This is a genomic window from Escherichia sp. MOD1-EC6819 (genome assembly GCF_002965765.1).
GTDB classification, from domain to species: Bacteria; Pseudomonadota; Gammaproteobacteria; order Enterobacterales; family Enterobacteriaceae; genus Escherichia; species Escherichia ruysiae.
The window spans coordinates 1-57,671 of record NZ_PTRG01000014.1 but is presented as its reverse complement, the minus strand read 5'-3'; the positions used below and the strand labels follow the sequence as shown (position 1 = coordinate 57,671).

The 57,671-nt window shown below is 49.7% G+C and carries 51 protein-coding genes and 2 pseudogenes (1 of these 53 running past the window's edge); 18 read left to right on the top strand and 35 right to left on the bottom strand.

Features of this window, described 5'->3' with window-relative positions; genetic code table 11:
• Together ydcY and A7Z06_RS18770 are read right to left on the bottom strand one after the other, a co-directional pair.
• Window positions 1–195, bottom strand: partial view of a DUF2526 family protein YdcY gene (gene ydcY / locus A7Z06_RS18775; protein WP_000018633.1) — the 5' portion only. The gene continues 39 nt to the left of window position 1, outside the view; the window shows 195 of its 234 coding nt (coding positions 1–195); it begins with the start codon at window positions 193–195; the stop codon falls past the left edge of the window.
• A gap of 85 nt (window positions 196–280) precedes the next feature.
• Window positions 281–454, bottom strand: coding sequence for a GhoT/OrtT family toxin (locus tag A7Z06_RS18770; protein ID WP_123058186.1), 174 nt, complete (start codon window positions 452–454; stop codon window positions 281–283).
• A 193-nt stretch (window positions 455–647) separates the two neighbouring features.
• Between A7Z06_RS18770 and yncL the strand changes: the two genes are divergently transcribed.
• Window positions 648–743, top strand: coding sequence for a stress response membrane protein YncL (gene yncL / locus A7Z06_RS18760; RefSeq protein WP_071598995.1), 96 nt, complete (start codon window positions 648–650; stop codon window positions 741–743).
• A gap of 98 nt (window positions 744–841) precedes the next feature.
• Here yncL and patD read toward each other — a convergent pair whose 3' ends face one another.
• From patD to A7Z06_RS18720, 8 genes are all read right to left on the bottom strand, one after another.
• Window positions 842–2,266, bottom strand: coding sequence for an aminobutyraldehyde dehydrogenase (patD, locus tag A7Z06_RS18755; RefSeq protein WP_001163894.1), 1,425 nt, complete (start codon window positions 2,264–2,266; stop codon window positions 842–844).
• Window positions 2,267–2,287: 21 nt separating this feature from the next.
• The gene (locus A7Z06_RS18750) at window positions 2,288–3,082 is read right to left on the bottom strand and encodes an ABC transporter permease (protein ID WP_000555451.1); all 795 of its coding nucleotides are present in this window, start codon (window positions 3,080–3,082) and stop codon (window positions 2,288–2,290) included.
• A complete protein-coding gene (locus A7Z06_RS18745) occupies window positions 3,072–4,013 on the bottom strand; it encodes an ABC transporter permease (protein WP_001251309.1) in 942 nt (313 codons plus the stop codon). Before A7Z06_RS18745 ends, A7Z06_RS18750 begins: the two co-directional genes overlap by 11 nt.
• Window positions 4,014–5,027: an ABC transporter ATP-binding protein gene (locus A7Z06_RS18740; protein WP_000220384.1), complete on the bottom strand. Its 1,014-nt coding sequence runs from the start codon at window positions 5,025–5,027 to the stop codon at window positions 4,014–4,016.
• A gap of 17 nt (window positions 5,028–5,044) precedes the next feature.
• Window positions 5,045–6,190: a putative ABC transporter substrate-binding protein YdcS gene (ydcS, locus tag A7Z06_RS18735; RefSeq protein ID WP_105279535.1), complete on the bottom strand. Its 1,146-nt coding sequence runs from the start codon at window positions 6,188–6,190 to the stop codon at window positions 5,045–5,047.
• A 241-nt stretch (window positions 6,191–6,431) separates the two neighbouring features.
• On the bottom strand, window positions 6,432–7,841 hold the full coding sequence (locus A7Z06_RS18730; protein WP_000760661.1) for an aminotransferase-like domain-containing protein: 1,410 nt from the start codon (window positions 7,839–7,841) through the stop codon (window positions 6,432–6,434).
• Between the two features lie 78 nt (window positions 7,842–7,919).
• The gene (gene hicB / locus A7Z06_RS18725; RefSeq protein WP_105279540.1) at window positions 7,920–8,336 is read right to left on the bottom strand and encodes a type II toxin-antitoxin system antitoxin HicB; all 417 of its coding nucleotides are present in this window, start codon (window positions 8,334–8,336) and stop codon (window positions 7,920–7,922) included.
• Window positions 8,337–8,381: 45 nt separating this feature from the next.
• The gene (locus tag A7Z06_RS18720; RefSeq protein ID WP_000812245.1) at window positions 8,382–8,558 is read right to left on the bottom strand and encodes a type II toxin-antitoxin system HicA family toxin; all 177 of its coding nucleotides are present in this window, start codon (window positions 8,556–8,558) and stop codon (window positions 8,382–8,384) included.
• 221 nt (window positions 8,559–8,779) lie between these two features.
• Between A7Z06_RS18720 and A7Z06_RS18715 the strand changes: the two genes are divergently transcribed.
• A complete protein-coding gene (locus tag A7Z06_RS18715; RefSeq protein WP_000494236.1) occupies window positions 8,780–9,010 on the top strand; it encodes a DUF2554 family protein in 231 nt (76 codons plus the stop codon).
• Window positions 9,011–9,102: 92 nt separating this feature from the next.
• Here A7Z06_RS18715 and rlhA read toward each other — a convergent pair whose 3' ends face one another.
• Window positions 9,103–11,064 carry a 23S rRNA 5-hydroxycytidine C2501 synthase gene (gene rlhA, locus A7Z06_RS18710; RefSeq protein ID WP_010347351.1) on the bottom strand — a complete coding sequence of 654 codons (1,962 nt, stop codon included), beginning with the start codon at window positions 11,062–11,064 and terminating at the stop codon, window positions 9,103–9,105.
• A 72-nt stretch (window positions 11,065–11,136) separates the two neighbouring features.
• The gene (locus A7Z06_RS18705) at window positions 11,137–11,673 is read right to left on the bottom strand and encodes a helix-turn-helix domain-containing protein (RefSeq protein ID WP_000429135.1); all 537 of its coding nucleotides are present in this window, start codon (window positions 11,671–11,673) and stop codon (window positions 11,137–11,139) included.
• A gap of 52 nt (window positions 11,674–11,725) precedes the next feature.
• Here A7Z06_RS18705 and ydcO point away from each other — a divergent pair, with 52 nt between their 5' ends.
• Window positions 11,726–12,937 (top strand): BenE family transporter YdcO, encoded by a 1,212-nt coding sequence (ydcO, locus tag A7Z06_RS18700; protein WP_071987904.1) that lies wholly within the window; start codon window positions 11,726–11,728, stop codon window positions 12,935–12,937.
• Window positions 12,938–12,971: 34 nt separating this feature from the next.
• On the opposite strand, the gene A7Z06_RS18695 is transcribed toward ydcO, so the two are convergent.
• The 3 genes from A7Z06_RS18695 to tehA all read right to left on the bottom strand — a co-directional run bounded on the left by A7Z06_RS18695 (window position 12,972) and on the right by tehA (window position 15,506).
• Window positions 12,972–13,640 (bottom strand): DUF3313 domain-containing protein, encoded by a 669-nt coding sequence (locus A7Z06_RS18695; RefSeq protein ID WP_001261028.1) that lies wholly within the window; start codon window positions 13,638–13,640, stop codon window positions 12,972–12,974.
• 283 nt (window positions 13,641–13,923) lie between these two features.
• Complete coding sequence (tehB, locus tag A7Z06_RS18690; protein WP_000586748.1) at window positions 13,924–14,517, bottom strand: tellurite resistance methyltransferase TehB; 594 nt, start codon at window positions 14,515–14,517, stop codon at window positions 13,924–13,926.
• Window positions 14,514–15,506 (bottom strand): dicarboxylate transporter/tellurite-resistance protein TehA, encoded by a 993-nt coding sequence (gene tehA / locus A7Z06_RS18685; protein ID WP_105279534.1) that lies wholly within the window; start codon window positions 15,504–15,506, stop codon window positions 14,514–14,516. The genes tehB and tehA overlap by 4 nt, the downstream gene beginning before the upstream one ends.
• 123 nt (window positions 15,507–15,629) lie before the next feature.
• Here tehA and ydcK point away from each other — a divergent pair, with 123 nt between their 5' ends.
• Window positions 15,630–16,610, top strand: a complete 981-nt coding sequence (gene ydcK / locus A7Z06_RS18680; protein ID WP_001234028.1) for a YdcK family protein — start codon at window positions 15,630–15,632, stop codon at window positions 16,608–16,610.
• Here ydcK and rimL read toward each other — a convergent pair.
• The 4 genes from rimL to hglS form a co-directional block, all read right to left on the bottom strand.
• On the bottom strand, window positions 16,602–17,141 hold the full coding sequence (gene rimL / locus A7Z06_RS18675) for a 50S ribosomal protein L7/L12-serine acetyltransferase (RefSeq protein ID WP_000140870.1): 540 nt from the start codon (window positions 17,139–17,141) through the stop codon (window positions 16,602–16,604). The two genes, ydcK and rimL, sit on opposite strands and share 9 nt — an antisense overlap.
• Before the next feature lie 61 nt (window positions 17,142–17,202).
• A complete protein-coding gene (locus tag A7Z06_RS18670) occupies window positions 17,203–17,427 on the bottom strand; it encodes a YdcH family protein (protein ID WP_010351400.1) in 225 nt (74 codons plus the stop codon).
• 141 nt (window positions 17,428–17,568) lie between these two features.
• Window positions 17,569–19,224, bottom strand: a complete 1,656-nt coding sequence (gene opgD / locus A7Z06_RS18665; protein ID WP_000375980.1) for a glucan biosynthesis protein OpgD — start codon at window positions 19,222–19,224, stop codon at window positions 17,569–17,571.
• 224 nt (window positions 19,225–19,448) lie between these two features.
• Complete coding sequence (gene hglS, locus A7Z06_RS18655; protein WP_000013827.1) at window positions 19,449–20,792, bottom strand: 2-oxoadipate dioxygenase/decarboxylase HglS; 1,344 nt, start codon at window positions 20,790–20,792, stop codon at window positions 19,449–19,451.
• Window positions 20,793–21,008: 216 nt separating this feature from the next.
• Between hglS and A7Z06_RS18650 the strand changes: the two genes are divergently transcribed.
• Window positions 21,009–21,932 carry a LysR substrate-binding domain-containing protein gene (locus tag A7Z06_RS18650; protein WP_000414570.1) on the top strand — a complete coding sequence of 308 codons (924 nt, stop codon included), beginning with the start codon at window positions 21,009–21,011 and terminating at the stop codon, window positions 21,930–21,932.
• 37 nt (window positions 21,933–21,969) lie between these two features.
• Here A7Z06_RS18650 and A7Z06_RS18645 read toward each other — a convergent pair whose 3' ends face one another.
• Entirely contained in the window at window positions 21,970–23,610 is a 1,641-nt protein-coding gene (locus tag A7Z06_RS18645) for a methyl-accepting chemotaxis protein (RefSeq protein ID WP_000557617.1), read from the bottom strand.
• 400 nt (window positions 23,611–24,010) lie between these two features.
• Here A7Z06_RS18645 and A7Z06_RS18640 point away from each other — a divergent pair, with 400 nt between their 5' ends.
• Both A7Z06_RS18640 and A7Z06_RS22465 read left to right on the top strand, forming a co-directional pair.
• Entirely contained in the window at window positions 24,011–24,160 is a 150-nt protein-coding gene (locus A7Z06_RS18640; protein ID WP_024165206.1) for a type I toxin-antitoxin system Hok family toxin, read from the top strand.
• Between the two features lie 347 nt (window positions 24,161–24,507).
• Window positions 24,508–24,657, top strand: a complete 150-nt coding sequence (locus A7Z06_RS22465) for a type I toxin-antitoxin system Hok family toxin (RefSeq protein ID WP_024165206.1) — start codon at window positions 24,508–24,510, stop codon at window positions 24,655–24,657.
• Window positions 24,658–24,730: 73 nt separating this feature from the next.
• Here A7Z06_RS22465 and A7Z06_RS18630 read toward each other — a convergent pair whose 3' ends face one another.
• Complete coding sequence (locus A7Z06_RS18630) at window positions 24,731–24,904, bottom strand: YdcA family protein (protein ID WP_000717309.1); 174 nt, start codon at window positions 24,902–24,904, stop codon at window positions 24,731–24,733.
• Between the two features lie 273 nt (window positions 24,905–25,177).
• On the bottom strand, window positions 25,178–25,708 hold the full coding sequence (cybB, locus tag A7Z06_RS18625; protein ID WP_010347364.1) for a cytochrome b561: 531 nt from the start codon (window positions 25,706–25,708) through the stop codon (window positions 25,178–25,180).
• Between the two features lie 188 nt (window positions 25,709–25,896).
• On the opposite strand from cybB, the gene gap reads away from it, so the two are divergent.
• A complete protein-coding gene (gap, locus tag A7Z06_RS18620; protein ID WP_105279533.1) occupies window positions 25,897–26,898 on the top strand; it encodes a type I glyceraldehyde-3-phosphate dehydrogenase in 1,002 nt (333 codons plus the stop codon).
• A gap of 95 nt (window positions 26,899–26,993) precedes the next feature.
• Here gap and A7Z06_RS18615 read toward each other — a convergent pair.
• From A7Z06_RS18615 to hrpA, 5 genes and pseudogenes are all read right to left on the bottom strand, one after another.
• Window positions 26,994–27,234: pseudogene (locus tag A7Z06_RS18615) on the bottom strand (aldehyde dehydrogenase family protein); the annotation flags it as partial.
• Between the two features lie 69 nt (window positions 27,235–27,303).
• A complete protein-coding gene (locus A7Z06_RS18610) occupies window positions 27,304–27,990 on the bottom strand; it encodes a DUF2931 family protein (protein WP_001253649.1) in 687 nt (228 codons plus the stop codon).
• 10 nt (window positions 27,991–28,000) lie between these two features.
• On the bottom strand, window positions 28,001–28,813 hold the full coding sequence (locus A7Z06_RS18605) for a hypothetical protein (protein ID WP_010347365.1): 813 nt from the start codon (window positions 28,811–28,813) through the stop codon (window positions 28,001–28,003).
• 527 nt (window positions 28,814–29,340) lie between these two features.
• Window positions 29,341–30,141, bottom strand: a complete 801-nt coding sequence (ydcF, locus tag A7Z06_RS18600; protein WP_001027955.1) for a DUF218 domain-containing protein YdcF — start codon at window positions 30,139–30,141, stop codon at window positions 29,341–29,343.
• 271 nt (window positions 30,142–30,412) lie between these two features.
• On the bottom strand, window positions 30,413–34,315 hold the full coding sequence (gene hrpA, locus A7Z06_RS18595; RefSeq protein ID WP_000139535.1) for an ATP-dependent RNA helicase HrpA: 3,903 nt from the start codon (window positions 34,313–34,315) through the stop codon (window positions 30,413–30,415).
• A 200-nt stretch (window positions 34,316–34,515) separates the two neighbouring features.
• On the opposite strand from hrpA, the gene azoR reads away from it, so the two are divergent.
• Window positions 34,516–35,121, top strand: coding sequence for an FMN-dependent NADH-azoreductase (gene azoR / locus A7Z06_RS18590; protein ID WP_000048934.1), 606 nt, complete (start codon window positions 34,516–34,518; stop codon window positions 35,119–35,121).
• A 139-nt stretch (window positions 35,122–35,260) separates the two neighbouring features.
• Here the strand turns inward: azoR and A7Z06_RS21890 are convergent, their stop codons facing one another.
• The 4 genes from A7Z06_RS21890 to A7Z06_RS18570 form a co-directional block, all read right to left on the bottom strand.
• Entirely contained in the window at window positions 35,261–41,476 is a 6,216-nt protein-coding gene (locus tag A7Z06_RS21890) for a BigA/YdbA N-terminal beta-barrel domain-containing protein (RefSeq protein ID WP_198599656.1), read from the bottom strand.
• 405 nt (window positions 41,477–41,881) lie between these two features.
• Window positions 41,882–42,205 (bottom strand): YdbL family protein, encoded by a 324-nt coding sequence (locus tag A7Z06_RS18580; RefSeq protein ID WP_000831643.1) that lies wholly within the window; start codon window positions 42,203–42,205, stop codon window positions 41,882–41,884.
• A gap of 7 nt (window positions 42,206–42,212) precedes the next feature.
• Window positions 42,213–42,398, bottom strand: coding sequence for a YnbE family lipoprotein (locus tag A7Z06_RS18575; RefSeq protein ID WP_000706311.1), 186 nt, complete (start codon window positions 42,396–42,398; stop codon window positions 42,213–42,215).
• Window positions 42,395–45,034 carry a YdbH family protein gene (locus tag A7Z06_RS18570; protein WP_105279532.1) on the bottom strand — a complete coding sequence of 880 codons (2,640 nt, stop codon included), beginning with the start codon at window positions 45,032–45,034 and terminating at the stop codon, window positions 42,395–42,397. Before A7Z06_RS18570 ends, A7Z06_RS18575 begins: the two co-directional genes overlap by 4 nt.
• A gap of 207 nt (window positions 45,035–45,241) precedes the next feature.
• Between A7Z06_RS18570 and ldhA the strand changes: the two genes are divergently transcribed.
• Both ldhA and hslJ read left to right on the top strand, forming a co-directional pair.
• Window positions 45,242–46,231 (top strand): D-lactate dehydrogenase, encoded by a 990-nt coding sequence (gene ldhA / locus A7Z06_RS18565; protein WP_000762235.1) that lies wholly within the window; start codon window positions 45,242–45,244, stop codon window positions 46,229–46,231.
• Window positions 46,232–46,387: 156 nt separating this feature from the next.
• The gene (gene hslJ, locus A7Z06_RS18560) at window positions 46,388–46,810 is read left to right on the top strand and encodes a heat shock protein HslJ (protein ID WP_010348254.1); all 423 of its coding nucleotides are present in this window, start codon (window positions 46,388–46,390) and stop codon (window positions 46,808–46,810) included.
• On the opposite strand, the gene A7Z06_RS18555 is transcribed toward hslJ, so the two are convergent.
• On the bottom strand, window positions 46,807–47,073 hold the full coding sequence (locus tag A7Z06_RS18555) for a putative hemolysin (protein ID WP_001200698.1): 267 nt from the start codon (window positions 47,071–47,073) through the stop codon (window positions 46,807–46,809). The genes hslJ and A7Z06_RS18555 overlap by 4 nt on opposite strands.
• 273 nt (window positions 47,074–47,346) lie before the next feature.
• On the opposite strand from A7Z06_RS18555, the gene nifJ reads away from it, so the two are divergent.
• From nifJ to uspF, 3 genes are all read left to right on the top strand, one after another.
• The gene (nifJ, locus tag A7Z06_RS18550; protein WP_000628249.1) at window positions 47,347–50,871 is read left to right on the top strand and encodes a pyruvate:ferredoxin (flavodoxin) oxidoreductase; all 3,525 of its coding nucleotides are present in this window, start codon (window positions 47,347–47,349) and stop codon (window positions 50,869–50,871) included.
• Window positions 50,872–51,237: 366 nt separating this feature from the next.
• Window positions 51,238–52,371 carry a porin OmpN gene (gene ompN, locus A7Z06_RS18545; protein WP_000836968.1) on the top strand — a complete coding sequence of 378 codons (1,134 nt, stop codon included), beginning with the start codon at window positions 51,238–51,240 and terminating at the stop codon, window positions 52,369–52,371.
• Between the two features lie 140 nt (window positions 52,372–52,511).
• Window positions 52,512–52,946 (top strand): universal stress protein UspF, encoded by a 435-nt coding sequence (uspF, locus tag A7Z06_RS18540; RefSeq protein ID WP_001082294.1) that lies wholly within the window; start codon window positions 52,512–52,514, stop codon window positions 52,944–52,946.
• A gap of 265 nt (window positions 52,947–53,211) precedes the next feature.
• Here uspF and A7Z06_RS22280 read toward each other — a convergent pair whose 3' ends face one another.
• Window positions 53,212–53,337 carry a hypothetical protein gene (locus A7Z06_RS22280; RefSeq protein ID WP_001614539.1) on the bottom strand — a complete coding sequence of 42 codons (126 nt, stop codon included), beginning with the start codon at window positions 53,335–53,337 and terminating at the stop codon, window positions 53,212–53,214.
• 207 nt (window positions 53,338–53,544) lie between these two features.
• Here A7Z06_RS22280 and sitA point away from each other — a divergent pair, with 207 nt between their 5' ends.
• The 4 genes from sitA to sitD are packed head-to-tail and all read left to right on the top strand — an operon-like array spanning window position 53,545 to window position 56,994.
• Window positions 53,545–54,459: an iron/manganese ABC transporter substrate-binding protein SitA gene (gene sitA, locus A7Z06_RS18535; RefSeq protein WP_000286867.1), complete on the top strand. Its 915-nt coding sequence runs from the start codon at window positions 53,545–53,547 to the stop codon at window positions 54,457–54,459.
• Complete coding sequence (gene sitB / locus A7Z06_RS18530) at window positions 54,459–55,286, top strand: iron/manganese ABC transporter ATP-binding protein SitB (protein WP_000983720.1); 828 nt, start codon at window positions 54,459–54,461, stop codon at window positions 55,284–55,286. The genes sitA and sitB overlap by 1 nt, the downstream gene beginning before the upstream one ends.
• Window positions 55,283–56,140 carry an iron/manganese ABC transporter permease subunit SitC gene (gene sitC, locus A7Z06_RS18525; protein ID WP_001101728.1) on the top strand — a complete coding sequence of 286 codons (858 nt, stop codon included), beginning with the start codon at window positions 55,283–55,285 and terminating at the stop codon, window positions 56,138–56,140. Before sitB ends, sitC begins: the two co-directional genes overlap by 4 nt.
• Window positions 56,137–56,994, top strand: coding sequence for an iron/manganese ABC transporter permease subunit SitD (gene sitD, locus A7Z06_RS18520; RefSeq protein ID WP_000968130.1), 858 nt, complete (start codon window positions 56,137–56,139; stop codon window positions 56,992–56,994). The genes sitC and sitD overlap by 4 nt, the downstream gene beginning before the upstream one ends.
• A 212-nt stretch (window positions 56,995–57,206) precedes the next feature.
• On the opposite strand, the pseudogene A7Z06_RS18510 reads toward sitD, so the two are convergent.
• Both A7Z06_RS18510 and A7Z06_RS18505 read right to left on the bottom strand, forming a co-directional pair.
• Window positions 57,207–57,326 (bottom strand): annotated as a pseudogene (locus A7Z06_RS18510) (tail fiber assembly protein); the annotation flags it as partial.
• Between the two features lie 19 nt (window positions 57,327–57,345).
• A complete protein-coding gene (locus A7Z06_RS18505) occupies window positions 57,346–57,639 on the bottom strand; it encodes a hypothetical protein (protein WP_000355360.1) in 294 nt (97 codons plus the stop codon).
• Window positions 57,640–57,671: the final 32 nt, after the last annotated feature.

The following is a 57,671-nucleotide window of genomic DNA, read 5'->3' as shown; positions in this document are numbered from 1 at the left end:
TGCCTCCATATCTTCTTTATGCTTGCGTCCGTGATGAGCGATTGCGGTACGCAAACGCTGCTGCTGTGTGTAGCGATCTTCCCGGCTTAACTCTGCGTCATCACTCAGGGCGATTAACAACTCGTTCATATGGGCAATGACGCTCTCCTCAATCGCGGCATCCACGCGCGCGATGACTTCATCCAGATGCGACATACTTTCTCCTCAGCCACTTGTGAAATTTATCGATTCACTCAAATGATATAAGTCTGCGTTGTGCCGTCAAGCCAGCGTGTAAGATTTAAAATAGTGAAAACAGTAGCGCCACCGGAAAACTCATTGGCCATGTAATCCCCACCAGAAAGGCGCTCAGAAAGCGAATGCTCTTCTTATCGCGGGAAAGAAACCAGGTAATGAGAAAGGCGATTGCTGCCATGGCAGCATAAAAAACAAGCATATATTGATAAAGAGACATGTATGGGCGTCCAGCCAGATGAATAAAACGCGCGCAAATATGCGTCATTTCTTGATGTGTATCAAGTTTTCAGTCCATTTGAGATAAATTCAATAACCTACCGCATGTTCTTGTCCATCTTCAGAATAAGTATGATTGCGGATTTTCTTAACCCGTACTATACACATAAGGGCTATGACAAAAGGTGGCAAAAATGAACGTTTCCAGTAGAACTGTAGTGCTGATAAATCTCTTTGCTGCTGTTGGGTTGTTTACTCTTATCTCTATGAGATTTGGATGGTTTATCTGATGTAGCAAAATTGCACGCAGTACGCACTGTCAGAGAAAAATCAACTCTCTGACAGTGCGTTAGATCTTCTCACACTCTCCAGATTTACAACATTATCCTTAATGTTTAACCATTACGTGGCGTACTACGGTGTAATCTTCCAGCCCATAAAGTGACATATCTTTGCCATAACCTGAAAGTTTCTGCCCGCCGTGCGGCATTTCACTCACCAGCATGAAATGGGTATTAACCCAGGTGCAGCCATATTGCAGACGTGCGCTGACGCGGTGCGCTCTACCCACATCTTTCGTCCATACTGAAGAAGCTAAGCCATACTGGCTGTCATTCGCCCAGTTAACTACTTGCTCTTCGTTGTCGAAGACCGTCACGCTGACTACCGGCCCAAATACCTCTCTTTGGACGATAGCATCTTCTTGTAACGCACCCGCCAGCAATGTAGGCGCATAATAATAACCATTACCCTGCCGCTTTTCACCGCCGGTGATCACCTTAATGTGTCCCGTCGCCTTCGCCTCTTCCACCGCCCGGCTGACGCGTTCGAGATGCGCCAGTGAACTTAACGGGCCAAGCTCTGTGGATTCATCATCCGGCGCGCCTGATTTCAACGTTGCCACTGCGGCACCGAGTTTTTCTACCAGCACGTCGTAAATGCCTTTTTGCGCGTAGATACGGCAGGCAGCAGTACAATCTTGCCCGGCATTGTAATAGCCAAATGTACGGACACCTTCGACAACCGCTTCAACGTCAGCATCATTAAAGACAATCACTGGCGCTTTACCGCCAAGTTCCATATGAGTGCGCTTGATGGACGGTGCCGTTTGACTGATGATGTGCTCACCAGTGGCGATAGACCCCGTCAGCGACACCATGCGCACTTTTGGATGTCCGGTCAGCGGATCACCCACCGTTTTGCCTCTGCCAAACAACACGTTAATCACGCCTGCCGGGAAGATATCTTTCGCCAGTTCTGCCAGCTTCAACGCTGTTAGCGGGGTGATTTCTGATGGTTTAAGCACCACGCAGTTCCCTGCCGCCAGCGCCGGAGCCAGTTTCCACGCTGCCATCATCAGCGGGTAATTCCACGGCGCGATAGAAGCCACAACCCCCAACGGATCGCGGCGGATCATCGAAGTATGACCTTCAAGATATTCGCCAGCCGCCAGACCGTTCAGGCAGCGCGCCGCACCGGCGAAAAAGCGAAAGACATCGACAATCGCCGGAATTTCATCATTGAACGCACTATGCAGCGGTTTGCCACAATTACGGGACTCCAGTTCGGCAAAAACCTGACCATTTTCTTCGATAACATCCGCCAGTTTCAGCAGGCATTCCGCACGCACTTTCGGCGTGGTTTGCCCCCATTCGGCAAATGCTGCATCTGCCGCGCGCACAGCAGCATCGACCTGCTCTGCGGATGCCTCGGCAATCTCCAGTAAAACGTCCCCCGTTGCCGGATTATAGACAGGCTGTTTTTCCCCTTCGCCGCTAACCAGTTCTCCGTTAATCAGTAACTTATGTTGCATAGCATATTCCTGTATCAGTGGTTATTGACCATTGTCGCCTTCGCGGGTTAGCCACCAGGCCCCCAGGATCGGCAAGGTTGTTACCAACATAACCAGCAGTGCCACCACGTTGGTTACCGGTACATCACGCGGTCGCCCAAGCTGATTGAGCAACCACAACGGTAACGTTCGTTCATGACCTGCCGTAAAAGTCGTAACGATGATTTCATCGAACGACAAGGCAAACGCCAGCATTCCTCCTGCCAGTAACGCCGAACTAAGATTCGGCAACACAACGTAGCGGAAGGTTTGCCAGCCATTGGCCCCAAGATCCATTGACGCCTCAACCAGACTCCACGAGGTGCGGCGAAAACGGGCGATGACATTGTTAAACACCACCACTACACAAAAAGTCGCATGACCGACCACGATGGTGAAAAACCCCGGCTCCAGATTGATAGTTTTAAACGCGGTTAATAACGCCAGGCCTGTGACAATGCCCGGCAGCGCAATGGGCAGCAGCAATAACAGCGAAATGGCGTTTTTGCCGAAAAAGTCTCGTCTCCAGAGCGCGGCGGCGGCCAGCGTCCCTAATACCAGCGCAATTAATGTCGCCAGCGCCGCCACTTTAAGTGACAGTGTCACGGAATCAAGAATGTCACTACGCTGTGCTGCCACGCTAAACCAGTGCAGCGTCAGACCTTGCGGTGGAAAACTAAACGCCGCATCTTCAGTGTTAAAAGCATAGGCCGCGATAATCAGGATGGGAAAATGGAGGAAAACCACGCCGCCCCAGGCCGCCAGTTTGAGGAAAAACGGTGCGCGCTCAGAGTGCATCGAACGCTCCCAGACGTTTCACGAACGCCAGATACAGTGCGATCAAAACAATCGGCACCAGGGTGAACGCTGCTGCCATCGGCATATTGCCAATCGCGCCTTGCTGCGAGTAAACCATGTTGCCGATAAAATACCCCGGCGGGCCAACCAGCTGCGGGACAATAAAATCGCCCAGCGTTAGCGAGAAGGTAAAAATAGAGCCGGCTGCAATGCCAGGGATCGCCAGCGGTAACACCACATAACGGAAGGTTTGCCGTGGACGTGCGCCTAAATCCGCTGAGGCTTGCAAAAGTGACGAGGGCAAACGCTCCAGCGCCGCCTGCACCGGCAGAATCATGAACGGCAGCCAGATGTAGAGAAACACCAGAAAGCGTCCCAGTCCGGAAGTTGACAGTGTATTACCGCCCACCGCCGGTAGCGTGAGAAACGCAGTTAATAACGGTTCCAACCCCAAATGCTGTAAAAACCACTGCGCCACGCCATCTTTCGCCAGCAATAACGTCCAGGCATAGGCTTTGACGATATAGCTCGCCCACATCGGCAACATTACCGCAATGTAAAAAAACGCTTTCATCTTACCGCTGGTGTAGCGCGCCATATACCACGCCATCGGAAAGGCCAAAAAAGCACTGGCGATGGTCACAGCAACTGCCATTGTTAACGTGCGCAGAATGATGTCGTAATTGGCCGGATTAAACAGCGCGCGGATATTCGCCAGAGTCAGTTCCGGTGTTACCGACATAGTGAAATCATCAAAGGTATAGAAGCCCTGCCATAACAGCGTCAGCAGCGAACCGAAATAGACGATGCCAAACCACATCAACGGGCCAAGCAGCAGCAAAAACAGCCCCAGCCCCGGATTCCGCCAGAAGAAACCTGACACCTTGCCCAGACCTGGACGTGAAGGTGATTGCAATACGTTCATCGCCATTCACCTCTCCTCAACCAGCGGCACCATCACATCGCGCGCCCAGGAAACCATCACCTGTTGTCCTGGAGTAAGCGTAGCGGGGAGTTCTTCCCCCGTCATATTGGCCTGACTTACCAGCAGTTTTTCACCGCCGCTCAGTGTCAGTTCAAAACGGGTCGCCGCGCCCTGATACTGCACCGCCTGGATCGTGCCATTAGCCTGCACTTCGCCAGGTGTATTGAGGCGAATATGTTCCGGGCGCAATGCGAAGCTACCCATCATTCCGCAAAGTTTCTCTGCCATCAGCGCATCAAAAACGTTGGATGTACCGACGAATCCGGCAACAAATGGCGTGCGCGGGCGCATGTAGAGATCACGTGGTGAATCGACCTGCTCAATGCGACCGTTGTTGAACACCGCCACACGGTCGGACATTGATAATGCTTCCCCCTGATCGTGGGTGACGAAGATAAACGTGATGCCGAGAGATTGTTGCAGCTTTTTCAGCTCAAGTTGCATCTGCTCACGCAACTTGAGATCCAGCGCGCCGAGTGGTTCATCCAGCAATAATACGCGTGGTTCATTTACTAATGCTCTGGCGATAGCAACCCGCTGGCGCTGACCACCAGAAAGTTGTGACGGCTTACGTTGCTGAACAAAACCCAGCGCCACTTTTTCCAGCGCCTCTTGCGCCATGATGTAACGCTTTTTTTTCTCCACACCTTTGACCATTAACCCGTAGGCCACGTTATCGAGAATCGACATATGGGGAAACAGCGCATAGTCCTGGAAAACGGTATTAACATCCCGCTCCCACGGTGGCAGATTGCTGGCGGGTTTACCAAAGATAGCGATCGCCCCGCCTGAAAGTTGTTCAAATCCGGCAATCAGGCGCAGGCAGGTGGTTTTGCCGGAGCCGGACGGCCCCAGCATTGAAAAGAACTCACCATCTTTTATCGCAATACTGACGCCATCTACCGCGCGCACGTCACCGTACAACCGCGAGACGTTGTCAAACTCCACTGCGTACGTCATAAAACACCTCAGCGAAGTTAGCGACCGCCCATAATGGCAATGTAATCCTGCGTCCAGCGACTGTAGGGAACAAACTTGCCCCCCTCTGCTATAGGCGTTTTCCAGAAAGCAATTTTATCGAAATAGTTAAAACCGTTGGTCTCACAGCCTTTTTCGCCTAATAACGGACTGGCTTTACATCCTTCCGGCACTACCGGCAATGAGCCAAACCATGCTGCCACATCACCCTGCACTTTTGGCGTTAATGACCAGTTCATCCATTTGTAGGCGCAAACCGGATGTTTCGCTTCGCTATGCAGCATGGTGGTATCAGCCCAGCCGGTAACCCCCTCTTTCGGGAATACTGTGGCGATTGGTTGGCCTTCGGCTTTCAACGCGTTGGCCTGATACGGCCAGGCACTAGAAGCAACCACACCCTCGTTTTTGAAATCGCTCATTTGCACGGTGGTGTCATGCCAGTAGCGATGTATCAAACTATGTTGATCGCGCAGCACTTTCAGCACCGCCTGGTACTGTTCTTCGGTAAGTTGGTACGGATCGCTGATGCCCAACTGCGGCTGCGTAGCTTTGACGAACAACGCGGCATCGGCAATATAAATGGGGCCATCATAGGCCTGTACCCGACCTTTATTACTCTTGCCGTCCGGCAGATTCTGCTCAACAAAAACCACTTGCCAGCTATCCGGCGGCGTCGGGAAGGTTTTAGTGTTGTACATCAGCAGGTTCGGCCCCCATTGGTAAGGTGTGCCGTAAACTTTGCCGCCAACGTTAAACCAGTCGCCTTTAACCACGCGCGGATCGAGCGTTTTCCAGTTGGGAATCAAGGCGGTATTAATCGGCTGCACGCGTTTACCCATAATCAAACGCAGCGAGGCATCGCCGGACGCCGTGACCAGATCGTAACCCCCTTTGGTCATCAGACTGACCATTTCATCGGAAGTCGCGGCGGTTTTCACATTTACCGCGCAACCTGTCTCTTTTTCGAATTGCGTTACCCAGTCGTATTGTTTATCAGTTTGTCCGCGTTCGATGTATCCCGGCCAGGCAATAATATCCAGTCGCCCTTCCGGTTTATCTAAATTGGTAGGCGGTTCGGCGGCGTGAGCGGTCATTATAGTCATGGTGAGCGCACACAGGCTGCTGCGGGCAAATGTCTTGCTCATAAGGTCTTACTCCTGTCGTAATTAATTGTTCAGCCGCCGTGCCGTAAAAATATCTCCTTGTTTAACCATAGACGGCGGCTTGCAGGCACACCTTCACCCCTGAGAAAATTTAATCAGGTTGTGAGCTAACGCGCATTATGCCGTCTGTGAAGCTATCTTCTGGAGTATAGACAAGGGGTTACGAAATATGGCTTCTATTCGAAATTCATATTACCCAACCTGAGAGGAATTAAATTGAAAGTTACTTCAGATGTTCTTGAATAAGTTTGCCTAATTCTTTTACTGCCTGTTCTTCGCGCTCTCCCCATTGCCACGCGGTATTAAAACGGAAAAAACGCGACCAGCGTTCCCCAGTAGAAAACATTTTACCCGGCGCAATACTAATGTGATGCGCCAGTGCCGTCAGACTTAATTCACCTGCATCTAACGGTTCGGGAAGTTCCAGCCAGAGAAAATAACCACTGTCGTTATGGTGTATTTTCACCTCCGCAGGCAGGTAACGCAGCAGCGCCTGCCAGGCGCGTTGTTTGCGTTCCGCAAGCTGACGACGTAGACGACGCAGATGCGCATCGTAGCGGCGTGTAGAAAGGTAATCCACCAGGGCAAGCTGCATCGGTGAACTGGTGGAAAGTGTACTCATCAACTGCAAACGTTGGATTTTACGCGCATGTTTTCCTGCGGCGACCCAACCGATGCGAAAACCTGGCACCAGGCATTTGGAGAATGATGAACAATGCAGCACGCCATCGTGGCGATCCCACGCTTTTGCGGGCAGCGGTTTTTCCCGTCCGAAGTAAAGTTCGCTGTAGACGTCATCTTCAATCAGCATCACGTTGTACTGACTAAGGAGTTCTACCAGCCGCGCTTTTTTCTGTGGCGTTAAGGTAAAACCGAGCGGGTTCTGGCTGTTGGTCATTAACCAGCACGCTTTCACCGGATACTCTTGTAACGCCAGTTCAAGCGCCTGAAGGTCGATCCCTTCGTTAACATCCGTCGCTACCGATAACGCCTTCAGCCGTAACCGCTCCAGCGCCTGCAACGCGCCGTAGAAACAAGGATTCTCGACAATCACCCAATCACCCGGCTCGGTTACCGCTTGCAAACTGAGGTTTAATGCCTCTAACGCCCCGGCGGTGATGACGATTTCATCGGGCGAAATTGTGATGCCCTGTAAGGCATAGCGACGAGCAATAGCCTGACGAAGCTCAGCATTCCCTGGAGGTAAGTTTTCAATCACGCTCATCGCCGTTGCGGTTTTGCTTACCTGGGCCAGGGAACGATTGAGTTGTTGAAGCGGAAACAAGCGCGGATCGGGAAAAGCAGATGCAAACGGCACCACTGAAGGATCGCGGCTGGCCTGCAACATGTCAAAAATATAAGTATTGATATCGACTGTTTCATCACGTGTGACTGGAACGACTGGGGCTTTCGGCATTTTTAATGCCTGTGGTGCAACGTAATAACCCGACTGCGGTCGCGCGATAATATGCCCCTGACTTTCGAGTAACTGGTAGGCATGGCTGACGGTCATAAAGCTCATACCAGAAAGCGCCACCTGTTCACGCAACGAAGGCAAACGATCGCCGGGTTGCCAGATGCCCGACGCAATCTGCTCGCGTAATTGTTCTGCCAGTTGCTGGTATTTTTTCATTATCGGATCGTTTTTATGTGCAGATGATCCGGCAGTCTATATCAGTTGTTAAAAATGACAACTTTTCGTTAACTGTAATTAAACCATCACCAGCGATAACTCTTTGCCAAGCGCCTTAGCCGCAAGCTGGACAGCGTCGATTTTTGTCGCATGGTGCAAGTCAAATAAGCGGGTAATCTCCTGCTTAGGTTTACCAATTCGCTTCGCCAGCTCTTGCTGAGTAATGTCTGACTGCAAAAAAGCATTTAACAGCAATACTTTAGAGGCAACGCTCAAAGGCACTTCAATAAAGTGATCGTGACTATTTAATGGCGAAGGTAACGGGATAAGCTCGTTGTCTTCAAAATAAAAATCAAATGCGGTCAGTAAAGCATCTTTTGCCGCTTCCATCGCTTCAGCGACAGTTTCGCCCTGGGTCAACGCTTCAGGGATATCCACAAAAGAAACCATATAACCGCCTTCCGGCGCGGGTGTAAGAGTGACGGGATAACGCATAATTTCGACTGTCTCTCGCATGTCATTAACCTTTTTAATTGGCGATTAATTCAAACCGAGTTGTTTCAGAATTGCTTTACGCAATGGTTCTTTAATCTCTTCGCTGGGGTGACGCGGCATGACACTGCGCCTCCCGTGAAACCTGAGTTTTAAATGGTTGCTGCCATTCGTTACATCGACGCCCTGAGATTCGAACCAACGTCTGAACTCGTTTTGTTTCACATCGCCTCCCTGCCGCTGAGTATATCAACAAGGTAAACATTATTGTTTACCTCCGTGTGTAATTTGCTCGAAAATAGCACTTAATCGCCGCAACGGCAGAATGCGATGCCAAATAAGGAAGGCTGATTCCAGAATTTCTTTGCGCTAATTTGCAAAACTGAATAATAACCTCAAGAAACTATCGGCATCATAGCGGCAAAAGGTAAGAAAAAGGTGTCGGGATGTTTACGAAGGCGTTAGCGGTTGTCTTATTAACGTGTGCGCTGTTCTCTGGACAGTTGATGGCAGGACACAAAGGACATGAATTTTTGTGGGTAAAAAATGTGGATCATCAACTGCGTCATGAAGCGGACAGTGATGAATTGCGCGCCGTTGCGGAAGAATCGGCAGAAGGTTTGCGCGAGCATTTTTACTGGCAAAAGTCACGCAAACCAGAAGCGGGACAGCGTTGAGTCGGTTGTTGCCGGATACGGTATGAACGCCTTACCCGGCCTGTAATATCTGCAAATTCAATAAGTTGTTAACAGGTCTGAAAATTTGCGTTTTACCCTTTTCGCTTCGGCAATGTTTTCATCAGTTCATCCGGGCTTACGGAGGCGACAACACTCCCCGGTAACGGCATTTTCAGAATGTGATTTTTGATTTTGCCAATGACGTGCATCTCACACGGCCGGCAATCAAACTTTAGCGTTAACACTTCATCGCCGTTAACCAGTTGCATTGGCGTTGCTTTCCAGCTTTTGATATTGCCTTTCGCCTGTTTCGGGCACAGATTGAAGGCAAAGCGCAGACAATGCTTGGTGATCATTACCGGCACTTCGCCCTTCTCTTCATGCGCTTCATAGGCAGCATCAATCAGTTGCACACCATAGCGATGATAAAATTCACGAGCTTTCTGGTTGTATACGTTCGCGAGGAAACTCAAATGCGTTTGCGGATAAACTGGCGCAGGGTCAGCAACCGGTTTACGACTACCGCGCTGATAACTGGCAAGACGCGCAGCATCCAGCATTTCAGCAGCCTCACGGCGGAACTGATTTAACAGACTGTTTGGCACAAACAGCGCCCCCGGCAAATTAATTTGCACATCGCGGGCGTAATAGATGGTTTGCCCAAGCTTCGACAATCCCTCTTTCAGATTGAGGAGTGCTTTTTCGGCGTTATTCGCTTCGTCGAACTGCCCGTCCAGCGTATGAGTGATACTGACGCCCTCTTCGCTGGTCAGAGTCAGAATCAGTTGTTCCTGCCAGCCGCCCAGTTCAATGTCTACCGCCACCCGACGTTCGCTGGAGGTTTTGGTCAACGCCTGCTGCCAGTTATGGTCGAGGTTGCGATTAAGCGGATGGTGCGGGCGAATTTTGTGCAGCTCCACTGGCATCTCATTTGGCCAGACGCGGTACTGATTTTCCCCAGTTTTCTCTACCGTGTTGGCACGAAAGCCGACGACTTCACGCTTAATCATTACGTTCAGTCCATCGCCGTTAGCCAGCGGTTCGGTAACCTTAACATCAAGATGATCTTTCGCCACTTTCAATACTTCACCCACCGGCAGGCCGATAAATTTCGGTGAATCGAATGCGCCAATATCGCCTTTACGCGCGTTAACAAAGTAGTCGGTGCTGCCACGATGGAAGGTTTTTTCCGTCGACGGTACGAAGAAGTGCTCAGTACGACCGGATGAAGCTCGCGCCAAATCGCTACGTTCTTCAATAATGGCATCCAGCATCTGGCGATAATGGGCGGTGATATTCTTCACGTAGCTCATATCTTTGTAACGCCCTTCAATCTTGAAGGAACGCACGCCTGCATCAATCAAAGCGCCCAGGTTGGCAGTCTGATCGTTATCTTTCATCGACAGCAGGTGTTTTTCATAGGAAACCACCCGCCCCTGATCGTCTTTCAATGTATATGGCAAACGGCACGCCTGCGAGCAATCGCCACGGTTGGCGCTACGCCCTGTTTGCGCATGGGAAATGTAGCACTGACCGGAATATGCCACGCACAATGCACCATGAATAAAGAACTCAATGGTCGCGTCCGTGGCCTGATGAATCGCACGGATCTGCTCAAGATTCAGCTCTCGCGCCAGCACAATCTGCGTAAAACCGACGTCCGAAAGAAACTTCGCTTTCTCTACAGTGCGAATATCACACTGCGTACTGGCGTGCAGTTCAATCGGCGGAATATCAAGTTCCAGAATCCCCATATCCTGAACGATCAGCGCATCGACGCCGGTCTGGTAGAGGTCGGTAATCAGTCGCTGCGCCGGTTCCAGTTCATCGTCATGCAAAATGGTGTTAAGCGTGACGAAAATTTTTGCACCATAACGATGGGCAAATGGCACCAGCTCGGCAATATCTTTCAGGCTATTACTGGCATTATGACGGGCACCAAAACCAGGTCCGCCGATATAAACAGCATCGGCACCGTGCAAAATAGCTTCGCGGGCAATGGCGGCATCGCGTGCCGGGCTTAACAGTTCAAGACGATGAGAAGATACGGTCACTTTCTTATCCAGTAGCTGAAAAATGGCGGCTATTTTAGCCACAAGCGCGACGTTGCGAAATAGTTTTCCCGCTTAACTACGCGGGTAATGGATGAGGGAATGAAAATGTACGGTTTGCTCCCCACAATTACGATAGACATGCCTGACGTCGGCAGCAAAACGAACACCTTCTCCACAATTAAGACTACGCCATTCACCATCAACGCACAGATCAAGCTGTCCATCAATGACGACAACATGCTCAATTACCCCTTTTTCGTGCGGCGTCGATTCGCTTATTGCACCGGGTGCCATCTGAATCGAGAAGTGTTCAAAGCAGAGTTGCGGATCATAAGGAAACAGCGAAGTGATCACCATTGCCTGCTGTTGTGGATCATAAACTGATGGCGTAATGGTCTGCGGCGGCGAAATAAATGTCGAAAATGGCACGTTCATCCCGGTGGCAATTTTCCAGAGTGTCGCGACCGTCGGGCTGGACTCATTGCGCTCAATCTGCCCTAACATGGCTTTAGAAACGCCCGTGGCGTCTGCCAGTCGCGAAAGACTCCAGCCTCGCTGCTGACGAAGATGTTTAAGCGTAGTGGATAAAAAGCGAGCGAGATTTTCCATGCGACTCCTCCGGCAAAACAGGAGTTTATCACTTGTGCGTTATAACGGACAAATGCTACGGTGCCTGTACGCTATAACGCACGAGGTGACTATGCGTCTGTTTTCTATTCCTCCCCCCACGCTACTGGCGGGGTTTCTGGCGGTATTGATTGGCTACGCCAGTTCAGCAGCAATAATCTGGCAAGCGGCGATTGTCGCCGGAGCAACCACTGCACAAATCTCCGGCTGGATGACGGCGCTGGGACTGGCAATGGGAGTCAGTACGCTGGCGCTGACATTATGGTATCGCGTGCCTGTTCTCACCGCATGGTCAACGCCTGGCGCGGCGCTGTTGGTCACTGGTTTACAGGGGCTAACACTTAACGAAGCCATCGGCGTTTTTATAGTCACCAACGCATTAATTGTCCTCTGCGGCATAACGGGACTCTTTGCTCGTCTGATGCGCATTATTCCGCACTCGCTTGCGGCGGCAATGCTTGCCGGGATTTTATTACGCTTTGGTTTACAGGCGTTTGCCAGTCTGGATGGTCAGTTTACGTTGTGTGGCAGTATGTTGCTGGTATGGCTGGCAACCAAGGTCGTTGCACCGCGCTATGCGGTAATTGCCGCGATGATTATTGGGATCGTGATCGTTATCGCGCAAGGTGACGTTGTCACAACTGATGTTGTCTTTAAACCCGTTCTCCCCATTTATATTACCCCTGAATTTTCGTTTGCTCACACTTTGAGCGTTGCACTCCCCCTTTTTCTGGTGACGATGGCATCGCAAAACGCACCGGGTATTGCGGCAATGAAAGCGGCCGGGTATTCGGCTCCGGTTTCGCCACTGATTGTATTCACTGGCTTGCTGGCGCTGATTTTTTCCCCTTTCGGGGTTTATTCCGTCGGTATTGCGGCAATTACTGCCGCTATTTGCCAAAGCCCGGAAGCGCATCCGGACAAAGATAGGCGTTGGTTGGCTGCCGCCGTTGCGGGCGTCTTTTATTTGCTTGCGGGTCTGTTTGGTAGCGCCATTACCGGAATGATGGCAGCCCTACCGGTTAGCTGGATCCAGATGCTGGCTGGTCTGGCGCTGTTAAGCACCATTGGCGGTAGTTTGTATCAGGCGCTACATAATGAGCGTGAGCGCGACGCTGCTGTGGTGGCATTTCTGGTAACAGCGAGCGGGCTGACATTGGTTGGGATTGGTTCGGCGTTTTGGGGATTAATTGCCGGCGGCGTCTGTTACGTGGTGTTGAATTTAATTGCTGACAGAAACCGATAATAAGAAGCGCCATCTTACGATGGCGCAACTGGCATTACTTTTTGTTAACGTCAAACATGGTGGCATCGGTCGCCATGTCATCAATAACTTGCTTAATATTTTCGAAAGCCATTGGCGTACTTTCGTTATTCAGGTCTTTACCTTCGCCCTGACGAACGACTTTGATAACAGGTTTATTGGTAGCCGCATCAATCAGTTCACCTTCAAAGTACAGGCGGGTATCCATGGTACGGTGACCGGTTGCCATTTGTGTTCCCGCTACCACTAATGCAACAGGAACCACTTCATAGAATTGCAGTCCTTCTTTACTAGTATCAACACCAGTAATAGCACCACGGAAAATCAGACTACGCGGGCCAGCAGTGGTAACCAGTGGTTTGCGCTGCGCAATCGCTTCTTTCATTTCGGTATTGGTATAACTCAAAATTCTATCCAATACTTTCTGCCCTACCTGAGTAGAAGGTTTCGGCACCGGATAATAAGTGATTGGATTCCAGACAATACTGTCATATTTACTTTGGTCGAAATCAGGGGAAACCCAGCGTAAAACGGGTTTACCTGTTGCCGATGTTGTTTCTTGAAGATCAGAGTAATTCTTTAAAAAGCCAGAGTATTTATCCGGCTGGGTGATTTTAGAGGCACAGCCGGACAGAGCCAACAAGCCGCATAAAGCTGCAACTTTCGCAATTGATGTGGTACGCATGAATAGTTTCCTGAGATGATTATATTACTTTTTAAGTTATAGCAAAAAGCACCGCTTCGTGTTGTGGCAAAAAAAGTGTTGGCAGAAATAAATTTATCGGCCCCTTTTTCGACAATATAGTCAATGCTGAAAAAGGAGCTGAGTCAATCATCATTGATTTATTTTCAGAGACTTGAGGCGATAAAAAAGCACATCCGCTGTGACTTATTTCACATCATCCTGCTAAAAAATATGCTTACCGAATAGATCAACAGGCAAGCTTCTTACGTTGATCCTTTTCAGGTCATTTTTTACGTGCCAGCATAGTAGCGAAACGCAGTTTAATACGATTACCGTTGGCATCGGTGCGGTGTAATTCACCGACATCTTCATTGTATTTCAATAAATCCCAGCCTTCATAATAACGACGTAGCTCTCCCTCTTTGAAGGCAAACGGAAAGCCGACGGTACATGGAAAATCAGTAGTATCCATCGCAGCCACAATCAGGTTGTAACCGCCAGGTTTAGTGCAACGTTGCATATTGCCAATCAGCCCTGGGATGGTTTTCGCCTCCAGGAACATCAGCACCACAGTAGAAAGAATAAAATCGTACTGTCCATCAAACGTGAGGCTATTCAGATCGACAACCTGAGTACGTAAATTTTCCAGATTTTCAATGGCTTTAATGCGCTCAACGTTGGCAATACTCATGGCATTTTTATCCCATGCGTCAACATCATAACCATTGGCTGCAAGGTAAAGACTGTTACGACCATTGCCACAGCCCAAGTCCAGCGTTTTCCCCGGTTTAACGATTTTCACCGCTTCCAGAACTTCGGAGTGTGTGCGGGTTAATTCGTATTTGTTAGTAAAGTAGTTTTCGTCACGAATGATCATTCTTTGTCCTCGGATTTCATTAAAACGGCGCGCTCAGTTCTGATTAACAATTTTCCCTGCATCAGAAGCGCGAAAGTACGGATGAGCAGTAATGCAATAATAAAATTGGTAAAGATAAACAACGGCACCGCCAGCGTATGGAAAAAACCATTATCGCTACCGCTTCCCAGATGCAAACCGGTGGTAGCCAGCGCGGAAACACCGAACGAAAAACTCCAGAATGAGGCATTAAACGGCTGTGAGAGATACCACGGCATCAGGCGCAGCATAAACAGTAATTGCAGCAGCCCATAGCCAAAGAGCATTTTCGCCAGCGTGTCCCCCTCGCCGCCGTTGACGCTTAACCAGGCACTACAGGCCACCAGAGCCGGAGCGAGTTGAATGCCAAGCGATGTCCGCAGCGCCGTGGGTAATTCTCCCGAGCTGCGCAGTCGTTGAAGGATCACCGGTTCAAGGCTTAACCAGGAGAAGACGCCAGCGCCTAAAAATACCAGTCCGGCATCGGTATAACCCAGCGCACCGCAGGCCATCGCGCTGATAAAGTTATTGGCAACAGTAGGCAAATAAAGCCCTGGTGTCGTCGCTTCTTCTGGGTGAGAACCGCGCCATAATCCGGCAGTTTGCCAGGCAGCGTAAACCAGTTGAATCACTACCCCAACGCTGAACAGACATACTGCCAGCGGGTGAAACCACGGGACAAAACCAATCGCCACCAGCATCGTCGTTGCCGGAAACAAACTCACAAAACTGCTCATCACCGGATGGCGAACTTCCGCCAGCACGCTTTGCGGAAAGCGCATCAGTCGGGTAATGAATGCGGTGGTCAATAATCCCCAGATGATCATCGCCAGAATCACCAGCCCATCCCCCAACCAGTGACTAACCTGCCAAACCTGGCTGGCATAGCGCCAGGCAAATCCCATCCCTATCGTCCCCAACACAATGCCAAAATAACCTGCCGGTAAATTGAGCACTTTATCGCTCTGCATCTTGTTACTCATTTTGTTTAATTTATAAATTATATTTGAAATGCATTTTATGGAAATTTCTCAAACATAGCCAGAGTCGCAGAATTTGCTACGGTTATAGTAAGTCACCTGCGGGAAAACGCTATGCGCAAATATCGTCTAAGTGAAGAGCAACGAGCCTTTAGTTATCAGGAAGATGGCTTCAAAAAAAGTGTGCTATTACGGCAGATTATTGCCATAGCCGATTTTAATGATGTGATAGCAGGGACGGCTGGTGGTTGGATCGATAGCGAAACTGTGCTGGCGCAGGAAGGAAATTGCTGGATTTACGACCAGAATGCTCTTGCGTTCGGCGGAACGGTGATTTCCGGTAATACGCGTATTACCGGCACCAGCGTGCTATGGGGAGAGGTTTGCACGACGGATAACACCTGGATCGATAACAGTGAAATCAGCCAGGGCGTCCATGTAAGTGACAGTGTCACCATTCGTGATTCAATAGTTTGCGGTCAGTGCAGAATTTTTGGTCAGGTCTGTATCGATCAACATTCAATGATCGTCGCCACACAAGGCTTAACGCCCGACCACCATCTTCTGCTACAAATTTATGACCGCGCCAGCGTCAGCGCCTCACGCGTTGTCCATCAGGCGCAAATTTATGGCGATGCCGTCGTCCGCCATGCTTTTATTGAGCATCGTGCCGAAGTTTTTGATTTTGCGCGTATTGAAGGTAATGAAGAAAACAACGTCTGGCTGTGCGACTGTGCGAAAGTCTACGGTCACGCACGTGTGATTGCCGGAACTGAAGAAGATGCGATTCCAACAATTCATTACAGCTCACAGGTGGCGGAATATGCCATTGTAGAAGGCAATTGCGTGTTAAAACATCATGTCCTGATTGGCGGAAATGCCGTTGTGCATGGCGGTCCGGTTCTGCTTGACGATCACGTTATAATACAAGGAAAGAGCCGTATTACAGGTGCGGTAATGATTGAAAACCATGTGGAGATAACCGACCACGCCGTCGTTGAAGCCTTTGGTGGCGACACCATTCATGTCCGTGGTCCAAAAGTCATTAACAGTGAGGAACGTATTACGCGAACGCCGCTGGCTGGGTTATTGTGAATCGATAATGCGCGCGTATAAATTCACATCATCATAGACATCATTCAGGAACTCAGCCTGTTTCAGGCAACCTTCCAGGCTAAAACCATTGCGCAAGGCAACCTGGTTGCTTTGCGGGTTGTCCACCCGACATTTGATCACAAAGCGTCTAAGTTCACCAGACTGGGCGTAATGGTGAATCAATGCCTGTAGCGCCTGAGAAATGATCCCCTGTCCCTGATGGGATTCGTCCAGCCAGTAGCCGATTTCGGCGGTTTTATTTAGCGGTTCAATTCGATTAAAAGAGATAACGCCGACGAGTTCATTTTCTTTGAAGATCATGAACATTTTGGCGTAACCGCGTTGATGCAACATCATATTACCCTGCACCGTTTTTCGCGTGTCCTCTTCGCTGTGAACAAACTGCGGCCAGTTTAGCGACTGCTGTAACCAGTTTTTATTTTTGCAGGTTAACTGATAAAGAGGTGTGACGTGACTTTCTGCAACGGCATGTAATTCAAGTGAGTCGCTTACTTTTATCGTTTCAGTCATCTTATCTCCTGTTACTCTTTGCAGTCGTTAAAAAGCCGCCTGGCAGGCGGCTTAGGAAAGTTTACACCTCTTTGACGCTCTCCTGTTGCAGGATTTTAAGCATCTCATCCTTCATTTGTAATTTCTGTTTTTTCATGCGAGCGACTTCCGCATTGTATCCTCGACCGTCAGAGCCTTCCTTTCTGGCAATTTCATGATCAAGTTTATTATGTTTATCAAACAAGGACATAAAGCGAGGATTTTCGTTTTTCAGACGGGATATTAAATCTCGATATTCTGGAAACATACGCACTCCCTGTTAGTGGCTGACAACGTGTATATGGAATATACAACATCAGATTACCCATTTAACTTGAGGAAAAATGCGAGCGGGATCGTGTTTAACCAGACGGCACCCTCCCGGAAGAAGGTGCCTAAAAAATAAAGATTAGTTCATCACGCGATCGTCAACATACTGGCGCTTATCCGGTGCTGGAGGGAAATACTGATACAGCCATGTTTCACTGATGGCATCGCCCTGGCAGCGCAAATACATACGCATATCGACCGGATCAGTTGAGTCCGAAGTCGGATACCAGTCAAACTGAATACGGTAACCATCAATCGGCTCAATGTAGAGAATTTCTATTTGTTTCGCTTCACCACTGGAAAGTGTGATAACAGGCTCAATCCCTTTCGGCGCAGCCGCTTTCAGATCACCACCGACAAAATCGACGGCAAAACGACGAGCCCATTTTTCCGGATAATGTTCACCTGGCGCCCAGCCTTCCGGGAAGCCTCCCATGCCGGTACGCGTCGCCATAACTCGTGCTAATGGACAATGAACGGGAGGCTGTGCACTCCAGTAAAGACGATACTGAAACGCCAGTTCGTCGCCCGCTTTGATTGCTTTCTCTGGTTGCCAGAAACAGACAATATTATCCAGCGTTTCTCCCGTCGTCGGGATCTCCATCAAACCGATAGTGCCCTTACCCCACTTGTTACGCGGTTCCACCCACAGACTTGGGCGTTTGTTATACCAGCCCATAATGTCCTGATAATGGGAGAAATCACGATCCAGCTGCAACAAGCCAAACCCTTTTGGATTGTTATCGGTATAGGCATTGAACTGCAATTTCTGCGGATTATTCAGCGGACGGCAGATCCACTCGCCATTACCCCGCCACATGGAAAGACGGTCTGAATCATGGATTTGCGGATGAATGGTGTCGCACATACGACGTTCGTTAGTCCCGCAACTGAACATACTGGTCATCGGCGCGATGCCCAGTTGTTTAATGTCTTTACGCGCATACAGGTGATTTTCGACATCCATAATCACCTGGTTCTTCTCACAGTGGATGGTGAACTTGTAAGCACCAGTAATGCTGGCGCTATCGAGCAACGCATAAACGGTAAAAGTGGTCGCGCCAGGTTTTACCGTATCGAACCAGAAGGCGGTAAAGTCGGGGAACTCTTCTTTGCTGTCGGTGTAAGTGTCGATCGCCAGACCACGCGCCGACAAACCGTATTGATAAGTGTCATCAACGGCACGGAAATAACTGGCACCGAGGAAAGAAACCACGTCGCGGCGCGCCAGTTCCGGTGCTTTAAATACACGGAATCCCGCAAAACCGAGATCGCTTTGCCCTTCTAATTGTTTGGTATCAACACCCGCATCGTTGTATTTAAACAATTCCGGACGGAAGTGTATTTCGCGCGCCAGATGTGTTGCTGGATCAACAGAGAACATGCGAACGCGGCGGCGAAACCCCATTCCCATATGGAAGAACTGAGCGTCCAGTTGGCGGTTCTCAACGTTATGCCAGAGTGATTTTTCGGCGTCATACTGAATGCTGTTATAAGCCTGCGGCGTCATCGTCGCCAGCGTATCGGGTAACGGACGCGGTGCACCACGCCACGCTGTTTGCGCTAAGTCGTGCGCCATTGACTGTAAAATAGAGAAGTCAAAACGCTGGGTTTGCCCGTCGGCAATATCAGATTCTGCTGCGAACGCAGCCTGAGAAAAAAGAGAAGCAATGCCGCTAGTCCCGCACACGGCGGCCATAGCCATTGAACCTTTAATAAATCGTCTACGATCCATACCTGAAAGTGAGTCCTTCTGGTGTAGTGAATGGTCCCGCGCTGGTCGTATTCAGCGGCAAGAAAATGCTTATTAATGACCGCTCACTCTAGACAATATTTATTAATAATCCAATTGTTGAACTCAGAGAATATGCATAAATCGGCAATTTTTTTCTGTCGATGGGATGAGCCTGATTCGTTTGTAAAATCAGGCAAATTTTTGCAAAGTCGGTTGGACAGAATTTAAAGCAAACCACAGCGGCGTTTACTGCGTTCTTCCGCTTCCTGGTACAACTGAAACTCATCAAATACCGGACACCCCAGCGCCAGTTCAAAAGCCTCCCGGCTGGCATTACCGTGACTGCGCATTTGCGTTTCATTACCCAGATTCGACTGGAAGATCCCCGCAGCACTAACCGGCAGGAAATCCTCATAGGTAATAGGTTGCGCCACTACCCAACCACGTTCGATCAAAGGTTGTGGATCGTCTCCGGGATGGATCGCCTGACGATGCGCCTCACCCGATGGCGTCAGGCGATAGCGAAACCATGCCAATCCCTGCTGGCGCATCAGAAATTCACTGTCCGGAAAGGCGCTGAAGGTTTCCTGCAAATGCAGTTGGTGAGTGAGATTATCCTGTCCGATTCCGGCGTTACGCAGAAGCTCATCATACAGTTGCCGTCCTTTCGGCGTTAATGCCACACCACGTTGCTCTATCTCACCAAAGCGTGCGGTATGCGTTCCCTGCTTTTGCCCTGCAAACAACACGGTCTCTTCCAGCGCCTTAAAACTGGTCTGGCGCAGTAAAATCGGCACCTCGCGGCGCGGCGGCCCTTCGATCAGAATTTTGGGTTCAATACCGCATTCGGGCATCATCGACTGCACCCGGTCAATGTCGAGCGTGCGTGGCGTCAGGTGGTTAATATGGCAGCCAGGAAAACAGACCACATCAGCAATCAGTCGATGTTCGTTGTGCAACGCGCGATAGGTTTCTTCATCTACTGTTGCTGACTGATGCCAGCGAAACGTCTCCAGGACTTCCTGCACAAACTCCCGCGCCTGAGCTTTGCTAAAGCCGCCCTCCCGATCATATACATCTAACAGTTGCCGACAACGCGGGGTAAAGATATCGCGCTGATGTAAAATCTCCGCCGCCTTCTGGCGCAAGGTTTCGTTTTCGATGAGTTCAAGGCGAAGTAATGAGGTAAAAACCCGGAAAGGATTACGCGCCAGCGAGGCATCATCGATAGGACGAAATGCTGTGGAATGTACCGGCACGCCCGCCTGCGAGAGATCGTAATAACTGACCGGATACATCCCCATAATGGCAAATATCCGCCGTAGAGTGGCAAGCTCTTGTGCGGTGCCGACGCGAATCGCCCCATGACGTTCAACGTTAAGTCGCGCCAGTTCGTCCGCATTTACCATTTTTTCATGCAATTGGGGATTGTTTTCCAGCACAGACAGATTGACGTCAGCCACCAGTTCCAGCAGCGTACCGTACTGTGGAACTTCTTGCTGATACATGGCTGACATAGCCTGCGAAAACTGTTCCCGAATCTCATCCGCCGTGATGCTGTTCGCCATAATCTCTGCCTCCAGTGGTCAGTAATCTGGAGTGTAGGTAACCACATTTACTCTGGTGGGAAGAATTTACAAACTGTGATCTCCCCACGAAATCAGTAAAACCACGCCTGAAAACGTAACAAAATTGCTTTATATGTTAATAATATTTTGCAATCAAGTTATCATAATCAAACAACTTCACTTGTCAGCGGCACCGCTTCGTTTTTAACATCGCTTATGGAAAAAAATAGTCTGTTTAGTCAGCGCATCCGTTTGCGCCACCTTCATACTTTCGTAGCTGTCGCACAACAAGGAACTTTGGGGCGCGCGGCTGAAACCCTTAATTTGAGTCAACCTGCGCTCTCTAAGACATTGAATGAACTTGAACAATTGACAGGCACCCGCTTATTTGACCGTGGACGTCAGGGCGCGCAGCTCACCTTACCTGGCGAGCAATTTTTAACCCATGCAGTCAGAGTACTTGACGCCATCAACACCGCAGGTCAGGCGCTTAATCGTAAAGAAGGGCTTAACAATGATGTTGTAAGGGTTGGTGCGTTACCCACTGCTGCACTGGGGATCTTGCCTTCCGTTATTGGTCAGTTTCATCAGCAACAAAAAGAGACCACTCTGCAAGTTGCCACCATGAGTAACACCATGATTCTGGCAGGCTTAAAAACGGGAGAAATTGATATCGGTGTTGGCCGGATGTCAGATCCTGAACTGATGACCGGGCTTAATTACGAATTGCTGTTTCTCGAATCGCTGAAACTGGTTGTCCGGCCTAACCACCCGCTTCTTCAGGAAAACGTGACGCTAAGCCGGGTACTGGAATGGCCGGTTGTCGTATCGCCGGAAGGCACTGCGCCCCGCCAACATTCAGATGCGTTAGTACAAAGCCAGGGCTGCAAAATTCCTTCGGGTTGTATTGAAACGCTTTCAGCATCGCTTTCGCGTCAGCTTACGGTTGAATATGACTATGTGTGGTTTGTCCCTTCTGGCGCAGTAAAAGACGACCTGCGTCATGCCTCGCTGGTGGCGCTGCCTGTTCCGGGACATGGCGCAGGCGAACCGATTGGAATACTGACCCGCGTAGATGCAACGCTCTCTTCCGGCTGTCAGCTAATGATTAACGCAATTCGGAAATCAATGCCATTCTGAAAGGTGAAGGGATCTTGCGATCCCTTCTTTGACATTATCACGCCGTTGCCAAACTAACCGAGTTGCCTGCCCCTCGTTGATCCACAGGTAACGATTGTTTCTTCAGGCGGAATACATCCACAGCCTCAGTTAATCGTGTCGCCTGCTCTTCAAGCGACACCGCCGCTGCAGACGCCTCCTCCACCAGAGAGGCATTCTGTTGTGTTACTTTATCCATTTCAGAAATCGCCTGGCTAACCTGCGTTATTCCCCTGCTTTGCTCATCCGAAGCAGCGGCAATTTCCTGCATGATATGTGTGACGCTCGCCACTGCATCCACAATGGCACTCATCGTTTTACCTGCTGTTGCCACTTCATCAGCCCCTTGTCCAATCAACTCAACTGATTCGCTGATTAAGCCTTCAATTTCTTTCGCTGCCTGGGCGCTGCGACTGGCAAGTGTACGCACTTCGCTGGCAACAACCGCAAATCCGCGACCTTGCTCACCAGCTCGCGCGGCTTCAACGGCGGCATTGAGCGCCAGAATATTTGTCTGGAAAGCAATACTGTTGATCACGGCGGTGATTTCGGAAATTTTTTTCGAGCTACTGGAGATATCGCCCATCGTTTTCACCACGCCGGAAACTGTCTTCCCGCCATCGCTGGCTTTAACGGAAGCCTCTTGTGCCAGACGGCTCGCGTGGTGTGCATTATCCGCATTCTGTTTCACCGTCGCGGTGAGTTGCTCCATGCTGGCAGCGGTTTGTTCAATCGCCGCCGCCTGTTCTTCAGTGCGTGAAGAAAGGTCAGCATTGCCAGCGGAAATTTCGCTGGTGCCGCGATAAATCTCCTCCGCCCCCTGGCGTACCGTCCCGACGGTCATCACCAGCGAATGCTGCATTTTCTGTAGATGGCGGCTCAAACGTCCAATTTCACTGCGCCCCGTCGGTTCGTCGTTCATTGTCAGATCGCCACTGGCGATTTGTTCAATACGGTGCGCGGCATGTTGCAGAGGTCGAATCACAATCCGACGCAAAACAATGAAGGTCATCAGCGTCATGACCAAGGCAAGCATAAACGCACCTATCATAAACATCACACCCAGTCGAGTGCGCTGATGCGCCTGCTCCGCCAGGTGGTTCGCTCTGGCGCTACGTATTTCAACGGCTTTGTTTAATATATGGGTATAAGCATTATCCAGCGTTCGGATATGCTCACTTTCATGATTAATAATCGCTTCAAACATGCCATTTTTGGCATATTTCAGCATAGGCTGGAGGCCAGTTATATAAGCCTGAAAACGTTGATTTAATTCAGCGTTCAGAGCTTCATCTGCAGCCGTTTTCACCTGGCGATTCTGGTAAGTACGATAACCTTGCTGCGATTGTTTAATCTGCAATTCCGCTTGTGCGATATTTCGCTTCATCTCTTCCATTTCTGCGATACGGCTCGCCGCCCCGGCCTGAATCATATTGATCCGGGCTGAACGCAGATAATCAGAGCTATTTGCCAGACCGGTGCGAGTCTGGATCTCCGCAGTAGCGTCACGCTGATCGCGGTCAGCCTGCCAGAGAAAATACCCAGCCAGAGCTGAACTCAGGGCAAAAAGAAGTAATATGCCGCCCAGAATACAGGCAAATAGCGGAACCAGCCTGATGTGATATAAAAAACCTAAGCGGTGTGAGGGTGTTGTATGCATGGTCGTTGTCTCTCTTCCAGATTTACTCCCGAGAGAGAATCATCGGCAATCGGTGGTAATTACTTACGACCAAAAACGTTTTCACTTCACATTTTTACAACATGTTATGCGTTAAGAGATCATCGGGCGCTGCAATGAATAAACTGGCGAATAAGAATGCTTTGTGAGGTGTATTGCGTGAAATTCTGGAAAGCGTTACGCAATTCCGTAAAGTGATTATTTCCCTGCTAAGAGAAACTGCATAGGATGATCGCGGGTGCCTGAGACTTTCTGTTTTCAGGCTAACCGGGAATCAGAAAGACGAAGGCCCCGACCGATATTTCTATCAACCGAGGCCGACGAATGAACCCAACAATTCAGATGTTAGCCTCTTACCCGCCATCCGGCAAGGAGAAAGGCTATGAAGCGCAACCCTCTGGTGGTGTGTCTGCTCATTATTTGTTTCACAATACTGGCATTCACACTTCTGACCCGACAAACGCTCTACGAACTGCGGTTCCGGGACGGTAATAAGGAGGTGGCGGCTCTCATGGCCTGTAAGTCCAGGTAAGGGCCAGCGCGGGGAGTTTTCCCCGCGCATCTGGCTGGCAGGTTCATTTTCTCATGGCACCCCTTTTCATACTGCAATCGGAACCTGGCTCGCATTTAATCCTGTCGTTTATGTTATCTGATTAAAATTTGCCGGAAATCGTCACGCAATTCCGTAAAGTGATTATTTCTCTGCTAAGGGAAACCACATAGGATGCTCGCGGGTGCCTGAGACTTTCTGTTTTCAGGCTGACCGGGAATCAGAAAGACGAAGGCCCCGACCGATATTTCTATCAACCGAGGCCAACGAATGAAACTCGCAATTCAGATGTTAGTCTCTTACCTGCTATCCGGCAAGGAGAAAAGGCTATGAAGCGCAACCCTCTGGTGGTGTGTCTGCTCATTATTTGTTTCACAATACTGGCATTCACACTTCTGACCCGACAAACGCTCTACGAACTGCGGTTCCGGGACGGTAATAAGGAGGTGGCAGCTCTCATGGCCTGTAAGTCCAGGTAAGGGCCAGCGCGGGGAGTTTTCCCCGCGCATCTGGCTGGCAGGTTCATTTTCTCATGGCACCCCTTTTTTCCTTTCAGTTAGTACATGTCTTTTTCGATGCGCTGATAGATCCATCGTTACAAACAAATTTGCCACCAGCAGTACAGTGGGATATCCCACCTTTCGAACCAGAACACGGCTTGCGCCCGGCATCGGCATAAAACGAAACAAGCATTCCCACAAACAAGATAAGTGCAATTTTTTTCATATAACCTCCATTGTTTACCAAATTTTATGTTCGGTATAAAAGTTATACGCTGGGTGGATTTAATTTCACTTAGAGAGATCAAAAATTGAGGAAATTGGATTTCAATCTTAACTGAAAGATAAATTGGTTAAATATAATCCAGATAAACACATAAAGGCTAATTATGGTTTTATTTGTCATACAAATAAATATAATAGATGCTTCCGATGTAGACCCGTATTCTTCGCCTGTACCACGGGTCTGGTTTAGTACAGGCGCTTTCTTTTATTGTCGTCAGGAACGCTTACGCGGCATCATGCGCAGAAGCGTGTTGTCCTTCCAGAAATAGTGGTGTGCCAATGCAGCAGCAGCATGTAGCCCGATAACGAAATATCCCAAATTTGCCAGCGTTTCATGCCACGACTTTAAAATATCCACCAGATCGAAATTTGGCTCTGATGTGTAAGGCATCGTTACACCGAACGCAAACCAGGGATTGCCACGGTTATACATCATCACGATACCAATCAGTGGCAACGCGATAAACAGCAGGTAAATGACCAGATGCCCAAGATGCGCAAGCCCCGTCATCATCGGTTTCGGTTTAGGCACAATTGGCGGGGTTGGGTATTTCAGTCTTAGCACAAGACGAAGCACCATTAGTACGAGAATCGAAATGCCGCAGGAAACATGGATCATGTTGATGAGCGGCCGATCGGCTCGCGGGAAAAAGCCACGAAACTCCATTGCGCAATACGCTGCAATAACCAGCAAAAAGACCAGCCAGTGAATGCCAATTTGTAACCTTGAATATTTCTTTTCCATAACATTTCCTGCTTTAAAACAATTTTCCGTTAACATAACCAGCTTTTCTTAAAATTTCATTAAATATTGTTCGCCCTTTTTCAGTACGTTACGTTTCGCTGCACGAATGTAGATTGCTCATCCCGCCATCCTGGTCTAAGCCTGGAAAGGATCAATTTTCACCCAAGAGTTCCTTACAGGAGAAAACCATGAGTAAAGTTGGCATTAACGGTTTTGGTCGTATCGGTCGACTGGTGTTGCGTCGATTACTTGAGGTCAAAAGCAACATAGACGTTGTCGCTATTAATGATCTCACATCACCGAAAATTCTCGCCTATCTGCTGAAACACGATTCAAACTACGGCCCGTTCCCCTGGAGCGTTGATTTCACTGAAGATTCACTTATCGTCGATGGGAAAAGCATTGCGGTTTACGCCGAAAAAGAGGCGAAAAATATTCCGTGGAAAGCAAAAGGTGCAGAAATCATTGTCGAATGTACAGGCTTTTATACCTCTGCAGAAAAATCACAGGCGCATCTGGATGCTGGCGCCAGGAAGGTACTGATTTCCGCCCCTGCCGGTGAGATGAAAACTATCGTTTATAACGTCAATGACGACACTCTGGATGGCAACGACACCATTGTTTCCGTGGCGTCATGCACCACCAACTGTCTTGCGTCGATGGCCAAAGCCTTGCACGACAGTTTCGGAATAGAAGTCGGCACGATGACGACTATTCATGCCTATACCGGCACCCAGTCACTGGTGGATGGTCCGCGTGGTAAAGATCTACGCGCTTCACGTGCGGCGGCAGAAAATATCATTCCCCACACCACTGGCGCGGCAAAAGCCATTGGCCTGGTGATCCCGGAACTGAGCGGCAAACTGAAAGGCCATGCGCAGCGTGTACCCGTGAAAACCGGTTCGGTCACCGAACTGGTGTCTATTCTCGGGAAAAAAGTCACTGCCGAAGAGGTGAACAACGCGCTTAAAAAAGCGACAAACAATAACGAGTCATTTGGTTATACCGATGAAGAAATAGTCTCTTCCGATATCATTGGTAGCCATTTCGGTTCGGTGTTTGATGCCACGCAAACGGAGATTACCGCCGTGGGCGATTTACAACTGGTGAAAACAGTCGCCTGGTACGATAACGAATATGGGTTTGTTACCCAGCTTATTCGCACTCTCGAAAAATTCGCCAAACTCTGACAGATACAGGCGGAGAAAAATGCCTCCGCCTGTTTTACACATTATGACTGTAAATAGACTACCTGGGTTTGAAGGTACTCATGCAAGCCATGTTTACCGGTCACTAGAGCAGGCGACATTTTGTGGGCAATAAGGAAGAACGGGAAGTTCCACGGCAGAATACCGGTGGTCACGCCAAGAGCACGTTTAAACAGAAGAATATGATCGCTTTGAATAATTTTTCCCTCATAACGCCACGCCCACTTCGATTTCAGCCAATTGCTGGCTCTTGCCCCCTTACTCGACAATCAGCGTACTGATTTCTCTGACGCGTTCGCGGTATTGAAGTTTAACCCGTTAAAACAATCAGATTGATGCTCAAAAGGATCTCAAGAAGATCCTTTTGAGTTTTCTAATCGTTATGCCCTACCAGTTACCATACGGATAGGTTTTCCCTTTGATGAAATCTGGTGTCTTTCCGTAATAAACATACCCGTTAGGATGTTTCGTTACCCCTTTGCATATCAGCATATCATCCCCCGTCAGGGTAAGCTGCCGTGCTGGTTGCTGGAGTACGGATGGGTTCCCGTTATCCTCAAGCCAGATCCGTACAGTACCGCCTGGAGCAAGACCAACAGCCATTCGCTTCCGGTAGTAAGGTTTACCAAGATGATACGGGTCAGGATATGCCGTAGCCATCTGCTGCCACGTCTCCCGGCTGAACCAGATCTCCGTTTCATACGCTTTCTTGTCGATAATCGAGTCCCAGCACACCGTCATTCGTACCGGCAGTGCTTTTCCCCGGTTAAAATACCCGCCATACCCCCCTATCAAATCATGCCAGCGCCCGACACTCAGATCACTGATGTCTATAGGATCTAACCGACGGAAGATACTTTCCCGAATATCCCCGTCCTCCAGGTACACCATCGTCACTAGTGCAGGCAGATTTTTCGGGTATATAAAACTAAAATTCCAGTTATCGTAAGGCAGCTTCTTTCCCCACTGCTCCACGCCGTCTCCCAGCAGCGTCTTCACGCCTGCCCAGCGGTCATGGCAGCCTGAAAGCAGAATGCCCCCCAGCACGGCCACCATCAGCGGTAATCGTCTCATCCCTTCCTCCTCAGAACAGTTCGTCCAGCACGTCCACGTTCGCCCGCGCCCGGTCTTCCCACTGCTGCTGATCATCCATCCTCCACACCGTCCGCACCCACCCTTTGCCCGGAGCCATCGGCCACACGAACGAGCGGTCGTCAGTCGGCGCATAGTGGTTTCGCAGAAAAACCTCTCCCGAGGACGGACTCACCCACAGGCTCAGGTCCGAATCGATGTTCCAGTTCGCCGAACAGTGCAGATAACGCCCGATGGTTCGCATCTCCTCCGCCGTGAAGCCCTCCGGCTCTGCGCCGCGCCGGATCGCACGCCCCTGGGCTGTTGCTTTGTCACACAAGGGAAGCAATTCTGATGGCAGCGCCAGCTCTTTGTTACTGTTGAGTATCGGTTCAAACATAACCCCGGCGTCCTGTGCCGCATCGAGCATCACCCGCATACACACCTTTTCCCAGTCGTTCGGCACCGCCCTGCGCGTCATAAACACCGCCGCGCCGGCTTTCTTCTCAAAAATAAACGCACGAGCCTTGTCAAGGTTAACCAGCGGCCACGAAATCATTTTTGTCTCCACCTTACCGTGTGGCATCAGGTACTTCAGCGCCGGCAGTGAAAACAGCGCCTGACGCAGATCGTCTGCGTTTGCCCGGTTATTCCCGGTACCATCAAAGAACACCCCCACCGTCAGCGTGATCCCTCTGACCGGCACCTGCCGGCACCGAATGACTTTTCCACTGCATAAAACATCGGTGTAGTGCGTGTTCTCCCCGGTAGTTTCATACCGGTGATAGCCGGTATTACCCGGCTCAGTATTCTCGCCTGCTGCCATAAAAAATCCATTTTGTCTGAAAGGTTAAATCAGGCACATCATACTCCCCCCTTCAGTTCTTAAATAAAATCAACGCTCTATCTTCTGCACAAGATGCAGTTGCCATATTCAAATGTATGAATTCCTGGTTGTTCACTGACAGCAACGGAGCCACTGATATGCTCTGTCGCCCGGATTTAACGGGAGGATACAAGGTGCGGAGCCTGCCGTCCCTGAAGCGGAAGAGATACCGGAGTACATCCGATCTGCTGAGCAATAGCATTCACAACAACTGAAGGTGTATTCAGGATAATGGCCCTGTATTGGTCATTCCAGCTAGCAGGGAAAGCTCGTCAGTAAGCAAACGCGACTCGTCCCGGTCAAAAAAGTCTGTTCCTGTGTAAACATCAATCATCGTAGATGACGGCATCGTGGAAAAACGATTCTGTGAAGGGCTTCATAAAAACAAGTGTGAAAGGAATAAAAGGCAGAAGTAAAAGTAAAGAATCATGCCCGTTTGCCAACGGTATTTCACAAACGGGCAATTTTTAACGTAGTGAACGACTTTCCATCGCTTCAATAAGCACAGCGTCGTGTTTCAGCGTCTGCCAGGCCTGGGTGACTTCAGCGGGAAAGTCAACGTGAACGATAAAATCGCGCCCGCGTGGCCCATAGCCATCGCTATCATCGCGTAAACGCGGCAGCTCGCCAGTGAGTAGTGATAGATAACGCTCAACTGGCCATAATCCTTCCAGTGGATTAGCAAATGCAACACTGTCTGCGTCATTCACTAATTGTGGTATAAATCCCGGATAACTTAACCAGCGTGGTGCATCGGGGTTGTCCCCGGTCATACGGCGGAACGTCGCCATCGTGCGCCGCTGCATGGTGGGGTCCTGCACAACGATAGCCGTGTGAACCCGTTCTTTGGCCTGATTCAGTAACGCGATACTGAAGCGGGCATTTTCTCCGCAGTTTGTTGACTGGTCTTCAATCAAGATTTTTTCATGTGGAATATGCCAGAACTGATGGGTAATATCCGCCAGGATGGTAGCTTCTGACCTGCCTGTTGTGCGAATGGTGTTGTAATGCGGATGCCGGGCGATGGCACTGTATAAAAACGTTGTCGAGTGACCGATACCACCGCTGATCAGTAAAGGAATTTGCTGATCTCGGGCAATCTTGCAAGCGGCGTCGATAGTAGGGATAACCGCATTACCTGCAAGGATCACGCAATCAGCCTGATACGGAGCAGCACCGGAGAAATCATCCTGCGCCAGCCATCGACCGATAACGTTTATGGCATCTATGGTTGCCGGCGAAAGCGTCGGAAACGGGGTAATGTTCATGGTTCCTCCTTATCGTTCCCTTAAGAATACTGCGTGAGATAATAATGAGAAGCGGAGCACTCTGAAAGGAGGAAGTCGTATTTCGTTAACCGCCTCTGCGCAAACATGCCATATGTTTTACAGAAAAGCTGTAGATAAACATTATTCATCTTGCAGCAGAGAATTGTATTTTTCTGAACTCCTGAATTTTGCCCTTACCGTTTTTAGAATTAATCTAAAACCCGGCGCTAAATGCTTACCGGGTTTTAGATTTATTAACCAGATTGCAGCGTTATCCGCTAATCTGCTCCATCGCCTGCAAAATACGCTTGTCAGAAATAGGATAAGGCGTACCAAGTTGTTGAGCGAAGTAACTGACGCGCAACTCCTCTATCATCCAGCGAATCTCTTTCACGTCTTCATCCTCACGACGTGCTGGCGGCAGTTTGTTGATCCACTGCTGCCACGCCTGCTGGACGTTCTCGACTTTGAGCATCTGTGCACGGTCACGATGCGGGTCAACCGCCAGTTTTTCCAGTCGTTTTTCAATCGCCTGCAAATAACGCAGCGTGTCACCCAGACGTTTGAAACCGTTACCGGTGACAAAACCGCGATATACCAGCCCGCCCATCTGCGCTTTGATATCTGAAAGTCCCAGCGCCATCGTCATATCAACGCGCCCTTTAAGGCGTTTATTGATATTGAACACCGCTGTGAGGATTTGCTCGACCTGCTTCGCAATATCCACCACCGTATCGTTCAGTTCGGCACGCACTTTTTCATGCAGCGCAGCAAAGCCTTCTTCCGTCCAGACAGGGCCACCGTTGGCATCGATCAATTTATCCACACCGCAGGAGATACAGTCGTCGATCAGATCCAGCACTTTGCCATACGGGTTAAAGTACAGCCCTAACTTGGCTTTGTTTGGTAACTTTTCATGCAAGTACTTGATCGGCGATGGAATATTCAGCAGTAGCAAACGGCGAAGACCGTTCCACATCGCTTGCTTCTGTTCCAGCGGATTATCAAACAGTTTGATCGCCACACTGTCGCGCTCATCCACCAGCGCCGGCCACGCCTTCACTTTGTAGTTGCCGCGCTTCTGCTCGTAGCTTTCCGGCAGTTGCCCAAAGCTCCAGATATGTAAGCCGCTCTGCTCGATACCGTCATCCGCCACCGCAGATAGCGTTTCCTGCACTTTGCCTTTCAGCGCGTCTTTCAGATCTTGTAGCGAGCGCCCTTCTTTTAGCTTCTTGTTTTTGTCATCCACCACGCGGAAGGTGATTTTCAGGTGATCGGGCACCTGATCCCAGTGCCAGTCCTCGCGGTCAACGGTAACGCCGGTCATCCGCCGCAGCTCGCGCTCAAGGCTGTCGAGCAACGGCAGCTCCAGTGGCGTGACGCGGCCTAAGAACGCTTCGGCGTAGTTTGGCGCGGGTACAAAATTACGCCGTACCGGTTTCGGCAACGATTTAATCAGAGCAATCACCAGTTCGCGGCGCAGACCGGGGATCTGCCACTCAAAACCGCTCTCTTCCACCTGGTTAAGTAACGGCAGCGGAATATGTACCGTCACGCCGTCCGCATCCGCCCCCGGCTCAAACTGATAACTTAAACGCAGCTTGAGATTGCCCTGATGCCAGAAGTTCGGGTAATCCAGCTTGCTGATTTTTTCCGCCCCTTCTTTGATCAACATGCTCTTTTCAAAGTTCAGCAAATCAGGCGTTTCGCGGCTGACTTTTTTCCACCAGCTGTCGAAGTGACGTGCGGAGATCACATCGTGGCTGATGCGCTGGTCGTAAAACTCAAACAACGTTTCGTCGTCCACCAGAATATCGCGCCGACGTGATTTGTGTTCCAGCTCTTCTACTTCCGCCCGCAGTTTCAGGTTTTCGCGGAAGAATACGTGCCGCGTCTGCCAGTCACCTTCCACCAGCGCGTGGCGAATAAAGAGTTCACGACATAATGCCGGATCAATCTGGCTGTAGTTGACCTTACGCGCAGCAACAATTGGCAACCCGTAAACGGTGACTTTTTCCGTTGCCATCACCGCGCCTTGCGCCCGTTCCCAGTGCGGTTCGCTGTAGGTGCGTTTAATCAAATGCTGAGCGACGGGTTCTACCCATTCCGGATCGATGCGTGCCGCAATACGCCCCCACAGACGGCTGGTTTCTACCAGTTCCGCCACCATTACCCATTTCGGTGGCTTTTTGAATAAACCAGAACCGGGGAAGATGGAGAAACGCGCGTTACGTGCGCCGGTATATTCCTGTTTATCGGCATCTTTCATGCCGATATGCGAAAGCAAACCGGTCAGTAAGGCGATATGAATTTCGCGATACTCCGCCGGTTCGCTGTTAACCGGAATGCCAAGTTCTTTTACTACCTGGCGCAACTGGGTGTAGATATCCTGCCATTCGCGCACACGCAGATAGTTGAGATAATCGGTACGACACAGGCGACGGAAGGCGTTTGAAGAAAGCGCCTTTTGCTGCTCGCCAAGATAATTCCACAGATTCACAAACGCCAGGAAGTCAGACTCTTTGTCGTGGAAGCGACGATGTTTTTCGTCCGATGCCTGCTGTTTGTCCATCGGACGTTCGCGCGGATCCTGAATGGAGAGCGCGGACGTGATAATCATCGCCTCACGCACGCAGCCATGTTTTTGCGCTTCCAGCACCATACGCGCCAGACGTGGGTCGACAGGCAACTGCGAGAGCTGACGACCGAGCGGCGTCAGTTTATAGGCGCTGGCCTGTTCATCAGTGGTGATCGCGCCCAGCTCTTCGAGCAGACGCACGCCATCCTGGATATTGCGTTTATCCGGTGCTTCGACAAACGGGAACGCAGCGATATCGCCCAGCCCCAGCGCGGTCATCTGCAAAATAACCGAGGCCAGGTTGGTACGCAGAATTTCCGGGTCGGTAAACTCCGGGCGCGAGAGAAAATCGTCTTCGGAATAGAGACGAATACAGATCCCTTCTGACACACGTCCGCAGCGACCTTTACGCTGATTAGCAGAAGCCTGCGAAATCGGCTCAATCGGCAAACGCTGCACTTTCGTGCGATAGCTATAGCGGCTGATACGCGCCGTACCGGGGTCGATAACGTATTTAATACCCGGTACGGTCAGCGACGTTTCCGCGACGTTGGTCGCCAGCACAATGCGCCGTCCGCTGTGCGACTGGAAGACGCGGTTTTGTTCGCTGTTAGATAGTCGTGCGTAAAGCGGCAATATTTCGGTATGACGCAGATTCAGCTTGTTCAGCGCATCAGCGGTATCACGAATTTCCCGCTCGCCGCTCATAAAGATCAGGATATCACCAGGACTTTCCTGGCTTAGCTCTTCTACGGCATCGAAAATGGCCTGCAACTGGTCTCGTTCGGTGTCATCCGCTTCTTCAACAATCGGGCGATAGCGCACTTCCACCGGATAAGTGCGACCGGAGACTTCGATGATCGGCGCATTATTAAAGTGGCGTGAGAAACGTTCAGGATCGATGGTCGCCGAGGTGATGATCACTTTCAGATCTGGACGACGCGGCAGCAACTCTTTCAGATAACCGAGCAGAAAATCAATGTTCAGGCTACGCTCGTGCGCTTCGTCGATGATGATAGTGTCATACTGCATCAGCAGGCGATCCTGCTGGATTTCCGCCAGCAAGATACCGTCAGTCATCAGTTTGACCATCGTATTGTCGCTTACGTGATCGCTAAAACGAACCTTATAACCGATACAACCACCGGGCTCGGTCTGCAACTCTTCAGCAATACGGTTCGCTACCGTTCGTGCCGCCAGTCGACGCGGCTGGGTATGGCCGATCAGCCCTTTAATCCCGCGCCCCAGCTCCATACAGATTTTCGGTAACTGGGTAGTTTTACCGGAACCCGTTTCACCGGCGACAATGACGACCTGGTGATCGCGAATCGCTTCGAGAATGTCCTGTTTTTTCTGACTAACCGGTAAATTTTCCGGATAAGTAATCTCCGGACGCGCCGCTTCACGCAGCAGGACTTTCCCTGCTGCCAGGTCAATCTCTTTTGCCATTTCCTGGAAAATAGCCTGTTGTGCATCAGGATTTTTAACCTTCTTCACACCATGCAGACGGCGGGAAAAACGCAGTCTGTCGCGCAGCATCAGCGAATCCAGCCGCTGCTGCAAAGCAGTAAAGGTCAATTTTTGTTGTTCTGTCATAACGTTAGTGGGCAGTAGTCTGCCTGATTAATTTTCTTTTAAATGATAGATATAGAGTACCACATCGCGGCTTTCTATGCGTTGTTCAATAAATTCGAACATAGACTTCGATTTATTGCGCTATCTCTGTGGCAGGATTGTGAATAAAGTGTCAACAAGCAACGGGGCATCGCCCATTCAAACATCTATAAGGAAACACCATGAGCAAGGTATTAGTTCTTAAATCCAGCATCCTGGCAGGGTACTCTCAGTCTAATTTGTTGTCCGATTATTTTGTTGAACAATGGCGCGAAAAGCACACTGCTGATGAAATCACCGTGCGTGATCTGGCTGCAAATCCGATTCCGGTGCTGGATGGCGAACTGGTTGGCGCTCTGCGTCCGAGCGATGCGCCGCTGACCCCGCGTCAGCAGGAAGCTCTGGCTCTTTCCGATGAGCTGATTGCCGAGCTGAAAGCCCATGACGTTATCGTAATTGCGGCACCGATGTACAACTTCAACATCTCGACTCAACTGAAAAACTATTTTGACCTGGTTGCGCGTGCAGGCGTTACTTTCCGCTACACCGAGAACGGTCCGGAAGGTCTGGTAACCGGTAAAAAAGCCATCGTGATTACCAGCCGTGGCGGTATCCATAAAGATGGGCCGACGGATCTGGTGACGCCGTATCTGTCTACATTCCTGGGCTTTATCGGTATTACCGATGTGAAATTCGTCTTTGCGGAAGGTATTGCCTACGGTCCGGAAATGGCGGAGAAAGCGCAGGCAGACGCCAAAGCAGCAATTGACGAAGTTGTTACAGCATAAGTTTTAAGAGGCCTCCTGCAACTGTGGGAGGCTTTTTATTGTTATCCCTGAACGACCTCTTGAGGAGGTTGTTCAGGGATAACAATAAAAAAACCGCAACCTGTATCAGCGTTGCGGTTTTTGTGTCGCAGATTAAAAATCAGAACGTTTTCTTAAAGTTCAGCATCACGCCTTTATCGCTGATGCCGTCCTCTTTCCAGTGGTAAGCGTCCAGATGCAGCGAACTTTCTTTGCTGCTGTACTTCACGCCAACGCTTGCCAGGCTATTGATACCGCCGCCCTTCTGCCCGTCGTCAACATTAAAGTACTGGCTGCCAGCTCCGGCAAGACTTGCTGTACGCTGGCTCTTCGCATAACTCAGGTTTGGGCCACCTTCCAGCGTCGCGTTCGCGCTCCAGCCGTCTTTACCTGCGTAGTCCAGTTTCAGGCCAACGATGCCGTCCACCGCCGTTTCGCTGCCGCTGTTCATATTCAGGTTAAAGTCACCGGCGTTGCGTTCCTGATAACCGCCTTCCAGCGTGTGGCGCAGTTTCACTCCGGCATACGGCGTTATTTTCAACCCTTCGCGTGGTTCAAAGGTTTTCGCCCCTTCGCTGCGGAACTCCAGGTACTGCTGTTTCACGTTGGTATCGGCTGTTTTACTGACGTCGCCGTAGGCTACGGCACGGCTGCTGTCGAGGTTATGAACATCATAACGCAGGGCGTTATTCCAGCTCATCCCGTTTTCGAACGCCATCTGGTGCTTCAGTCCAAAGAACTGGCTGTAGCCGCCGGTTACGCCGTTGTCCCCTGCCGTGTCAGAACCGTTACCATCCAGACGGGCGATCCCATACTCCAGGCTCAGGCTCTGGCTTTCACTCAGGTCGAGAGTTTTACGCAGCGCCAACATGTCATATTGCGTGTCGTTGCCCAGTTCCGCGCGCGGATCGCCTTTTGCCACCACGTTGAACGCCAGACCGTTGCCCACCTTCGGTGCGGCATCCGCCAGCATACTGAAGCGGTTGCTTAACACCCGTGCTTCACGGAATACGGTGGTCGCCTGACTGCCGCTGATTTGCTTAAGCGCACTGTTAAGCTCCGCCGTGGTGCCTACGTTCAGACTGGTGTATAGCTCGTTATTGGTGTAACCCGCGTCCAGCGCCTGCGCAACATCATTCACCGAGGCATCGGTAGCCACATCGGTATAAGCGTTTTTGTTCATGGTGACGTCAACGTTACCGCTGGCATCGGTGCTACCCTGCGCATTCCACACCACAGAGGTGGAGGTGATGGCATCAGCATCCGTCAGGTTACTGCCCTGCACCACGTTATCGAAGGTGACTGTAGTGTCTGCTGTGCCTGCGGCGAAGCCGGTGTTGATTTCCACGCCGCTCATGCTGGCATTGTTTACTTTCAGCTTACCGGCGCTACCATCAGCGTTGGTTCCCACAACGTAGCCGTTGAGGCTGTTGGTGCCGCTCTCTTCGCCCGTTGTATTATCAACAAACGATGTCACCGTGGTATTCGGCACATCCGGCAACGTGTAATCGCCGTAATGGACTTCGGTGGAGTTACCGTTGTTACCGTTAATACCTTCCACGTTCACGCTGTCGCCCTGTTTGATCAGGCCTGACCCGGTTACGCCATCGGCGATCACTACCGTACCGTTGTTGACTACGTGGCCATTCGTCCCCAGCATACTGAACGCATAAGAATCATTGGCATAGATATTAATGGTGCCATTGTTCTCAATAACTGCGTCCGCCGTGGCATTGGCATCCAGTTGCATACCAATCAGACCGGTATCGGTCGTGCCTTCCGTTCCCAGATTAATAATGCCCTTATTGACCAGTTGCGCGTTATTATTCCCTTCCATCGCCACGGTATTATTGCCGCTGATGTTCATGGTGCCGTCATTCTGCGCGACATAGTTGGTGTGCGTGAATTTCACGGCGCTGGCGTTATCATGATCGAAATTAATCTCACCTTCACTCATGTTCCAGAAGAACGCGTCCGTAGCTGCGGCGTTACTGGCGCTGACAACGACTGATTTGGCGGTTGAATCCACTTTACCATTGTTAATAAAGCGCCCGTTACCCCCCCAAATATTGACTGCGCCGTTGTGGGAGGAGTTCGTCAGTGACATATGCCCGGTGTTGTAGAGTGTGCCAGACTGGTTGATGTGAACGGCGTTTTTGTTGTTATCGAGAATAAATTCGCCGTGGTTGTTAAAAACGGCATTGTTATCGATTTCCAGCATCCCGGCATTACTGTCTTCGCTGCTGTTGCCCAGAATCCAGGTGCCGTCGTTATTCACCACTGCATTATTGGTTAATTTAGAACCATGTTTTACAATGCCGTCTTTTTGGTTATTGAAGATGCCGTTCTGTTGGTCGATGCGACTGGTGACGGTGCCACTGTTGTTAAAGACGCCTGCTTTCTGCACCAGTTTATTAATCGTGCCGTTATTGTTCACCTGCGAAGTATTTTTGCCAGCATACATTGTTATCTGGCCAGAAACCGTGCCATCGTTATTCAGCGTGCCGCCATCAACATCGATATTGCTAAGTGTACCCGCGTTATCGACCTCGCCACCTTCGTTCAGTTTAATCTGGTTGTTGATATTTCCTGTTGCGGTATTTTCCAGTTCACCGTTCAGCACCGTCACCACTGGGCCAGAAATCGTACCGGAGTTGATGACGCTGCCTGGCGTGGTGTTAGTAATCACCACAGACTGAGCGAAATTCGTTGACTGCCCTTCGGTGCTGAGCGTGTCTCCCCCGGTGTAGACCAGGCTAACTGCCGGATCGGTCGGGTTATACTCACTGGAATTTTCACAAACGCCCAGCGTGCAAATGGTACCGTAATTAATAATGGTGCCTGAACCGTCGGTATAAAAAGCCTGGCCGACACCGGTATTAATATTAATCACGCCGGTCTTGTCGTTAATCGCCACGCCACTGCCAATCGCGCCCATCGCAAATAGCTGGTTATCCTGCTGCTTAGTGACGTCTTCATCCGCCGTCAGATTGATAGTGCCCTGGTTTACCGCTGTACCGCCATTAAGTGCTAGCATACCAAAACCTTCATTCTTGACGTTGATGGTTCCGGTATTTAGCCCGGTAGCATCAGCCCAACCGGCGTCGGTTGAGCCTATCAGCATACCACCGCCCATCAAGTAAACAGTATCAGTTTGCCAATAAGTTTCACTGGTGATATCGCCGTTCTCATCCATAGTCGGAATAAAGCTATCGACGTTTATTTCTCCGTCATTGCTGGCGGTACCTTTTGATGCAGAAACCCCATAGGTTCCTGCACCACGCAGATTGATTGTCGCGCCACTTTGGTTTTCGGCTTCCCCATAACCGCTTGCGAGCACCGCGTAGTAGGTTCTGTTAAGCCATCCCAGGGGATAAACGCCTTCTCCCCCTCCACCAACTGGAGAGAGCGTAGATGTCAGATTAATTACCCCACCTGAGGCATTGGATGCGAAGCTATCTTGCCCGTTAGAGCGCATTACTGCTGTTTTACCATCACTCGAACTGTCTGTTCCGGTTTTAACATTCATTGTTCCAGTATTGACGATCCTGGCACCGCTAACAGCAGTCATGATTTCTTTCGCCGCCGAGGCGTTAATGATTCCTTTATTCTCTGCACTCGAACCAATACCATTCGCCGAAATGATCGAGTTATGACCAAAAAAATTGGAGTCGCGAACCGGACTGAAAATATCCGTAACGGAGTTTTCATCAATTATAACCTGACCGCCTCCCGTAACATAAAAAAGCGACACTGTACTGCGCACTGCGGTAACATCCAGAACAGAATGCCCACTGATATTAACCGTACTCTTACCAGAGACATTAATACCATTAATAACATGACCGCCGGTATCCCCTGTTATATTTATACCGCCATTCAGATTAATGACATTATCATCCCCAATAACAACCACACCATCCAGTTCAGGCTGTTCGTCGTGTGCAGCACCAAATAAAGGAGAGTAGGCTTCAATATTTAAATTACCGCTTAAATTAACCGTGTTATTTTCACCGGTAACAATTAAACCGTTAAGATGTTCATCGGATGTCGTCGGCGATGTGCTCATATCTGAGGCCAGATTGATGTCACCCTCCAGCGTTACCTGGCTATCATTTCCGGCAATACTTATGCCCGTCGCCCCCTGGAAATTACCGCTGTCATCCCGCTCATGCGTGACATTTATATCGCCACGCAGAGACACCAGTTCACGATCGCCAACGAGGGAAACACCAATGGCATTTTGCGAAACATTAAGTTCACCGATGTTACCGAACTGCTCATCATCGCCTTCGATCAGTACACCAACAGAATCTTTGTCGATAACGGTGATTTTACCAGTATTGCTAATTTTGGCGTTTTTACCTTTTATATCAATACCATGCGAGGAACCACTGACGTAAAGATCGCCGTTCTGAAGAATGCTTACATCATCACCCATAACTCGCGTTCCGACGGTATTTATACCATCAACGGACATATCACCGGAAATTTCAAGATTGTTGCCGTTGCCAGATAAATTTACGCCCGTCGCATTTTCGCCCGCAATGCTCAGCTCATACGTTGTCAGCGTGATGCTGTTATCGTTGCCGTTTACTTCCAGACCCGTAGTGGCGTCGTTAACAGACATCTTGCCTGAAAGTGAAACACTACCTTCGTTACCGGCAACTTTAATCCCTGTACCGCTATTGTTAGTGGTGATATCCCCCACGTTGACAAAGGTTGCATTATCGCCATCGATCAGTACACCGAATGGATTACCTTCGTGCCCCTTATCACCAACAGTAATATCACCAATGTTCATGAACGTGGCGTCACTGCCATCCAGCAATACGCCGATGGATTTATCATCCACCACGGTAATATTGCCTTTGTTACTGACAATGGTGCCATTCCCCGTAACGTCAATACCGTGTGCAGCGTCACTGACGTAAAGATCGCCTTCCTGCTTGATAAGTGCGTCATTACCAACAATTTTGGTCGCTGCCGAGTTTTCGCCATCGACGGTCATATTCCCTTTATTATCGATAGCGGCATCGTCACCGTTAATCAGACTACCGGTACCGCCGTTGGTAAATATGGCGTCGCCCTGGGTATTAATCGTCGAGTTGTTGCCGTTAACAATAACGGCTGTACCGCCATCCACTTCGGTTTCGCCATTGTTATTGATGGTGATGTCATCACCAGTCAGGATGCCCACCACGGAACCTTCGCCAATCGCAGTGGTTTTCCCGTCATTGTTCAGAACAATATTATCGCCTTCCACGGTCATTACCGTACCGCCATTCAGCGCAGTGTTGCCGCCCAGGTCGGTAATAATGGCGTCACTCACTTTGATATCGTTGCCTGTTGTTCCATCAACCACCACGCCGGCTTCTTTGGTGATGTGGATTTTGCCTTCGTCGTCGTAGCTCCAGATGATTCCGCCCGCTTTGTTAACGCCTTCGAAGACTGCCGTGTTGCTGTCTTCATTTACTTTCCACTGCTTAACGATTGTCTGGCGACCATCTTTTGCCGTCAGGGTATAGCTGCCATCCGCATTCTCGGTGTAGGTAAAGGTTGCATTACGGATCTGCACCGTTTTTTCAGCTTGATCCCAGGTAACGTTGTTGTTGTATTTGATCGGATCCGGTTTGTCATCCGGCGGTACTGGCGTGTCTCCGCCATCGTCCGGCGGTACTGGCGTGTCTTCGCCATCGTCCGGCGGTACTGGTGTGTCTCCGCCATCGTCCGGCGGTACTGGTGTGTCTCCGCCATCGTCCGGCGGTACTGGTGTGTCTCCGCCATCGTCCGGCGGTACTGGTGTGTCTCCGCCATCGTCCGGCGGTACTGGCGTGTCTCCGCCATCGTCCGGCGGTACTGGCGTGTCTCCGCCATCGTCCGGCGGTACTGGTGTGTCTCCGCCATCGTCCGGCGGTACTGGCGTGTCTCCGCCATCGTCTGGCGGTACTGGCGTGTCTCCGCCATCGTCTGGCGGTACTGGTGTGTCTCCGCCATCATCCGGTGGTACTGGCGTATTACCGCCATCATCCGGCACCGGAGACGGATCGTCGTGATGATTATTATCATCGTGTAGGGCATAGACCGCGACACCAGTTACTACCGCCGCCAGACCAGCGGCGGCCCAGGGTAAAACGGCACTGTCTTTAAGATCTCTACATTCTGCAGGTAAATGTTCAAGCTGTTCTTTATTTAATATTTGAATATTTGCCGGACATGATATTTTGCTGGATTTCCGTGTTTCGTCTGCTGACTCGGTTGTAGTGGTATCCGCAGCCCATGTCTGGCTACTTAACGCCATCGCAACACATACAGACAACAATTTTTTCCTTTGCATATATAACTCCTTAAAAAATAGTTCCCGCGTAACAAACTACGCAAAACGTAAAAACAGAAAGCACTAAATGCCTGCAACGAAACATTCATTAAATAATAGTTATGTTATTTGTATGGTGAATATTAAGTCGAAGCAGTTTAAAAACCACATCAGAGCATTTATTAAATTATATTCTGCGAGCAAGTCATTTCAAACAATAATTAAAAACAGGCGAGAAAAAGACATTAATAATCCATTTACATCATGAATAGATTATTGGCTCACATCCACACAAATGATGAATTGTAATTAACAGACGAGATAATAAGAGAATATATAAGCAGTTCAGTTAATAAGACTTGCCTGGCTAAAAACACAAAGAATCATATAAACATATGTAATAAACATGTTGTTGTGAAATATAATTTATTTTCGCAACCATATACCATTAATCCCCTGTACATATTCACCCGGCTTCGCACGCGCGACAAGTTTTTGCCCTGCCAGTTTCGCTATCTCATCTGTGGATACATTATTCTGTTTTGCCAGTTGCTGGTAACTACGATTACGAGCTTCATTAATATCTCTTACCAATGCCTGTGTTTCAGCATCCGTTTCCAGCGCCACCAGGTAACCATTAAGCGTTTCACCGACCCGCCCCTGACTTCTGGCTTCATTCAGAGTTAATGCCATCGCACTGCTACTCATCAGGCCAATAATCCACACTATTATGAGTAATGTTCTTTTCATCATGACCTCAAAAAAGATCGCTACGAGTTTTAAGCAGGTCTTCAACATCTTTGTCCGCTTTGATGATGATCTCATGCTCAATTTTAACGTTCATATTAATGGTGATTGGCTCCTTCGGCGCAGCCACCTCTATGCGCGGAGTGCAACCAACCAACATAAAAGAGGACGCGAGCGCGGCTATCACTATTTTCATTGTTTTTCCTCACATTCTTTTCCTGACGGGCAGTCATTTTCCGGGATACGGGCATTCTGTTCCAGCCACGCCTGGAGATTATCGCCAAAGCGTAAACTGCGCCATAACGTAAAAATATTCTCTTCGTGACTGTAATTAAGATTCACAGTGCCTGTTTTGCCATCAACCCGACTATTACCGCTAATCGTTGCCTGCATGGTTAACACACCGAGATTATCTAAATTAATTTTTGTCGATGAACGGCTAATTTCCATATAGCGCAACCAGTTGATGGCGGTTCCAGCGGTCATATTGTCTTTTGCTACTGCATCCGCAGTGTCTTTATCCAGACGTAAGGTCATGGGACCTGAGTTTGCCAGCCAACCATCTTTTACAATCCATTTTTCATTATTCAGCCATAATGGCAATGCACCGCTAAATGCTCCTGACATGGCGAATTGTTTCGGGTTGACGGCGCTAACCAGTTCACTGGATGAGAGATTATTCAGGCGCAATAGCGCCGGATCGTGCTGCGGCATACGTAATTGTTTCATCAGCACGTTACCGCCTAAAACATCAACACTCACATTGGTCAGTAGCAAGGGTTCGTCTTCGGTCCACGGATAACGCCCTTGAAGATCGGCTGTGATATTTTTTGCTGTCACAAGGTTAACCACTTCAGCAATACGTAATGATACAGGTCGCCGCGTCCCCAAGTGCCACGCACCGTCGCCAAAACGGAACGGTAGTACAAAGTCGACGCCGTTGACCTGGTTATCAGGCATCCAGGCGCTGCCACCTTTTAATACGCCATGACCACCCGCACGGAAGCCTTGATCAGGCGCAGCGGAAAAGGCTACCTGAGCATACAGCTCGCCATCGCGTAGGTTCATCTTCCAGTCAGGTGGCACCAGCGGCTGAAATACAGTGAGTGATTGTTTAGGCCACCAGGCGTTACCGCGCAGACGAATACCGTCCCAGCGACCATTTACCCGTACCGGACCAATCTCGCCAGCATGTAAATCGCCTTTGAAGAGGAAATAAGTTGGTTCGCGCCCTTCAACACTAAATTTTAAGGTTGATGGCGGTAACACGCTGCCCCCCGTGAAAAGCGTTTGCCCTGCATCCAGCGAAAGCGCACCACTAAAAGACGGATTCTGCGTGTCGCGTACCCAGACAACAGGTTTCTCAAGAATTAAGCGCGGCTTTTCTACCGTCATCGTGCCATATTGCAACTGGTCGAAACCGGTCGAAAGATCGGTAAGCGTAATCGTGCTGTCATGCCACTCACCTTTTCCTGCGACATCCCAGGTGGCATTCATCGGGGTAAAACTGCCTTTTCCCCAGTAACGCCACTGCCAGCGTCCTGCATCAGGGAGAAAATCATTCGCCTGACCATCCATATGCAGCACAAAGTCGCCCAGTTCATTTTCATGTGCCTGCAAAATGGCCTGTAAACGCCCGTCAATACCACGTTGGGTGACTTTTACTCCCGCTAAAGGCCAGCGAATTTCATCGATGTCCAGTGAATCGATGACTCTTCCCTTTGAACGTAATAACGCGCCAGGTTCAAAGGCCAGCGTTGGGTCAGCCAGACTTCCGCTTAGCTGCGCCGGTAAGCGAGCATATAAAATAAGATCCGCCTGTTTCGCTTCACCGGTCAGTTGCAGTGGCATCTGACTGTTATCCATGCTTAATTTTCCTGGGCCAAAATTAAGCACCGCATTGCCCTTACCTGCTTGCCCCTGGGTCAGCACACTCAGTCGACCACTAACCAATGCGTTCTCAAGCCCGGCCTGCCAGTTATCGACTTTGACACCCAATCGCCCACTAAGGGGAAAACCTTCATATGGCCAGCTCCAGCGACCATCACTGACAGTCAATTGCTGACGGGTAATTTCCCACGGTAAATCGAGCAACGGCTCGCCGGTATCTCGTGCCATCACAATCAATTGCCCGCTATTTTCCTGCCACTCGAGTTCAGCATCCACCAGCGACGGTTCCTGCGGCAAATTCAACGTCGCGGTAGCATGACCACTTACAGGAAGCCCATCCGGCACTAGCGGCAGAGTAAATTCCCCCACCAGTTTTACCGGCGGCTGATTTTCAAACGCGGCAACATCCAGTTCGCTGACTGTAAATTGTTGCCCTTTAAGCAGGCCTTGAAATTTAACTTTTTCGCCCTGATAACGCAGTTGCTGGATATCAGAGGTTAATGCGAGAGAGAGTTTTCCCTGCCATTCCTGCCAGGGAGAAAAAATCAGTTTATCGATATTGATCCAGGTGTTAGGCAACATGGCCTGCCACTGCGCGAGGGTTTTCGGGGCGGCTGGAGATTGCTCTGTCTGCGGCAATTTCGCCAGGCAAGCAGAATCAAGTTCTACCGTGCCAACGTTCAATAACCAGCGGCTGGGATGTGAAAGGCTGGCGTTGGTGATATGCGCAAGCTGACAATCTCCCACCAGATAACGGAGATCGGGAATGATTAAACCTTTACGCGTAATGCGTGGGCTTTCATCTAATGCAATACGTGTCCCGAGCGGTAGCCAGATGCCCGCCAGCGTGGGAACCCACAATCCGAGCGTCATTAGCAACGTCAACGGCACAAGAATAATCAGTAATAGCAGCGCGAGAACAGCTTTATATTTACCCAACATGGGTAGTTAATATCCTGATTTAGCGAAAAATTAAGCGTTCAATACGGGTATTGTGGCATGTTTAACCGTTCAGTTGAAGGTTGCGCCTACACTAAGCATAGTTGTTGATGAATTTTTCAATATGGTCATAGCTTTCAATTATATTTTAAATTTTGTAAAATATTTTTAGTAGCTTAAATGTGATTCAACATCACTGGAGAAAGTCTTATGAAACTCGCCGTTTATAGCACAAAACAGTACGACAAGAAGTACCTGCAACAGGTGAACGAGTCCTTTGGCTTTGAGCTGGAATTTTTTGACTTTCTGCTGACGGAAAAAACCGCCAAAACCGCCAATGGCTGCGAAGCGGTATGTATTTTCGTAAACGATGACGGCAGCCGCCCGGTGCTGGAAGAGCTGAAAAAGCACGGCGTTAAATATATCGCCCTGCGCTGTGCCGGTTTCAATAACGTCGATCTTGATGCGGCAAAAGAACTTGGGCTGAAAGTAGTCCGTGTTCCAGCCTACGATCCGGAAGCCGTCGCTGAACACGCTATCGGTATGATGATGACGCTGAACCGCCGTATTCACCGCGCGTACCAGCGTACCCGTGACGCCAACTTCTCTCTGGAAGGTCTGACTGGCTTTACCATGTATGGCAAAACAGCGGGCGTTATCGGCACCGGTAAGATCGGTGTGGCGATGCTGCGCATTCTGAAAGGTTTTGGTATGCGTCTGCTTGCGTTCGATCCGTACCCAAGTGCGGCGGCGCTGGAACTTGGTGTGGAGTATGTTGATCTGCCGACCCTGTTCTCTGAATCAGACGTTATCTCCCTGCACTGCCCACTGACGCCGGAGAACTACCACCTGCTGAATGAGGCAGCGTTTGAACAGATGAAAAACGGCGTAATGATCGTCAACACCAGTCGTGGCGCATTGATTGATTCTCAGGCGGCAATTGAAGCTCTGAAAAACCAGAAAATTGGCTCGCTGGGGATGGACGTGTATGAAAACGAACGCGATCTGTTCTTTGAAGATAAATCCAACGACGTGATCCAGGATGACGTGTTCCGTCGTCTGTCTGCCTGCCATAACGTGCTGTTTACCGGACACCAGGCATTCCTGACGGCAGAAGCTCTGACCAGTATTTCCCAGACCACGCTGCAAAACTTAAGCAATCTGGAAAAAGGCGAACCCTGCCCGAACGAACTGGTTTAATCTTGCTGCTCCCCTGCAAGTCAGGGGAGCTTATTCAGATAATCCCCAAAGATCTTTCATCCTCTATTCTTAAAATATGTTTTGCAGGACGGATAAGACGCGTCGCGTTGCATTCGGCAGTCAGCACCTGATTTATACCTTAAGTTGAGAACCAAAATGAAGAAAGTAGCCGCGCTTGTTGCGTTAAGCCTGCTGATGGCGGGATGTGTAAGTAATGACAAAATTGCTGTGACGCCAGAACAATTACAGCATCACCGCTTTGTGCTGGAAAGTGTCAACGGTCAACCTGTTACCAGCGATAAAAACCCGCCAGAAATCAGCTTTGGTGAAAAGATGATGATTTCCGGCAAAATGTGCAACCGCTTTAGCGGCGAGGGTAAACTTTCTGGCGGTGAACTGAAAGTTAAAGGGCTGGCAATGACCCGCATGATGTGTGCCACTCCTCAGCTTAATGAACTCGATCACACCATCAGCGAAATGCTGAAAGAAGGTGCGCAAGTCGATCTGACTGCGAACCAGTTAACGCTGGCCACCGCAAAACAGACATTAACCTATAAGCTGGCGGATTTAATGAATTAATAGCTGCCACAGCTTCCGGCGGCAAGTGACTGTTCGCTACAGCGTTTGCCGTTGGGTAATGCACACATGCCAATAGCCGTTCCGTCAAGTTGACGGGCAACGGATAGCGAACCACCAATCATCGCGCAATTCGCTTCACCGCTACTGGACATGGACGCTTTTAAACCAGGCGCCACATGCGCCGCAGTTGCCTGCTGAACTGGTTCACTACTACACGCCGATAACAATAAAGCGGCACACCCGACCCACAACGCTGCTCGCATCTTTACTTCCTCTAATCTTTAAACCAAACGACACCGCCGTAAATAATAGGCAGCACAGACGACTACGTCGAGAACAACTATGTGTGTTGCAACGCATTGTTACTTTTTTATCGCTATTTTTTTGTCCACTGTTTGATCAAAACATTCATTACGCAGATATGAGGGACACAAAAGCGAAAATGCAACAGAAGGCCATTTGCTAAAATTGAGAGATAACTACTGGGCGCGCAGCTTTTTCGTGTGCCCCTCATTTGCGCAATGTAAGGGTGTCGTATGATCACAATTGACGGTAATGGCGCGGTAGCTTCGGTGGCATTTCGCACCAGTGAAGTTATCGCCATCTACCCTATTACCCCAAGTTCCACGATGGCGGAACAGGCCGATGCCTGGGCCGGAAACGGCTTGAAAAACGTGTGGGGAGATACGCCTCGTGTGGTTGAAATGCAGTCAGAAGCTGGTGCTATCGCGACCGTGCACGGCGCGTTGCAAACGGGTGCTCTCTCGACATCGTTTACATCATCGCAGGGTTTACTGCTGATGATTCCGACGTTGTACAAACTGGCGGGCGAACTGACGCCGTTTGTACTGCATGTAGCAGCGCGTACCGTCGCTACTCATGCACTCTCTATTTTTGGCGATCATTCAGATGTGATGGCCGTGCGCCAAACCGGTTGCGCCATGTTGTGTGCAGCAAACGTTCAGGAAGCGCAGGACTTCACCCTCATTTCGCATATCGCGACACTAAAAAGCCGTGTGCCGTTTATTCATTTTTTTGATGGTTTCCGCACGTCCCACGAGATCAACAAAATTGTTCCACTGGCTGACGACACGATTCTTGAACTGATGCCGCAGGCAGAAATTGATGCCCACCGCGCCCGCGCGCTGAACCCGGAACATCCGGTGATTCGCGGTACATCCGCCAATCCTGATACTTACTTCCAGTCTCGTGAAGCTACTAACCCGTGGTACAACGCAGTTTACGACCATGTTGAACAGGCGATGAATGATTTCGCCGCCGCTACGGGTCGTCAGTATCAGCCTTTTGAATACTACGGGCATCCACAAGCAGAACGGGTGATTATCCTGATGGGATCTGCCATCGGTACTTGTGAAGAAGTGGTTGATGAGTTACTTACCCGTGGCGAAAAAGTCGGGGTGCTGAAAGTTCGACTATACCGCCCGTTCTCCGCCAAACATTTACTGCAAACATTGCCAGACTCTGTGCGAACTGTCGCGGTGCTGGATCGCACCAAAGAACCGGGCGCCCAGGCAGAACCACTGTATCTGGACGTAATGACCGCGCTGGCGGAAGCCTTTAATAATGGCGAGCGTGAAACACTGCCACGCGTCATTGGCGGGCGCTATGGCTTATCGTCCAAAGAGTTTGGCCCGGATTGCGTGCTGGCAGTATTTGCCGAACTTAACACAGCCAAACCAAAACCCCGTTTTACCGTCGGTATTTACGATGATGTAACCAATCTGTCGCTACCATTGCCAGAAAATACCCTGCCAAACTCCGCGAAGCTGGAAGCCCTGTTTTATGGTCTGGGCAGTGATGGCAGCGTTTCCGCGACCAAAAATAATATCAAGATTATTGGTAACTCCACGCCGTGGTATGCACAGGGTTATTTTGTTTACGACTCCAAAAAAGCCGGTGGTCTGACAGTTTCTCACCTGCGCGTGAGCGAACATCCAATTCGTTCTGCATATCTGATTCCCCAGGCTGATTTTGTTGGCTGCCACCAGTTGCAGTTTATCGACAAATATCAGATGGCAGAACGTCTGAAACCCGGCGGCATTTTCCTGCTTAACACCCCGTACAGTGCCGATGACGTCTGGTCGCGGTTGCCGCAAGAAGTGCAGGCAGTACTGAATCAGAAAAAAGCACGCTTTTATGTCATTAACGCAGCGAAAATCGCGCGTGAATGTGGACTGGCGGCTCGTATTAACACCGTAATGCAGATGGCGTTTTTCCACCTGACGCAAATTCTGCCTGGCGACAGCGCCCTGGCCGAGTTGCAGGGGGCGATTGCCAAAAGCTACAGCAGCAAAGGCCAGGATCTGGTGGAACGTAACTGGCAGGCACTGGCGCTGGCGCGAGAATCCGTGGAAGAAGTCCCGTTACAGCCGGTCAATCCGCATAGTGCGAATCGTCCACCGGTGGTTTCCGATGCTGCACCTGATTTCGTTAAAACCGTTACCGCTGCGATGCTCGCCGGACTTGGCGATGCCCTCCCCGTTTCGGCGCTGCCGCCAGACGGCACATGGCCGATGGGAACCACGCGCTGGGAAAAACGCAATATCGCCGAAGAGATCCCTATCTGGAAAGAGGAACTCTGTACCCAATGTAACCATTGCGTCGCCGCTTGCCCACATTCAGCTATTCGCGCAAAAGTGGTGCCGCCCGAAGCAATGGAAAACGCCCCTGCCAGCCTGCATTCACTGGATGTAAAATCGCGCGATATGCGCGGGCAGAAATATGTGTTGCAGGTCGCACCGGAAGATTGCACCGGCTGTAATTTGTGTGTTGAAGTTTGCCCGGCGAAAGACCGCCAGAATCCAGAGATCAAAGCCATCAATATGATGTCGCGTCTGGAACATGTGGAAGAAGAGAAAATCAATTACGACTTCTTCCTCAACCTGCCGGAAATTGACCGCAGCAAACTGGAACGTATTGATATTCGGACTTCGCAGTTAATCACACCGCTGTTTGAATATTCTGGTGCTTGTTCCGGTTGTGGCGAAACGCCATATATCAAATTGCTGACTCAACTCTATGGCGACCGGATGTTAATCGCTAACGCCACGGGCTGTTCGTCAATTTACGGCGGTAATCTGCCGTCCACACCGTATACCACTGATGCCAACGGTCGAGGCCCAGCATGGGCGAACTCACTGTTTGAAGATAACGCCGAATTTGGCCTGGGCTTCCGCCTGACGGTCGATCAGCATCGTGTCCGCGTGTTGCGTCTGCTGGATCAGTTTGCTGATAAAATTCCTGCGGAGTTACTGGCAGCGTTGAAATCAGATGCCACGCCAGACGTTCGTCGCGAACAGGTTGCCACGCTGCGCCAGCATCTCAAAGATGTGAGTGAAGCTCATGAACTACTACGCGACGCTGATGCGCTGGTGGAAAAATCAATCTGGCTGATAGGTGGCGATGGCTGGGCTTACGATATCGGCTTCGGAGGTCTGGATCATGTATTAAGCCTGACGGAAAACGTCAACATTCTGGTGCTGGACACGCAATGCTATTCCAATACCGGTGGTCAGGCGTCAAAAGCCACGCCGCTCGGCGCGGTGACTAAGTTTGGCGAACACGGTAAACGCAAAGCGCGTAAAGACCTCGGCGTCAGTATGATGATGTACGGTCATGTTTATGTGGCGCAGATTTCTCTCGGCGCGCAGTTGAACCAGACGGTAAAAGCAATTCAGGAAGCGGAAGCCTATCCTGGGCCGTCGCTGATCATTGCTTACAGTCCATGTGAAGAGCACGGTTATGACCTGGCATTGAGTCACGACCAGATGCGCCAACTCACCGCAACCGGCTTCTGGCCGCTGTATCGCTTTGATCCACGTCGTGCTGATGAAGGCAAACTGCCACTGGCGCTGGATTCACGTCCGCCATCAGAGGCTCTGGAAGAGACATTGCTCCATGAGCAACGTTTCCGCCGTCTGAATTCGCAACAGCCAGAAGTGGCGGAACAGTTATGGAAAGATGCCGCAGCCGATCTGCAAAAACGCTATGACTTCCTCGCGCAAATGGCAGGAAAAACGGATAAAAGTGGCACCGAGTAGCGTCGTCGGATAAGGATTATCCAGAACGAAAAAAAAGCCCGAATGAAAGTTCGGGCTTGTCTTTTTATTTGTTGGGAAAGAAATAACTATAGCAATGACCCAACAACAAATAATATCTGTGACAATAAAGGCATATAACCCACGCAGAATAACGCATCATTTTTTAAAAGTATAATTTTTATTTTGTATGTATAACCATCAAATCATTCACCAAACCAATCATCATTTCTCAGGAATTATTTGATTAAGGTTTTACTTAAGGCGTAACAAATGACATTTATCGGCTAATGGAACTTTTCCTTTAGGATGTTTTCACTTCCCAAACGGGGAGAAAAAGGCAAATAAAATAACTAAAGGATTTTTTCAATGAAAAGCAAAATACTGGCACTCTTAATCCCTGCCCTGCTCGCCGCAGGTGCTGTACATGCAGCAGAAATTTATAATAAAGACGGCAATAAATTAGATCTTTATGGCAAAGTTGATGGCCTGCATTATTTTTCTGATAGTTCTGCAAAAGATGGCGATCAGAGCTATGCACGTCTTGGATTTAAAGGCGAAACACAAATTAACGATCAACTCACTGGCTATGGTCAGTGGGAATACAATATTCAGGCAAACAATACTGAATCCTCAAAAAACCAGTCCTGGACTCGTCTGGCATTCGCCGGATTGAAGTTTGCAAATTACGGTTCTTTCGATTACGGACGTAATTACGGTGTAATGTACGACGTAGAGGGCTGGACCGATATGCTGCCAGAATTTGGCGGTGACTCCTACACCAATGCAGACAACTTTATGACCGGTCGTGCTAATGGCGTAGCGACATATCGTAATACTGATTTCTTCGACCTGGTTAATGGTCTGAACTTCGCAGTGCAGTATCAGGGTAATAACGAAGGTGCAAACAACGGTCAGGAAGGCACCAACAACGGACGTGATGTTCGTCATGAAAACGGCGACGGCTGGGGGCTTTCCACAACCTACGATTTAGGTATGGGCTTTAGCGCGGGCGCGGCATACACCTCCTCAGACCGCACCAATGATCAGGTCAACCATACTGCGGCAGGTGGCGATAAAGCCGATGCCTGGACTGCCGGATTAAAATATGATGCTAACAACATTTATCTGGCAACCATGTATTCCGAAACGCGTAATATGACACCATTTGGCAACAGCGATTACGCCGTTGCGAACAAGACCCAGAACTTTGAAGTCACTGCCCAATATCAGTTTGACTTTGGTCTGCGTCCGGCAGTGTCTTTCCTGATGTCTAAAGGGCGTGACCTGAATGCTGCCGGTGGTGCTGATAATCCGGCCGGTGTTGACGATAAAGATCTGGTCAAATACGCCGACGTTGGCGCGACATATTATTTCAACAAAAATATGTCTACCTATGTTGATTATAAAATTAACTTGTTGGATGAAGATGACAGCTTCTACGCTGCCAACGGTATCTCTACCGATGATATTGTCGCTTTAGGTCTGGTTTATCAGTTCTAATCCTGCCTGCCCGCCTCTCTGGCGGGCTTTTTCTACTTATTGAATCCTGCTTAATCTAAATTAAAAATGTGAACTCCGTCATTATACAAAAGACCTCATCTGGCGTTACACTTTATGCGGATACTAAAACAGGAGGTTTTATGAACAGAACGATTCTTGTCCCTATCGATATTTCCGATTCAGAATTAACTCAACGCGTGATTAGTCACGTTGAAGCCGAGGCAAAGATTGATGATGCAGAGGTTCATTTCCTGACGGTAATACCTTCGCTGCCCTACTATGCCTCTCTGGGTTTAGCGTATTCCGCAGAATTGCCGGCAATGGATGACCTGAAAGCGGAAGCTAAATCGCAACTGGAAGAGATAATTAAAAAATTCAAACTGCCGACTGACAGAGTGCATGTTCATGTTGAAGAAGGTTCGCCAAAAGACCGCATTCTGGAAATGGCGAAAAAGATCCCTGCTCATATGATCATCATTGCCTCCCATCGACCGGATATCACCACCTACCTGCTCGGCTCTAACGCCGCCGCCGTCGTGCGTCATGCAGAGTGCTCCGTGCTGGTCGTGCGCTAAAAACTAACGCCCGCACGTCGCTGCGGGCTTTTTGATTCATTTCGCAAATGTGCTGACATTTTCCCCTCTAATCCGTACCATACACGCCACAGTTTTTATATCAGATTTCTTATGCTGGACATTCCGGCATGACGCATACTCTTCTGATGCCATATAACGAATTGAGTCGCTTTTAAATGTCGCAAAATCAAGAAATTAGTAAGAAAGAACAATACAACCTGAACAAGTAAGGGCAAAAATCACAACTCTCTGACTCATAAGTATTTTACTTATTTTTCAATGTGTTAAATATCATCAGCGACAACAATAAGCTACGATAACCCACTCTTTTTTTGCCCCTTTTTTGCCCCTTTTTTGCCCCTTTTGCAGCGCTTTGCCCCATTTTTGCCATCAACAATTTTCCTCATCAAGTCATTTCAAAGCCTACTAGCTGCCTTACTTTTTTCCTCAATAACGCGTCGCCAGCAGGAAACAACCTAATCCCTGTTTTGGGCCCCAAAGCTGCTAATGATAATCATTTTCATTTTGTATAGGTTGTGCTATAAAACATAGCCGTTGCTATGTTTGTTCTAATTTTGCTCACTATAGGTACTAAATTATGTACTCAATAAAAAAAGTAACCATGCTCTTGGGGTGCCTCGCCCTCACCTGCTCGATCGCATTTCAGGCGAGTGCAACTGAAAAATTCAAGGTCATTACAACATTTACCATCATCGCAGATATGGCCAAAAACGTGGCTGGAGATGCTGCAGAAGTCTCATCCATAACCAAGCCCGGTGCAGAAATTCATGAGTATCAGCCTACCCCTGGCGATATTAAACGTGCGCAGGGGGCACAACTGATTCTCGCCAATGGTATGAATCTGGAATTGTGGTTCCAACGCTTTTACCAGCATCTTAATGGGGTTCCAGAAGTAATTGTCTCTTCGGGTGTGACGCCAGTAGGGATCACTGAAGGCCCCTATGAGGGCAAACCTAACCCCCATGCCTGGATGTCGCCAGATAATGCTCTGATTTACGTCGATAATATTCGTGATGCGTTGATAAAATACGATCCGGCAAATGCACAAACCTACCAACGTAATGCCGATACTTATAAAGCCAAGATTACCCAAACCCTTGCCCCCCTGCGTAAGCAGATTGCTGAACTCCCTGAGAATCAGCGATGGATGGTCACCAGTGAAGGGGCTTTTTCTTATCTCGCACGCGATTTGGGGCTAAAAGAGCTTTATCTGTGGCCGATTAATGCCGATCAACAAGGCACGCCGCAGCAGGTACGTAAGGTTGTTGATATGGTGAAGAAAAATCATATCCCGGCAGTCTTTAGCGAGAGTACGATTTCCGATAAACCAGCGCGTCAGGTTGCGCGTGAAACCGGCGCTCACTACGGCGGTGTACTCTATGTCGATTCCCTGAGCACAGAAAACGGCCCGGTACCTACGTATATCGACCTTCTGAAGGTTACTACCAGTACGCTGGTACAGGGAATTAAAGCCGGGAAAAGGGAGAAATAATGATGCAATCTGCGGGCATTGTCGTTAATGATGTTACTGTCACCTGGCGTAACGGGCACACAGCACTGCGCGATGCATCCTTCACAGTACCAAGTGGATCTATTGCCGCTCTGGTTGGGGTAAACGGTTCCGGAAAATCGACGTTGTTTAAAGCGATTATGGGATTTGTGCGTCTGACCAGCGGAAAGATATCTGTTCTGGGTATTCCCACGCGACAGGCGCTACAGAAAAACCTGGTTGCCTACGTCCCTCAGTCAGAAGAGGTTGACTGGTCATTTCCTGTACTAGTGGAAGATGTGGTGATGATGGGCCGCTATGGGCACATGGGTATGTTGCGTATAGCCAAAAAGAGGGATCGTCAGATTGTCACCGATGCGCTGGAGCGTGTCGATATGGTGGATTTTCGCCATCGACAAATCGGCGAGCTTTCCGGTGGACAAAAGAAACGCGTCTTTCTGGCGAGAGCGATTGCACAGCAGGGTGATGTGATCCTGCTGGATGAACCTTTTACCGGCGTTGATGTGAAAACCGAAGCGAAAATCATCAGCCTGTTGAGGGAGTTACGCGCGGAAGGCAAGACGATGCTTGTCTCAACGCACAATCTCGGCTCAGTCACGACATTTTGCGATTATACGGTCATGGTCAAAGGCACCGTCCTGGCAAGCGGGCCGACAGACACCACTTTTACAGCCGAGAACCTGGAGCTGGCTTTTAGCGGCGTACTGCGCCATGTCACACTTAACGGCTCGGAAGAAAGCATTATTACTGACGATGAACACCCTTTTGTGGCACATCGACCGTCAGCGGTGCAGGGGGAAGCAAGATGAACGTGCTACTGGAACCCTTCAGCTATGAATATATGCTCAATGCGATGTGGGTCTCGGCGATGGTCGGCGGTCTCTGCGCTTTCCTGTCATGCTATCTGATGCTAAAAGGCTGGTCGCTGATTGGCGATGCGCTGTCGCACTCTATTGTCCCGGGTGTTGCGGGGGCATATATGCTGGGGCTTCCGTTTTCTCTGGGAGCCTTCTTTTCCGGCGGACTGGCAGCGGGCAGCATGCTGTTTCTTAACCAACGCACTCGCTTAAAAGAAGATGCCATCATCGGCCTGATCTTCTCCTCCTTTTTTGGCCTGGGGCTGTTTATGGTGTCATTGAACCCGACATCCGTGAACATTCAGACCATCGTCCTGGGCAATATTCTGGCAATCGATCCGGCGGATATCCTGCAACTCACTATCATTGGCATTCTCTCGATCATCGTGCTTTTTTTCAAATGGAAAGATCTTATGGTGACCTTTTTCGACGAGAATCACGCTCGTGCTATTGGATTGCATCCGGGCAGATTAAAAATCCTCTTCTTCACCCTGCTGTCGGTTTCGACCGTTGCGGCGCTGCAAACGGTTGGTGCCTTTCTGGTGATCTGTCTGGTGGTGACTCCCGGTGCAACAGCATGGTTGTTAACCGATCGTTTTCCCCGCCTGCTCATAATTGCTGTAACTATTGGCAGTGTAACCAGTTTCCTCGGCGCGTGGGTCAGTTACTTTCTGGACGGCGCGACAGGTGGAATCATCGTGGTGGCGCAGACACTGCTGTTTCTTTTAGCATTTGTATTTGCGCCCACCCATGGGCTTTTGGCAAATCGTCGGCGTGCGCATAAAGCGCTGGAGGATCGCTCATGATGGCATTATTACTGGAGCCACTGCAGTTCACCTTTATGAGTCACGCACTGCTGATTTCACTGGTAGTTTCCATACCCTGTGCGCTGCTGTCGGTCTTTCTGGTCCTGAAAGGTTGGGCACTGATGGGTGACGCGATGAGTCATGCGGTTTTTCCTGGCATCGTGCTTGCCTGGATTCTGGGGTTACCTCTGGCTACAGGGGCATTCGTCGCCGGAGTATTCTGCGCGGTGGCGACGGGATACCTGAAAGACAACAGCCGAATCAAGCAAGATACAGTGATGGGGATTGTTTTTTCTGGCATGTTTGCCGCAGGTCTGATCTTGTATATTGCAGTCAAACCAGACGTACATCTTGACCATATTCTTTTCGGCGACATGCTCGGGGTAACCATCGGCGATATAATCCAGACGGTGATTATTGCCGGGCTGGTTACACTTGTTATTAGCGTAAAATGGCGGGATTTTTTGCTGTTCAGCTTTGATTATCAACAGGCGCAGGTAAGCGGTTTGCATACGAGATGTCTGCATTATGGGCTGCTGTGCATGGTCTCTCTGACCATTGTGGCGACGCTGAAAGCGGTAGGTATCATTCTCTCCATTTCTCTGCTCATTGCGCCTGGCGCCATTGCGGTACTCCTGACACAACGCTTTCATATTGCGCTCCTACTGGCGATTGGCATATCGGTAATAGTGTCAATGACTGGTGTCTGGTTGTCCTTTTTTATCGACAGTGCACCAGCTCCGACGATTGTCGTCTTATTCGCGGTTGTGTTCATCATGACGTTCACCGTTACCAGCATCAACGCACGCACAAAGGGAAACACCCATACACAGGATTTGTCATCACCCAATTAGCACAACATCCGAGGGCAGCATCGTCCGCTGGCCCACAGAAGTCCGGAAAGTCATGGAAGGTCGTTGTTGGGAGGAGGTACAAATTCTCTCATGCAAAAAATACGTAAAATCGATAATAGCTGGAAATAATTCAATACATGCACTCTCGAAAGTGCATCAGCCAACCGCAGAACGTTATTGCATACAACGTTTCTGCGGCATAATCCCAATGATTACTCCCTGACAGGGTTCGTAGGCCACTCAATATCAGGTGCAGTTGATGTATCAACACGGTTCAGCAGCATCCGATACTTTTTCCAGGCTTCCAGCAACGAGGTTTCTTCCTCCGTTGCATATACAGCCCACCTTTTTTCACCCACGATTAACCAACAGCCAGACCAGCAGACACGCCACCACCGGCACAGCAAAATCCATCAGGCTTGCCACATCCCACGCGCGCGGATCAAATCCGCCCCACCACGGCATATTCATTCGCTTGCCATGCCCGAACATTTCAATCCAGCGATATTCTGCCTGGGTATGTTCACGCGCAATGAAGAACGTACAACCGGCTATCGCTCCGTAAGCCCAGTTTCCGGTAAAAAGACCAACCAGTATCTGCGCAGCCACAGCACAAAGTGCATGAAGTAAGGGGCTTATATCCATTATTTCCTCCTTTCAGCTCCATTCCCGAAGCG

Excerpts from the sequence above, each read along its gene's own strand:
- A7Z06_RS18770 (WP_123058186.1), bottom strand. The coding sequence starts at position 454 with ATGTCTCTTTATCAATATATGCTTGTTTTTTATGCTGCCATGGCAGCA.
- yncL (WP_071598995.1), top strand. The coding sequence starts at position 648 with ATGAACGTTTCCAGTAGAACTGTAGTGCTGATAAATCTCTTTGCTGCT.
- patD (WP_001163894.1), bottom strand. The coding sequence starts at position 2,266 with ATGCAACATAAGTTACTGATTAACGGAGAACTGGTTAGCGGCGAAGGG.
- A7Z06_RS18750 (WP_000555451.1), bottom strand. The coding sequence starts at position 3,082 with ATGCACTCTGAGCGCGCACCGTTTTTCCTCAAACTGGCGGCCTGGGGC.
- A7Z06_RS18745 (WP_001251309.1), bottom strand. The coding sequence starts at position 4,013 with ATGGCGATGAACGTATTGCAATCACCTTCACGTCCAGGTCTGGGCAAG.
- A7Z06_RS18740 (WP_000220384.1), bottom strand. The coding sequence starts at position 5,027 with ATGACGTACGCAGTGGAGTTTGACAACGTCTCGCGGTTGTACGGTGAC.
- ydcS (WP_105279535.1), bottom strand. The coding sequence starts at position 6,190 with ATGAGCAAGACATTTGCCCGCAGCAGCCTGTGTGCGCTCACCATGACT.
- A7Z06_RS18730 (WP_000760661.1), bottom strand. The coding sequence starts at position 7,841 with ATGAAAAAATACCAGCAACTGGCAGAACAATTACGCGAGCAGATTGCG.
- hicB (WP_105279540.1), bottom strand. The coding sequence starts at position 8,336 with ATGCGTTATCCCGTCACTCTTACACCCGCGCCGGAAGGCGGTTATATG.
- A7Z06_RS18715 (WP_000494236.1), top strand. The coding sequence starts at position 8,780 with ATGTTTACGAAGGCGTTAGCGGTTGTCTTATTAACGTGTGCGCTGTTC.
- A7Z06_RS18705 (WP_000429135.1), bottom strand. The coding sequence starts at position 11,673 with ATGGAAAATCTCGCTCGCTTTTTATCCACTACGCTTAAACATCTTCGT.
- ydcO (WP_071987904.1), top strand. The coding sequence starts at position 11,726 with ATGCTACGGTGCCTGTACGCTATAACGCACGAGGTGACTATGCGTCTG.
- A7Z06_RS18695 (WP_001261028.1), bottom strand. The coding sequence starts at position 13,640 with ATGCGTACCACATCAATTGCGAAAGTTGCAGCTTTATGCGGCTTGTTG.
- tehB (WP_000586748.1), bottom strand. The coding sequence starts at position 14,517 with ATGATCATTCGTGACGAAAACTACTTTACTAACAAATACGAATTAACC.
- tehA (WP_105279534.1), bottom strand. The coding sequence starts at position 15,506 with ATGCAGAGCGATAAAGTGCTCAATTTACCGGCAGGTTATTTTGGCATT.
- ydcK (WP_001234028.1), top strand. The coding sequence starts at position 15,630 with ATGCGCAAATATCGTCTAAGTGAAGAGCAACGAGCCTTTAGTTATCAG.
- rimL (WP_000140870.1), bottom strand. The coding sequence starts at position 17,141 with ATGACTGAAACGATAAAAGTAAGCGACTCACTTGAATTACATGCCGTT.
- A7Z06_RS18670 (WP_010351400.1), bottom strand. The coding sequence starts at position 17,427 with ATGTTTCCAGAATATCGAGATTTAATATCCCGTCTGAAAAACGAAAAT.
- opgD (WP_000375980.1), bottom strand. The coding sequence starts at position 19,224 with ATGGATCGTAGACGATTTATTAAAGGTTCAATGGCTATGGCCGCCGTG.
- hglS (WP_000013827.1), bottom strand. The coding sequence starts at position 20,792 with ATGGCGAACAGCATCACGGCGGATGAGATTCGGGAACAGTTTTCGCAG.
- A7Z06_RS18650 (WP_000414570.1), top strand. The coding sequence starts at position 21,009 with ATGGAAAAAAATAGTCTGTTTAGTCAGCGCATCCGTTTGCGCCACCTT.
- A7Z06_RS18645 (WP_000557617.1), bottom strand. The coding sequence starts at position 23,610 with ATGCATACAACACCCTCACACCGCTTAGGTTTTTTATATCACATCAGG.
- A7Z06_RS18640 (WP_024165206.1), top strand. The coding sequence starts at position 24,011 with ATGAAGCGCAACCCTCTGGTGGTGTGTCTGCTCATTATTTGTTTCACA.
- A7Z06_RS22465 (WP_024165206.1), top strand. The coding sequence starts at position 24,508 with ATGAAGCGCAACCCTCTGGTGGTGTGTCTGCTCATTATTTGTTTCACA.
- A7Z06_RS18630 (WP_000717309.1), bottom strand. The coding sequence starts at position 24,904 with ATGAAAAAAATTGCACTTATCTTGTTTGTGGGAATGCTTGTTTCGTTT.
- cybB (WP_010347364.1), bottom strand. The coding sequence starts at position 25,708 with ATGGAAAAGAAATATTCAAGGTTACAAATTGGCATTCACTGGCTGGTC.
- gap (WP_105279533.1), top strand. The coding sequence starts at position 25,897 with ATGAGTAAAGTTGGCATTAACGGTTTTGGTCGTATCGGTCGACTGGTG.
- A7Z06_RS18610 (WP_001253649.1), bottom strand. The coding sequence starts at position 27,990 with ATGAGACGATTACCGCTGATGGTGGCCGTGCTGGGGGGCATTCTGCTT.
- A7Z06_RS18605 (WP_010347365.1), bottom strand. The coding sequence starts at position 28,813 with ATGGCAGCAGGCGAGAATACTGAGCCGGGTAATACCGGCTATCACCGG.
- ydcF (WP_001027955.1), bottom strand. The coding sequence starts at position 30,141 with ATGAACATTACCCCGTTTCCGACGCTTTCGCCGGCAACCATAGATGCC.
- hrpA (WP_000139535.1), bottom strand. The coding sequence starts at position 34,315 with ATGACAGAACAACAAAAATTGACCTTTACTGCTTTGCAGCAGCGGCTG.
- azoR (WP_000048934.1), top strand. The coding sequence starts at position 34,516 with ATGAGCAAGGTATTAGTTCTTAAATCCAGCATCCTGGCAGGGTACTCT.
- A7Z06_RS21890 (WP_198599656.1), bottom strand. The coding sequence starts at position 41,476 with ATGCAAAGGAAAAAATTGTTGTCTGTATGTGTTGCGATGGCGTTAAGT.
- A7Z06_RS18580 (WP_000831643.1), bottom strand. The coding sequence starts at position 42,205 with ATGAAAAGAACATTACTCATAATAGTGTGGATTATTGGCCTGATGAGT.
- A7Z06_RS18575 (WP_000706311.1), bottom strand. The coding sequence starts at position 42,398 with ATGAAAATAGTGATAGCCGCGCTCGCGTCCTCTTTTATGTTGGTTGGT.
- A7Z06_RS18570 (WP_105279532.1), bottom strand. The coding sequence starts at position 45,034 with ATGTTGGGTAAATATAAAGCTGTTCTCGCGCTGCTATTACTGATTATT.
- ldhA (WP_000762235.1), top strand. The coding sequence starts at position 45,242 with ATGAAACTCGCCGTTTATAGCACAAAACAGTACGACAAGAAGTACCTG.
- hslJ (WP_010348254.1), top strand. The coding sequence starts at position 46,388 with ATGAAGAAAGTAGCCGCGCTTGTTGCGTTAAGCCTGCTGATGGCGGGA.
- A7Z06_RS18555 (WP_001200698.1), bottom strand. The coding sequence starts at position 47,073 with ATGCGAGCAGCGTTGTGGGTCGGGTGTGCCGCTTTATTGTTATCGGCG.
- nifJ (WP_000628249.1), top strand. The coding sequence starts at position 47,347 with ATGATCACAATTGACGGTAATGGCGCGGTAGCTTCGGTGGCATTTCGC.
- ompN (WP_000836968.1), top strand. The coding sequence starts at position 51,238 with ATGAAAAGCAAAATACTGGCACTCTTAATCCCTGCCCTGCTCGCCGCA.
- uspF (WP_001082294.1), top strand. The coding sequence starts at position 52,512 with ATGAACAGAACGATTCTTGTCCCTATCGATATTTCCGATTCAGAATTA.
- A7Z06_RS22280 (WP_001614539.1), bottom strand. The coding sequence starts at position 53,337 with ATGGCAAAAATGGGGCAAAGCGCTGCAAAAGGGGCAAAAAAGGGGCAA.
- sitA (WP_000286867.1), top strand. The coding sequence starts at position 53,545 with ATGTACTCAATAAAAAAAGTAACCATGCTCTTGGGGTGCCTCGCCCTC.
- sitB (WP_000983720.1), top strand. The coding sequence starts at position 54,459 with ATGATGCAATCTGCGGGCATTGTCGTTAATGATGTTACTGTCACCTGG.
- sitC (WP_001101728.1), top strand. The coding sequence starts at position 55,283 with ATGAACGTGCTACTGGAACCCTTCAGCTATGAATATATGCTCAATGCG.
- sitD (WP_000968130.1), top strand. The coding sequence starts at position 56,137 with ATGATGGCATTATTACTGGAGCCACTGCAGTTCACCTTTATGAGTCAC.
- A7Z06_RS18505 (WP_000355360.1), bottom strand. The coding sequence starts at position 57,639 with ATGGATATAAGCCCCTTACTTCATGCACTTTGTGCTGTGGCTGCGCAG.